General features: G+C 69.7%; 53 protein-coding genes, 1 tRNA gene, 1 other RNA gene and 3 pseudogenes. 40 read left to right on the top strand and 18 right to left on the bottom strand.

The genetic code is table 11. The annotated features are described in order from the left end of the window. On the top strand, positions 1-513 hold a 513-nt coding region (locus ACGFSA_RS18685), incomplete at its 5' end, for an LPXTG cell wall anchor domain-containing protein (protein WP_393305499.1). Between the two features lie 107 nt (positions 514-620). Here ACGFSA_RS18685 and ACGFSA_RS18690 read toward each other — a convergent pair. Continuing rightward, positions 621-824 carry a hypothetical protein gene (locus ACGFSA_RS18690; RefSeq protein ID WP_393305501.1) on the bottom strand — a complete coding sequence of 68 codons (204 nt, stop codon included), beginning with the start codon at positions 822-824 and terminating at the stop codon, positions 621-623. Positions 825-1,093: 269 nt separating this feature from the next. On the opposite strand from ACGFSA_RS18690, the gene ftsE reads away from it, so the two are divergent. From ftsE to ssrA, 5 genes are all read left to right on the top strand, one after another. Beyond that, the gene (ftsE, locus tag ACGFSA_RS18695) at positions 1,094-1,783 is read left to right on the top strand and encodes a cell division ATP-binding protein FtsE (protein ID WP_393305503.1); all 690 of its coding nucleotides are present in this window, start codon (positions 1,094-1,096) and stop codon (positions 1,781-1,783) included. 51 nt (positions 1,784-1,834) lie between these two features. Beyond that, positions 1,835-2,752: a permease-like cell division protein FtsX gene (gene ftsX / locus ACGFSA_RS18700; protein WP_393305505.1), complete on the top strand. Its 918-nt coding sequence runs from the start codon at positions 1,835-1,837 to the stop codon at positions 2,750-2,752. Positions 2,753-2,820: 68 nt separating this feature from the next. Beyond that, positions 2,821-4,029, top strand: a complete 1,209-nt coding sequence (locus ACGFSA_RS18705; protein ID WP_393305508.1) for a S41 family peptidase — start codon at positions 2,821-2,823, stop codon at positions 4,027-4,029. 18 nt (positions 4,030-4,047) lie between these two features. Continuing rightward, on the top strand, positions 4,048-4,536 hold the full coding sequence (gene smpB / locus ACGFSA_RS18710) for an SsrA-binding protein SmpB (RefSeq protein WP_366138061.1): 489 nt from the start codon (positions 4,048-4,050) through the stop codon (positions 4,534-4,536). Between the two features lie 97 nt (positions 4,537-4,633). Further along, positions 4,634-5,003, top strand: a transfer-messenger RNA (tmRNA) gene (ssrA, locus tag ACGFSA_RS18715). A gap of 87 nt (positions 5,004-5,090) precedes the next feature. Here ssrA and ACGFSA_RS18720 read toward each other — a convergent pair. Continuing rightward, positions 5,091-6,350: an MFS transporter gene (locus tag ACGFSA_RS18720; RefSeq protein ID WP_393305511.1), complete on the bottom strand. Its 1,260-nt coding sequence runs from the start codon at positions 6,348-6,350 to the stop codon at positions 5,091-5,093. A gap of 84 nt (positions 6,351-6,434) precedes the next feature. Here ACGFSA_RS18720 and ACGFSA_RS18725 point away from each other — a divergent pair, with 84 nt between their 5' ends. After that, positions 6,435-7,400, top strand: a complete 966-nt coding sequence (locus ACGFSA_RS18725; RefSeq protein ID WP_393305513.1) for a LysR family transcriptional regulator — start codon at positions 6,435-6,437, stop codon at positions 7,398-7,400. A gap of 20 nt (positions 7,401-7,420) precedes the next feature. On the opposite strand, the gene ACGFSA_RS18730 is transcribed toward ACGFSA_RS18725, so the two are convergent. After that, positions 7,421-7,711, bottom strand: coding sequence for a hypothetical protein (locus ACGFSA_RS18730; RefSeq protein WP_393305515.1), 291 nt, complete (start codon positions 7,709-7,711; stop codon positions 7,421-7,423). Between the two features lie 350 nt (positions 7,712-8,061). Here ACGFSA_RS18730 and ACGFSA_RS18735 point away from each other — a divergent pair, with 350 nt between their 5' ends. The 4 genes and pseudogenes from ACGFSA_RS18735 to ACGFSA_RS18750 form a co-directional block, all read left to right on the top strand. Then, the gene (locus ACGFSA_RS18735; RefSeq protein WP_393305517.1) at positions 8,062-8,742 is read left to right on the top strand and encodes a hypothetical protein; all 681 of its coding nucleotides are present in this window, start codon (positions 8,062-8,064) and stop codon (positions 8,740-8,742) included. Positions 8,743-8,808: 66 nt separating this feature from the next. Further along, the gene (locus ACGFSA_RS18740) at positions 8,809-10,935 is read left to right on the top strand and encodes a bifunctional polysaccharide deacetylase/glycosyltransferase family 2 protein (RefSeq protein ID WP_393305661.1); all 2,127 of its coding nucleotides are present in this window, start codon (positions 8,809-8,811) and stop codon (positions 10,933-10,935) included. Continuing rightward, on the top strand, positions 10,932-12,215 hold the full coding sequence (locus ACGFSA_RS18745; RefSeq protein WP_393305519.1) for an acyltransferase: 1,284 nt from the start codon (positions 10,932-10,934) through the stop codon (positions 12,213-12,215). The genes ACGFSA_RS18740 and ACGFSA_RS18745 overlap by 4 nt, the downstream gene beginning before the upstream one ends. Positions 12,216-12,246: 31 nt before the next feature. After that, positions 12,247-12,477, top strand: a pseudogene (locus ACGFSA_RS18750) (winged helix-turn-helix domain-containing protein); the annotation flags it as partial. On the opposite strand, the gene ACGFSA_RS18755 reads toward ACGFSA_RS18750, so the two are convergent. Next, entirely contained in the window at positions 12,426-12,986 is a 561-nt protein-coding gene (locus ACGFSA_RS18755) for a DUF1772 domain-containing protein (RefSeq protein WP_393305521.1), read from the bottom strand. The pseudogene ACGFSA_RS18750 and the gene ACGFSA_RS18755 overlap by 52 nt on opposite strands. Before the next feature lie 210 nt (positions 12,987-13,196). Between ACGFSA_RS18755 and ACGFSA_RS18760 the strand changes: the two genes are divergently transcribed. The 7 genes and pseudogenes from ACGFSA_RS18760 (at position 13,197) to ACGFSA_RS18790 (ending at position 21,102) form a co-directional block, all read left to right on the top strand. Next, on the top strand, positions 13,197-13,760 hold the full coding sequence (locus ACGFSA_RS18760; protein WP_393305523.1) for a GNAT family N-acetyltransferase: 564 nt from the start codon (positions 13,197-13,199) through the stop codon (positions 13,758-13,760). 220 nt (positions 13,761-13,980) lie between these two features. Further along, complete coding sequence (locus tag ACGFSA_RS18765; protein WP_393305525.1) at positions 13,981-14,592, top strand: CGNR zinc finger domain-containing protein; 612 nt, start codon at positions 13,981-13,983, stop codon at positions 14,590-14,592. A 135-nt stretch (positions 14,593-14,727) separates the two neighbouring features. Next, positions 14,728-14,952, top strand: a pseudogene (locus ACGFSA_RS18770) (sigma factor); the annotation flags it as partial. Positions 14,953-15,000: 48 nt separating this feature from the next. Next, complete coding sequence (locus tag ACGFSA_RS18775) at positions 15,001-15,834, top strand: zf-HC2 domain-containing protein (protein WP_393305663.1); 834 nt, start codon at positions 15,001-15,003, stop codon at positions 15,832-15,834. Between the two features lie 322 nt (positions 15,835-16,156). After that, a complete protein-coding gene (locus tag ACGFSA_RS18780) occupies positions 16,157-18,556 on the top strand; it encodes a HelD family protein (RefSeq protein ID WP_393305527.1) in 2,400 nt (799 codons plus the stop codon). Positions 18,557-18,969: 413 nt separating this feature from the next. After that, positions 18,970-20,406: an NAD-dependent malic enzyme gene (locus tag ACGFSA_RS18785; RefSeq protein WP_393305529.1), complete on the top strand. Its 1,437-nt coding sequence runs from the start codon at positions 18,970-18,972 to the stop codon at positions 20,404-20,406. A gap of 414 nt (positions 20,407-20,820) precedes the next feature. Next, complete coding sequence (locus ACGFSA_RS18790) at positions 20,821-21,102, top strand: HU family DNA-binding protein (RefSeq protein ID WP_037692421.1); 282 nt, start codon at positions 20,821-20,823, stop codon at positions 21,100-21,102. Between the two features lie 252 nt (positions 21,103-21,354). Here ACGFSA_RS18790 and murA read toward each other — a convergent pair whose 3' ends face one another. After that, on the bottom strand, positions 21,355-22,695 hold the full coding sequence (gene murA, locus ACGFSA_RS18795; RefSeq protein ID WP_037692423.1) for a UDP-N-acetylglucosamine 1-carboxyvinyltransferase: 1,341 nt from the start codon (positions 22,693-22,695) through the stop codon (positions 21,355-21,357). 278 nt (positions 22,696-22,973) lie between these two features. Here murA and ACGFSA_RS18800 point away from each other — a divergent pair, with 278 nt between their 5' ends. The 9 genes from ACGFSA_RS18800 to ACGFSA_RS18840 all read left to right on the top strand — a co-directional run bounded on the left by ACGFSA_RS18800 (position 22,974) and on the right by ACGFSA_RS18840 (position 35,111). After that, positions 22,974-23,534 carry a YqgE/AlgH family protein gene (locus ACGFSA_RS18800; protein ID WP_358857662.1) on the top strand — a complete coding sequence of 187 codons (561 nt, stop codon included), beginning with the start codon at positions 22,974-22,976 and terminating at the stop codon, positions 23,532-23,534. A gap of 29 nt (positions 23,535-23,563) precedes the next feature. Continuing rightward, positions 23,564-23,851 carry a DUF3039 domain-containing protein gene (locus tag ACGFSA_RS18805; protein WP_266985093.1) on the top strand — a complete coding sequence of 96 codons (288 nt, stop codon included), beginning with the start codon at positions 23,564-23,566 and terminating at the stop codon, positions 23,849-23,851. 398 nt (positions 23,852-24,249) lie between these two features. Continuing rightward, positions 24,250-25,893, top strand: a complete 1,644-nt coding sequence (locus ACGFSA_RS18810; protein ID WP_393305533.1) for a beta-N-acetylhexosaminidase — start codon at positions 24,250-24,252, stop codon at positions 25,891-25,893. A 320-nt stretch (positions 25,894-26,213) separates the two neighbouring features. Beyond that, positions 26,214-27,110, top strand: a complete 897-nt coding sequence (locus tag ACGFSA_RS18815) for an FAD binding domain-containing protein (protein ID WP_393305535.1) — start codon at positions 26,214-26,216, stop codon at positions 27,108-27,110. Continuing rightward, complete coding sequence (locus tag ACGFSA_RS18820) at positions 27,107-28,579, top strand: 2Fe-2S iron-sulfur cluster-binding protein (protein WP_393305537.1); 1,473 nt, start codon at positions 27,107-27,109, stop codon at positions 28,577-28,579. Before ACGFSA_RS18815 ends, ACGFSA_RS18820 begins: the two co-directional genes overlap by 4 nt. Continuing rightward, entirely contained in the window at positions 28,576-30,903 is a 2,328-nt protein-coding gene (locus tag ACGFSA_RS18825; RefSeq protein ID WP_393305539.1) for a xanthine dehydrogenase family protein molybdopterin-binding subunit, read from the top strand. The genes ACGFSA_RS18820 and ACGFSA_RS18825 overlap by 4 nt, the downstream gene beginning before the upstream one ends. Positions 30,904-31,210: 307 nt before the next feature. Further along, entirely contained in the window at positions 31,211-31,636 is a 426-nt protein-coding gene (locus ACGFSA_RS18830) for a hypothetical protein (RefSeq protein WP_393305541.1), read from the top strand. 48 nt (positions 31,637-31,684) lie between these two features. After that, complete coding sequence (locus ACGFSA_RS18835) at positions 31,685-33,955, top strand: hypothetical protein (RefSeq protein WP_393305543.1); 2,271 nt, start codon at positions 31,685-31,687, stop codon at positions 33,953-33,955. Between the two features lie 61 nt (positions 33,956-34,016). Beyond that, entirely contained in the window at positions 34,017-35,111 is a 1,095-nt protein-coding gene (locus tag ACGFSA_RS18840; RefSeq protein ID WP_393305545.1) for a hypothetical protein, read from the top strand. Positions 35,112-35,362: 251 nt separating this feature from the next. On the opposite strand, the gene ACGFSA_RS18845 is transcribed toward ACGFSA_RS18840, so the two are convergent. Further along, complete coding sequence (locus ACGFSA_RS18845) at positions 35,363-35,770, bottom strand: hypothetical protein (RefSeq protein ID WP_393305547.1); 408 nt, start codon at positions 35,768-35,770, stop codon at positions 35,363-35,365. 123 nt (positions 35,771-35,893) lie between these two features. Between ACGFSA_RS18845 and ACGFSA_RS18850 the strand changes: the two genes are divergently transcribed. From ACGFSA_RS18850 to ACGFSA_RS18865, 4 genes are all read left to right on the top strand, one after another. Beyond that, positions 35,894-36,670, top strand: a complete 777-nt coding sequence (locus ACGFSA_RS18850; RefSeq protein ID WP_393305549.1) for a Scr1 family TA system antitoxin-like transcriptional regulator — start codon at positions 35,894-35,896, stop codon at positions 36,668-36,670. After that, on the top strand, positions 36,667-36,915 hold the full coding sequence (locus ACGFSA_RS18855) for a DUF397 domain-containing protein (RefSeq protein ID WP_393305551.1): 249 nt from the start codon (positions 36,667-36,669) through the stop codon (positions 36,913-36,915). The genes ACGFSA_RS18850 and ACGFSA_RS18855 overlap by 4 nt, the downstream gene beginning before the upstream one ends. 59 nt (positions 36,916-36,974) lie before the next feature. After that, positions 36,975-37,385, top strand: a complete 411-nt coding sequence (locus ACGFSA_RS18860; protein WP_393305665.1) for a phosphotransferase — start codon at positions 36,975-36,977, stop codon at positions 37,383-37,385. A gap of 98 nt (positions 37,386-37,483) precedes the next feature. After that, complete coding sequence (locus ACGFSA_RS18865; RefSeq protein WP_393305553.1) at positions 37,484-37,999, top strand: DUF1269 domain-containing protein; 516 nt, start codon at positions 37,484-37,486, stop codon at positions 37,997-37,999. Positions 38,000-38,282: 283 nt separating this feature from the next. On the opposite strand, the gene ACGFSA_RS18870 is transcribed toward ACGFSA_RS18865, so the two are convergent. Beyond that, positions 38,283-38,357: transfer RNA gene (locus ACGFSA_RS18870), tRNA-Cys, on the bottom strand. Between the two features lie 186 nt (positions 38,358-38,543). Here ACGFSA_RS18870 and ACGFSA_RS18875 point away from each other — a divergent pair. The 4 genes from ACGFSA_RS18875 to ACGFSA_RS18890 all read left to right on the top strand — a co-directional run bounded on the left by ACGFSA_RS18875 (position 38,544) and on the right by ACGFSA_RS18890 (position 42,575). Beyond that, positions 38,544-40,031 (top strand): MFS transporter, encoded by a 1,488-nt coding sequence (locus ACGFSA_RS18875; protein ID WP_393305555.1) that lies wholly within the window; start codon positions 38,544-38,546, stop codon positions 40,029-40,031. A gap of 32 nt (positions 40,032-40,063) precedes the next feature. Continuing rightward, positions 40,064-40,261, top strand: a complete 198-nt coding sequence (locus tag ACGFSA_RS18880) for an Arc family DNA-binding protein (RefSeq protein ID WP_114249050.1) — start codon at positions 40,064-40,066, stop codon at positions 40,259-40,261. Beyond that, positions 40,261-40,629: a type II toxin-antitoxin system death-on-curing family toxin gene (locus ACGFSA_RS18885; RefSeq protein ID WP_393305557.1), complete on the top strand. Its 369-nt coding sequence runs from the start codon at positions 40,261-40,263 to the stop codon at positions 40,627-40,629. The genes ACGFSA_RS18880 and ACGFSA_RS18885 overlap by 1 nt, the downstream gene beginning before the upstream one ends. A gap of 164 nt (positions 40,630-40,793) precedes the next feature. After that, complete coding sequence (locus tag ACGFSA_RS18890) at positions 40,794-42,575, top strand: DEAD/DEAH box helicase (protein ID WP_393305559.1); 1,782 nt, start codon at positions 40,794-40,796, stop codon at positions 42,573-42,575. 89 nt (positions 42,576-42,664) lie between these two features. On the opposite strand, the gene ACGFSA_RS18895 is transcribed toward ACGFSA_RS18890, so the two are convergent. The 3 genes from ACGFSA_RS18895 to ACGFSA_RS18905 form a co-directional block, all read right to left on the bottom strand. Beyond that, a complete protein-coding gene (locus ACGFSA_RS18895; protein ID WP_393305561.1) occupies positions 42,665-43,501 on the bottom strand; it encodes an SDR family NAD(P)-dependent oxidoreductase in 837 nt (278 codons plus the stop codon). A gap of 142 nt (positions 43,502-43,643) precedes the next feature. Beyond that, positions 43,644-44,180, bottom strand: coding sequence for a YceI family protein (locus ACGFSA_RS18900; RefSeq protein ID WP_393305563.1), 537 nt, complete (start codon positions 44,178-44,180; stop codon positions 43,644-43,646). A 63-nt stretch (positions 44,181-44,243) separates the two neighbouring features. Next, positions 44,244-44,708, bottom strand: a complete 465-nt coding sequence (locus tag ACGFSA_RS18905) for a nuclear transport factor 2 family protein (RefSeq protein WP_393305565.1) — start codon at positions 44,706-44,708, stop codon at positions 44,244-44,246. Positions 44,709-44,865: 157 nt separating this feature from the next. Here ACGFSA_RS18905 and sigJ point away from each other — a divergent pair, with 157 nt between their 5' ends. The 4 genes from sigJ (at position 44,866) to ACGFSA_RS18925 (ending at position 48,226) form a co-directional block, all read left to right on the top strand. Next, positions 44,866-45,807, top strand: coding sequence for an RNA polymerase sigma factor SigJ (gene sigJ, locus ACGFSA_RS18910; protein WP_393305567.1), 942 nt, complete (start codon positions 44,866-44,868; stop codon positions 45,805-45,807). Between the two features lie 181 nt (positions 45,808-45,988). Beyond that, a complete protein-coding gene (locus tag ACGFSA_RS18915; protein ID WP_393305569.1) occupies positions 45,989-46,198 on the top strand; it encodes a hypothetical protein in 210 nt (69 codons plus the stop codon). Positions 46,199-46,559: 361 nt separating this feature from the next. Next, the gene (locus tag ACGFSA_RS18920) at positions 46,560-47,201 is read left to right on the top strand and encodes an IclR family transcriptional regulator (protein WP_393305571.1); all 642 of its coding nucleotides are present in this window, start codon (positions 46,560-46,562) and stop codon (positions 47,199-47,201) included. A gap of 236 nt (positions 47,202-47,437) precedes the next feature. Beyond that, a complete protein-coding gene (locus ACGFSA_RS18925) occupies positions 47,438-48,226 on the top strand; it encodes a S16 family serine protease (RefSeq protein WP_393305574.1) in 789 nt (262 codons plus the stop codon). On the opposite strand, the pseudogene ACGFSA_RS18930 reads toward ACGFSA_RS18925, so the two are convergent. From ACGFSA_RS18930 to ACGFSA_RS18965, 8 genes and pseudogenes are all read right to left on the bottom strand, one after another. Beyond that, positions 48,186-49,536, bottom strand: a pseudogene (locus ACGFSA_RS18930) (MFS transporter). The gene ACGFSA_RS18925 and the pseudogene ACGFSA_RS18930 overlap by 41 nt on opposite strands. 2 nt (positions 49,537-49,538) lie before the next feature. Continuing rightward, a complete protein-coding gene (locus ACGFSA_RS18935) occupies positions 49,539-49,742 on the bottom strand; it encodes a hypothetical protein (protein ID WP_393305576.1) in 204 nt (67 codons plus the stop codon). 12 nt (positions 49,743-49,754) lie between these two features. After that, positions 49,755-50,363 (bottom strand): helix-turn-helix domain-containing protein, encoded by a 609-nt coding sequence (locus ACGFSA_RS18940; protein WP_393305578.1) that lies wholly within the window; start codon positions 50,361-50,363, stop codon positions 49,755-49,757. A gap of 90 nt (positions 50,364-50,453) precedes the next feature. Further along, complete coding sequence (locus ACGFSA_RS18945) at positions 50,454-51,398, bottom strand: glycine betaine ABC transporter substrate-binding protein (protein ID WP_393305667.1); 945 nt, start codon at positions 51,396-51,398, stop codon at positions 50,454-50,456. 53 nt (positions 51,399-51,451) lie between these two features. After that, a complete protein-coding gene (locus ACGFSA_RS18950; RefSeq protein WP_393305669.1) occupies positions 51,452-52,324 on the bottom strand; it encodes an ABC transporter permease in 873 nt (290 codons plus the stop codon). Positions 52,325-52,335: 11 nt separating this feature from the next. Continuing rightward, a complete protein-coding gene (locus tag ACGFSA_RS18955; RefSeq protein WP_393305580.1) occupies positions 52,336-53,592 on the bottom strand; it encodes an ABC transporter ATP-binding protein in 1,257 nt (418 codons plus the stop codon). Beyond that, positions 53,585-54,232: an ABC transporter permease gene (locus tag ACGFSA_RS18960; protein ID WP_393305582.1), complete on the bottom strand. Its 648-nt coding sequence runs from the start codon at positions 54,230-54,232 to the stop codon at positions 53,585-53,587. Before ACGFSA_RS18960 ends, ACGFSA_RS18955 begins: the two co-directional genes overlap by 8 nt. Before the next feature lie 15 nt (positions 54,233-54,247). Continuing rightward, positions 54,248-54,721 carry an Lrp/AsnC family transcriptional regulator gene (locus tag ACGFSA_RS18965; protein WP_266985129.1) on the bottom strand — a complete coding sequence of 158 codons (474 nt, stop codon included), beginning with the start codon at positions 54,719-54,721 and terminating at the stop codon, positions 54,248-54,250. Positions 54,722-54,842: 121 nt separating this feature from the next. Between ACGFSA_RS18965 and hppD the strand changes: the two genes are divergently transcribed. Next, entirely contained in the window at positions 54,843-55,988 is a 1,146-nt protein-coding gene (hppD, locus tag ACGFSA_RS18970; RefSeq protein WP_393305584.1) for a 4-hydroxyphenylpyruvate dioxygenase, read from the top strand. The last annotated feature ends 9 nt before the right edge of the window (positions 55,989-55,997 follow it).

Below are 55,997 nucleotides of genomic sequence, written 5' to 3' on the forward strand. Positions count from 1 at the left end.
GCTGGTGCGGGTAACCAGGGTGGTGCGGGTGACCAGGCTGGTGCGGGTAACCAGGGTGGTGCGGGTGACCAGGCTGGTGCGGGTAACCAGGGTGGCGCGGGTGACCAGGCTGGTGCGGGTAACCAGGGTGGTGCGGGTGACCAGGCTGGTGCGGGTAACCAGGGTGGCGCCGGTGACCAGGGTGGCGCGGGCAACCAGGGTGGCGCGGCCGACAATGGCGGTGGCAACGGCAACGGTGGCGGCACCGCCGGCAACGGCGGCAGCACCGGCCCGGCCACCGGTGGCGACACCGGCACCTGCACCGTCGACCTCGACGGCACCGTGTGCGCGGACAACACCGACACCGACTCGGTCGGCAACCAGCCGGTCGAGCAGGGCAAGGGCAAGGACGAGCTCGCCGAGACCGGTGCGGCCGAGACCACGTTCCTGCTGGTCGGCGCCGCGACGATGATCGCCGGTGGCATCGGCTTCCGGATCCTGCCGCGTCTGGTGAACGGTCGTACGGTCGCCTAAGGCCTCTTGGCCGCCAGGTACACCTACGTACACAGAAGGGGCCCGGGACATACGTCCCGGGCCCTTCCACGTACTCTCACTCCCGCCGTACGGGCGGCTGCGGGCAGCTACATGGTCTGGTGCGCCAGCAGCGCCAGCGCGCCCACCAGCACCACCAGCAGGGCGACCAGCATCGCCGGGTTCAGCCCCGCGAACGGTCCCTGGCCCTGATCCTGCTGCTGCAGCCGTGCCCGGCTGGCCCGGCATACGGGGCATCGGCCCTCGTTGACGGGCGCCGCGCAGTTTGCGCACACCAGTCGGTCATAGGTCATGCGCTTTCCTCCTCCCGCGCGGCGGAGCCGCATACGCTTTCTCTCCGCACAACGCTCCTGGAAACGCATCCGTTCCCCCTCCACTGTGCCAGGTCGCGCGGAATTCGGCGCGACCCGCCGGAGAACACCCGGTCCGTTCCGGTTCCGGTTGCGCCACCACCCGGTTCCGTTCCGCCATAAATCGCCCATCGCGGGACGCGCGCCTGCACGGCTGAGCCCGGTTCGCGTATGGTCACGCACACCTACTCCCGGCCGACCGTGGTGCATCCGTGATCCGATTCGACAACGTCTCCAAGACCTACCCGAAGCAGAGCCGTCCCGCTCTACGGGATGTGTCTCTCGATATCGAGAAGGGTGAGTTCGTCTTCCTGGTGGGCTCCTCCGGCTCCGGCAAGTCCACCTTCATGCGACTCATCCTCCGTGAGGAGCGCGCCAGTCAGGGCATGGTCCACGTCCTCGGCAAGGACCTCGCGCGCATGTCCAACTGGAAGGTGCCGCAGATGCGCCGCCAGCTGGGCACCGTCTTCCAGGACTTCCGTCTGCTCCCCAACAAGACCGTTGCGGAGAACGTGGCGTTCGCCCAGGAGGTCATCGGCAAGCCGCGCGGCGAGATCCGCAAGGCGGTTCCGCAGGTCCTCGACCTCGTCGGGCTCGGCGGCAAGGAGGACCGGATGCCCGGTCAGCTCTCCGGTGGTGAGCAGCAGCGCGTGGCGATCGCGCGGGCGTTCGTGAACCGCCCCATGATGCTGATCGCGGACGAGCCGACCGGCAACCTCGACCCGCAGACCTCCGTGGGCATCATGAAGCTCCTGGACCGGATCAACCGGACCGGGACCACCGTCATCATGGCGACCCACGACCAGAACATCGTCGACCAGATGCGCAAGCGCGTCATCGAGCTGGAGCAGGGCCGTCTTGTGCGCGACCAGGCCCGCGGCGTCTACGGCTATCAGCACTGAGCGGTCCCGGCCGCGCCGGAACCGCTGAGCATCGAGTACTGAAAGGACGCCATGCGCGCCCAGTTCGTCCTGTCGGAGATCGGCGTCGGTCTCCGTCGCAACCTCACGATGACCTTCGCCGTCGTCGTCTCCGTCGCCCTCTCGCTCGCCCTGTTCGGCGGCGCGCTGCTGATGCGCGAGCAGGTCAGCACGATGAAGGACTACTGGTACGACAAGGTCAATGTCTCGATCTTCCTCTGCAGCAAGAGCGACGCGGAGTCGGTGCCGAAGTGCGCCAAGGGCGCCGTCACCGCTGAGCAGAAGAAGGCGATCGAGACCGACCTCGGGAAGATGACGGCCGTCGAGAAGGTCACCTACGAGTCGGCCGACCAGGCGTACAAGCACTACCAGGAGCAGTTCGGCGATTCGCCGATGGCCGGCAACATCACGCCGGACCAGATGCAGGAGTCGTTCCGGGTCAAACTCCACGACCCGAAGAAGTACAAGGTCGTCGCCACCGCCTTCGCCGGACGTGACGGGGTGCAGTCGGTCCAGGACCAGAGAGGGATCCTGGACAACCTCTTCGGTCTGATGAACGGCATGAATGTGGCCGCGCTCTTCGTGATGGCGCTGATGCTGGTCATTGCGCTGATGCTGATCGTGAACACCGTCCGCGTCTCGGCGTTCAGCCGGCGCCGCGAGACGGGCATCATGCGGCTCGTCGGTGCCTCAGGCTTCTACATCCAGATGCCGTTCATCATGGAGGCCGCGTTCGCCGGTCTCATCGGTGGCGTGCTCGCCTGCGTCATGCTGCTGGCCGGGCGATACTTCCTGATCGACGGCGGACTGGCGCTCCAGTCGAAGCTCAACCTGATCCACTTCATCGGCTGGGACGCGGTCTTCGCCAAGCTGCCGCTGGTCCTCGCGATCGGCCTGCTGATGCCCGCCGTTGCCGCGCTCTTCGCGCTCCGCAAGTACCTCAAGGTGTGACATGCGCCCCGTGGGGTGTGCGGTCAACCGGCCGTGCGCCCTCGGGGCGTTGTCCTAGACTCGTCGCCATGTCGGGCCCTACGCATCGTCTCAGGCCCCGCGGCTTCGGCCGCGGGGCGGCCCTGACATTGGTCTTCGCGAGCGTCCTCGCCACGGCGGCGGCCACCGGGTCGCTGCCGCAGGGTGAGGAGAGGGCTGCGGCGACAAAGGCCCGTTCCGTCGCCTCCACCGCCGACCGCGACGAGATCGCCGCCGCGGCGGCCGAGGCGGTGGCCGACGGCAAGTCGAGTACGGAGGCGGCCGAGGAGGTCGTCAGTCGCAGCGGGGACCGCTGGGGCGCGGTGTACGACGAGCGGGAGTACGAGGAGTTCGAGCAGGCCCTCGACGGCTCCTACACGGGCGTCGGCCTGGCCGCGAAGCGATCCGCCGACGGACTGGTCGCGGTGGCCCGGGTCCATCCCGGCGGCCCCGCCGACCTGGCCGGCATCGAGCCCGGCGATCTGCTCCGTACCGTCGACGGGCGCCGGATCGACCGGCGTCCCGTCTCCGAGGTGGTCGCCCTGCTGCGCGGGGACCGTACGGGCGCTGCCGCCGGCACCACCGTCGTGCTGGGAGTCCAGCGCGGCGTCACCGGCCAGGCCAGGACGCTGACGCTGACCCGGGCCCGGCTCACCACCGAGGCCGTCACGGTCCGCAGGGTCGGGGCGAAGCAGCTCGGACCGGACCGTTCCGATTCCTCCGCGGCTGTACTGATCAAGGTCGACTCGTTCACCAGGGGCTCGGGCGCCAGGATCCGTGACGCGGTCCGGGACGCACCGGCGGGCGCCGGGGTGCTGCTCGACCTTCGGGGCAACTCCGGAGGGCTGGTCACCGAGGCGGTGGTCGCCGCCTCCGGATTCCTCGACGGCGGACTGGTCGCCACGTACGACGTGCACGGCGTGCAGCGCGCCCTCTACGCCACGCCGGGCGGTGACACGGACCGCCCGGTCGTCGTCCTCGTCGACGGCGGCACCATGAGTGCGGCCGAGCTGCTGACCGGAGCCCTCCAGGACCGGGGCCGTGCCGTCACCGTCGGCTCGCGCACCTTCGGCAAGGGGTCCGTGCAGATGCCCAGCAGACTCCCGGGCGGCTCGGTGGCCGAGCTGACCGTCGGCCACTACCGCACGCCGGCGGGCCGCAGCGTCGACGGCCGCGGCATCACCCCGGATCTCGTGGTCACCTCCCGGGCCCTCCAGCGGGCCGAGACAGTATTGAGTGGCCTCGGGGGCGGGTCGTAGTGCGAAAATGGCCACACTATGGCTAAGGAAAAGGACACAGGGCGCAAGCTCATCGCGCAGAACAAGAAGGCGCGGCACGACTACCACATCCTCGACACCTACGAGTGCGGTCTCGTACTGATGGGCACCGAGGTCAAGTCGCTCCGGCTGGGCCGGGCCTCGCTGGTGGACGGCTTCGTCCAGATCGACGGGAACGAGGCGTGGCTGCACAACGTGCACGTCCCCGAGTACGTGCAGGGGACCTGGACCAACCACTCCGCCAAGCGCAAGCGCAAGCTGCTGATGCACCGGGCCGAGATCGACAAGCTGGAGTCGAAGTCGCAGGAGACGGGGCACACGATCGTGCCACTCGCGCTGTACTTCAAGGAGGGCCGGGTCAAGGTCGAGATCGCGCTCGCCAAGGGCAAGAAGGAGTTCGACAAGCGGCAGACGCTCCGCGAGAAGCAGGACCTGCGCGAGACGAACCGCGCGATCTCGGCGGCCCGGCGGCGGCAGCGGAGCGCCTGAGCGAGGCCCGCCGGGAATAGGCTGGCACCGTCGCACGTTGGTCACGTACGATGGCACTGCACTCCACGGCGGGTGCGCGCATTTGAAAAAACAACATGGGGATGATCGGTTTCGACAGCGGATGTCGAAGCAGGGGAAGCGTGTCGAGGAAGCGGCAATGATCTCGTAAACCATATGTCGCAACCAATAATCGCCAACACCAAGCGCGATTCCTTCGCCCTCGCTGCCTAAGTAGCGACTTGCGAAGTGTCAGCCCGGGGGTGATCCCGACCCGGATCCTGGCATCATCAAGGGATCTAAACTTCTAGGCCCGGTCACGGGGCCTGGAAGGAAATCAAACAGTGACTGAGCCCGTCGGAGACTTGTTCGCGTGATTTCCGGGGCTGAGAAAAGCGCAGCGAACTGCACACGGAGAAGCCCTGATTCTGCACCGTTGGACGCGGGTTCGATTCCCGCCATCTCCACAATTCCCATGTGAACGAGGACCCCGTTGCCCACCGGCAGCGGGGTCCTCGTTCTGTGTGCGGGTACGGCGTCCTCGCGCCGGTGCGGGGTCACGCGCCGTTGCCGCGCACGCGGATCCCGGCCGCCGCCACCGCGAGCGCCAGCCCCGCCGCGCACCCCGGCACCACGTACGCCGTGACCGTCCCGGCGTGCTCCACCATCCAGCCGCCGGTCGCCGAACCGGCCGCTATTCCGCCCAGCAGCGCGGTGACGGAGAGCGTCATGCCCTCGTTCAGCCGACCCTCGGGGGTCAGCCGCTGCACCAGCGTCATCCCGGTGACCATCGTCGGCGCCGTCGCCGCGCCGGCCAGCAGGAGACTGCCGGCCAGCGCGAGGAGCGAATCGGTCGAGGAAGCGGCGAGCAGCGGCAGGGACATCAGCGCCGTCATCCCGGCCAGGCACCACAGGAGCCGCCGCCGGATGTTCACGGCCGGGCGGAGCGACCCGTACAGCAGTCCCGCCACGCACGAGCCGCCCGCCTGGAGCGCCAGGATCGCGCCTCCGGCGTGCGCGATCGTGACGACCTCCATGGCGCCGAAGACCGCGCCGGTGGCCAGGAAGGCGGCGAGCAGTGCGGGCATACCCCGGGTGCGCAGCGGGGAGCCCGCCCGGGTGCGGGGCGCCACCGGGGGTTCGGTGGCGCGCTGAGCGGCGAAGATCAGCACGCCCGTCATCAGCAGCACCGCACCGATGAGTGTCCCGGCCTCCGGGAAGAGCGCCGCGCACAGGAACGCGGCGAGGGCGGGGCCGAGCATGAAGCACAGCTCGTCCGCGGCCTGTTCGAAGGAGTTCGCGGTGTGCAGGGCGGCCGGGTCGCCGCGGTGCAGATGGGCCCACCGGGCACGGGACATGCCACCGGTGTTGGGGGTGGTGGCGGTCGCGGCGTAGGCGGCGAAGAGCGTCCAGTCCGGGGCGTCGTAGTGCACACAGAGCAGCAGCGCGAGCGAGCCGAGTACGGCGATGGCGGTGGCGGGCACGGCGATCCGGGCCTGGCCGTACCGGTCGACGAGCCGGGCCGTCCAGGGCGCGACCACGGCGGTCGCGGCGAGCCCGGTCGCGGTGACCGCCCCGGCCAGGGCGTACGAACCGCGCGACCCGGCGATCATGACGACCGCGCTGACGCTGAACATGCCCATCGGCAGCCGGGCGATCAGATTGCCCGCCGTGAAGGCGCGGGCGCCGGGCGTGGCGAGCAGCCGGCGGTACGGGTTGGTGGAGGCGCGGCGGACGGGAGCGCCGGTCCGCGGGGCGATCACCAGCATGTCTCCGGAGACGGCATGCAGGGGCGTGGTGGGAGTGTCGTACGGCATGGCTCAACCCTCGCGGTGGCCGGCCCGTGCGGTCCAACACCTGCTCCGCACCCATTCACGCACCTGTGTTGTAAATTCGGGCCCGTGACCTCCTCCGATATCGATCCGCGGCTGCTGCGCGCCTTCGTCGCCGTCGCCGAGGAGCTGCACTTCACCCGTGCCGCCGCCCGGCTCTACCTGGCCCAGCAGGCACTCAGCCGCGACATCCGCCGACTGGAGCGCGAGCTCGGTGCGGAGCTGTTCGTACGGAGCACCCGCCAGGTCTCCCTCACACCCGACGGCGAACGGCTGCTGCCGCACGCCCGTCGGGTGATCGCCGCCCACGAGGACCTCCGCGCCGCCTGGGCGGTGCAGACGCGCCCGCTGCTGGTCGATGTCAGCGTCCCGATCGGGACGGGTCACCGACTGCTCGGGCTGGCCCGCGACGAGGCGCCGGGAGTGGAGTTCGTGGCGCGCTATCTGAGCGGGCTGACGGGGGCGGCGGCGGAGATCCTGGCCGGGCGGCTCGATGTCTCCTTCGGCCGGGTCGCGGGGCTGGATCCGGCGGTACGGGCGGGGCTGGCACATCAGCCGGTCTGCTTCGAACGGCTGACCGTCCTGCTGCGCGACGACCATCCGCTGGCCTCGCTCGACCGGGTCCCGATGGGGGCGCTGACGGGGGAGCAGCTGTACGCGGCGGCGGGCAACCCGGCCACGGCGGAGTGGACCGACCTCGCGGAGCGGCTCTTCGCGGGGCGGGGGATCGAACTGGTGGCCCCGTTCCCGGAGATCGTGGGCGAGGAGGAGTTCGTCCGGGTGGTGCGCAAGCAGGGCTGGTCGGTGCTGGCGAGCACCGAGTTCATCGAGGTGCCGGGGATGGTCGTACGGCCGCTGGTCGACCCCGTACCGCTGTCACCGGTGTCGCTGGTGTGGCGCAAGGGGCTGAAACACCCGGGGGTGGACGCGCTGCGGCGGGTCGCGGCGGGGGTGACAGCAGCGGAACGGGGGCTGGAGGTACCCGCCGGGAGCTGGCTTCCCGAGGGCGATCTGGCACTGATGTCGCAGAGGTGAAGGGGCGGCCCGGAGACGGCTCAGCGGGTCGGGCGGCGCTGGCGGCGGCCGCCGGAGAACGCCAGGCCGGCGAGTCCGGCGACGAGCACCACGAACGGGACGGCGACCGCCACCGATCCCGCGTCCTCGATGCGCTCATGCAGCGAGGGGACCTGGGCCAGGGCGAAGAGGCCGATGCCGGCCATACCGATCCCCCAGGCCCGGGGGCGTGCCACGTATCCGGACAGCCACGGAGGCAGCCATCGCAGGACTGCCGCGGCGCAGCCGGACAAGGTGGCGGCGAGGCCGACCGTGACGAGGATGACCGACATGCCGTTCTCGATTCTCGTGAAGTGCGCGCACGATAGGAACATTTGTCCGGGAGGTGGGGCCGATTGGCTGATTGGTTGCCCAACGATCCATCAACTCCCGAACGGATAAACATGGATCGGGCGTGCAGTTATGGACCTGCCGACCGGCCGCAGGCCGTGTGAAAACGGCGCATCTCGCACGGTGAGCATCACCCGTTCAGGGCTATTTTCGTCAGCTTCGTGCGCTACATTCATCCTCCGGGTGCAAGGTGCTGAGGGGCGCGCGGACTGGGCGGGGGCCCGGTTCGCCGGTACGTGACCGGCTCAAACGTGCGCGCCCGTTTATCCGAGTGGGGAATGTGCCTACACCTGTGGAATATTGGCGTGATGGTGCCTGGTCAGGGCACACGCACGAATGGAACGACGTCACCGTCCAGCGCGACGGTCTCGGGCGTCAGCTCTCCGAGCTCTCGGCCGAACCGGGAGCCCCCGAAGGCTCCGACGGTCCGGTCTTCGTCGACGAGAGCGGCCGGCGCAGCAAGACGTTCAGGCGTCTGGGCTGGGTCCTTGCCGCAGTCTGCGCCTGTTACGCGGTGACGCTGGTCGTCGCCCTGCTCAGTGGTAATTCCACTGCGCCGTGGCTGCCGCTCTCCGGCCAGAAACAGCACAAGAAGGCGGAAGAGGTCCGGGTGCCGCCCACTCCGTCGGGCAGCGCGGACACGGTCGTTCCGGTGGGCGCGGCACCGGGCGCCACGGTGGCGGATCCGGTGACCGACGTCCGCGCGAAGCCTTCGGGCAGCGCCGGGTCCAGCGCCCCGTCCGCGTCCGCGTCCGCGTCCGCATCCAGCAAGGCCTCGTCGAAGCCCACCGTCGGCGTCACCCACACGGGTGCCACCGCCGGCGGTGGCACGAAGCCCGGCCCGGCGACGTCGGCCCCGGAGTCGCCCGCAGCCACCACGACGCCGCCCGTCGATCCCGGTCCCACGCCGTCGCCCAGCCAGCCCGCCGAGTCCCCGGATCCTCCCGTGCAAGAGCAAGAAGGCACCCACTAGATGACCACCCCCGCCTCGCGGGGCAGGCACAACAGACAGAAGCGGAACAGGCGGCGCAGGCTTCCCATGCGCTATCTGCTGCCGTCCGTATTCCTCGTTGCCCTGCTCGCCATGCTGATGCTGCGCGGTTACGTGCACAGCGAAATCCTCGCCGATCACCGCATTCAGGCCCCGGCGGCCACGGACCGTGTGCCCGACACAATCCTCGACGGCGGTCCGGTCATCGATGCCCGGAGCACCACCGGGCCCGCCAAGTCGCTGACCGTCCCCGATCACCGGATCGTGCTGACCTTCGACGACGGCCCCGACCCGGTGTGGACCCCGCGGGTCCTCGACGAGCTGAAGAAGTACGACGCGCACGGCGTCTTCTTCGTCACCGGAACCATGGCATCGCGCCACCCCGGACTCGTCCACCGCATGGTCGAGGAGGGGCACGAGGTCGGGCTGCACACCTTCAACCACCCCGATCTCTCCTACCAGTCCCACTCCCGTATCGACTGGGAGCTGTCCCAGAACCAGCTGGTGCTGGCGGGCGCGGCGGGTATCCGTACGTCCCTGTTCCGGCCCCCGTACTCGTCGTTCGCCGACGCGATGGACAACAGGTCCTGGCCGGTCGCCCAGTACGTCGGCACCCGCGGCTACCTCACCGTCGTCAACAACACCGACAGCGAGGACTGGAAGCGCCCCGGCGTCCCCGCGATCATCGAACGGGCCACGCCCGAGGACGGCAAGGGCGCCGTCATCCTGATGCACGACTCCGGCGGCGACCGGTCCCAGACCGTGGCCGCGCTCGGCGAGTTCCTCCCGCGAATGCAGCAGCAGGGCTACACGTTCACCAACCTCACCACCGCTCTCGGTGCCCCCAGCGCGCACACCCCCGTGACCGGGCTCGCGCTGTGGAAGGGCAAGGCGTTCGTGTACGCCGTCGGCCTCGCGGAGAACCTCACCGACGTGCTGGTGGCCGGGCTCGCCGTCGTCGGGGTGCTCGTCCTCGCCCGCTTCGGCCTGATGCTGCTGCTGTCCTTCCTGCACGCCCGTAAGGTCCGAGGGCGGGACTTCGGCCGGGGACCCGCGTACCCCCGCCCCGTCTCGGTGCTGGTACCCGCGTACAACGAACGCGAATGCATCGCCAACACCGTGCGCTCCCTGGTGGCGAGCGACCACCCCATCGAGATCATCGTCATCGACGACGGCTCCAGGGACGGCACGGCGGACATCGTCGAGGCGCTGCGGCTGCCGAACGTCCGCGTCATCCGCCAGCGCAACTTCGGAAAGTCCGCCGCCCTCAACAACGGCATCGCACACGCCCGTCACGACATCGTCGTGATGATGGACGGCGACACGGTCTTCGAACCCGCCACCGTCCGTGAACTCGTCCAGCCGTTCGCCGACCCGGAGGTGGGCGCCGTCGCCGGGAACGCCAAGGTCGGCAACCGCGACTCGTTGATCGGTGCCTGGCAGCACATCGAGTACGTGATGGGCTTCAACCTCGACCGCCGGATGTACGACATGCTGCGCTGCATGCCGACCATCCCCGGCGCGGTCGGCGCCTTCCGCCGTGATGCGCTGGACCGGATCGGCGGCATGAGCGAGGACACCCTCGCCGAGGACACCGACGTCACGATGGCGCTGCACCGCGACGGCTGGCAGGTCGTCTACGCGGAAGACGCCCGCGCCTGGACCGAGGCGCCGGAGACCGTGCAGCAGCTGTGGTCGCAGCGGTACCGGTGGTCGTACGGCACCATGCAGGCGATCTGGAAGCACCGCCACGCCGTCATCGAACGCGGACCGTCCGGCCGCTTCGGGCGCGTCGGCCTGCCGTTCGTCGCCCTGTTCATGGTCGTCGCCCCGCTGCTCGCGCCCCTCATCGATGTCTTCCTGCTGTACGGGCTGGTCTTCGGCCCCACCCAGAAGACCGTCGTCGCCTGGCTCGGAGTCCTCGCGGTGCAGGCCGTCTGCGCCGCGTACGCCTTCCGGCTCGACCGGGAGCGCATGACGCATCTGATCTCGCTGCCCCTCCAGCAGATCCTCTACCGGCAGCTCATGTACGTGGTGCTGCTCCAGGCCTGGATCACCGCACTCACCGGCGGCCGGCTGCGCTGGCAGAAGCTGCGCCGTACCGGAGTGGTGGAAGCACCCGGCGCGATGGTGAGCCAGCGCAGGCGCGTCAATGATCGGAGGCCCGTCGCATGACGAGCAGCTACACCCCCGCGTTCCCCTCGCCCCACCCGGTCCCGGCACCGGTGCCGGGACAGTCCGCCGCACCGTCGGCCGAGACCACCGCCCCGACCGCCCCGAAGAGGCCGGGCCGCGACCGCTATCTCGACCTGCTGCGCGCCGTCGCCCTCGTCCGTGTCGTCGTCTTCCACACCTTCAACTGGGCCTGGCTGACGGTCGTGTTCCCCTCCATGGGGGTCATGTTCGCCCTCGCGGGGTCGCTGATGGCACGCTCGCTGGACCGCCCCGCCCCGGCTGTCGTCCGCGCCCGGCTCCGCCGTCTGCTGCCCCCGATGTGGGTGTTCGCCGCGGTCGTCGTCCCGGTCATGTTCGCCCTCGGCTGGAAGCCCCTGAAGGAGGAGGGCATCTGGTGGTTCATCAAGCTGGGCTGCTACCTCCTTCCGGTCGGCGCCCCGCCGTACCCCTGGGAGAACGGATCGGCGGGCGGCTTCCTGGAGGTGTCCTGGGCGGACCAGGCCGTCGGCCCGCTCTGGTACATCCGGGCCTACCTCTGGTTCGTGCTCGCCTCGCCGCTGCTGCTGAAGGCCTTCCGCAGGATGCCCTGGCCGACGCTGCTCGCCCCGCTCGGCCTCACCGCCGTGTTCGGCACCGGACTGGTCACCGTCCCCGGGGAGACCGGCGAGGGGCTCGTCGACTTCGCGGTGTTCGGCTCCTGCTGGATTCTTGGTTTCGCCCACCACGACGGGCTGCTGAAGAAGATCCCGCGCTATCTGGCGGTCTCGCTCGCCGCGCTCACGATGGCGTTCGGACTGTGGTGGGCCTCGGCGCATCTGACGGAGGAGGGCTGGAATCTCGACGAGATCCCGCTGGCCCAGGCGACCTGGTCGCTCGGCTTCTGCGCGATCCTGCTCCAGTACGCACCGTCCTGGCAGCAGCTCCCCGGCAGGCTGGCCCGCCTGGACGGCCTGATCACCCTCGCCAACAACCGCGCGGTGACGATCTACCTCTGGCACAACGTGCTGATCATGGCGACCTCGCCGCTCATAGACCAGTTGTGGAACGTCCCCTGGGTCGGTGACCACCTCGGTACGTACATCAACTCCTCGTACGCGGAACTGATGCTGGTCCTGGTCTGGCCGCTGCTCGCGCTGATGATCCTCGCGGTCGGCTGGGTCGAGGACGTCGCGGCGAAGCGCAGCCCCCGGCTGTGGCCGACCGGTGCGTCCAGGAGACGGAGGCACGCACCGGCCCCGCAGCGACCGTCCCCCCTCACCGGGCCGCCGCCGGTCCGGTGAGAGCAAGGTTGCCCACCGGTCACCTCGCGGCGCCGGAATGGCCCTGCTGCACACCATGGCCCGCAGGCCGGGCCGGGTGGTGGCCCGCACGGACCTGCTGTGCGCCCTGCCCGGCAGCGGTACGGACGAGCACGCCGTGGAGACGGCGATGGCCCGGCCGCGTACGGCACTCGGTGTGCCGCGGCTGATCCAGACGGTCGTCGAACGCGCCTACCGGCCGGCGCTGAACCCGGCGGCGGACGCCACGTACACGGACTCCTGAGGGCGCAGACGGGCCGTCAGGAAGATGGCGCGCAGGAGCAGGGCGAGCGCACCGGTGCACAGGACGGCCCGCACGGCGTTCCAGGCGACCCACGCGTCCTCGAACCGTTCCCGCACGGCGGCGGGATCGGCGATCCGTGCCGGATTCCCCGCGTCCGCAAGGGCGTTGTTGAGCGGGACGGAGACCCCCGAGGTGAGCAGGAAGGCAACGGCGTACACCGCGAGCGCGGCGAGGATCCACCGGCGCGGGCCGGGGCAGTGGCGCTGTTGCCAGGCGGCGACGCCGGTGAGGATCAGCGCCCCGAAGAAGCCGGTGAAGAAGACCGGGTTCTGGATGACGTCATTGATGTTCTGCATGACCTCGATGAACGTCCGGTCGTCGCTGCGGCCGAGTGCGGGCATGACCGCACACGAGAAGACCTGGAACGCGCCGGCGACCAGGCCGGTGGCGACGGCCGCGCCGCCGAGGACGAGGTGGTGGAGGCTGCGGGAGGGACGGGTGGTTGTCATGTCTTCCAGTGAAGTCGCGTGGGTGGCGCCGCTCCATCGTTCAAACGCGCAGCTCCATACGCGGGCGTCCAGGGCGGACCCGGGGCGGTCGGCGCGGCGTGCCGCAACGGATGCGGGAGCGGAACGACCGGCGGAAGCCGGCGTCGTGAGGGGAGCGGGGGGGCGAGGGCGGTCGAGCGGGCCGGAGGCGCACCGGGCTACCGTGCAGGGATGATCAATGACACTTACCGGCTCGACGCGGAGGTACGACTCCGTCCCGCCACCCCGGGCGACGCCGCCTCGTTCGCCGATGCGCTGACCCGCAGCCGTACGTACATGCAGCCCTGGGAACCCGTACGGCCCGACACCTTCTACACCGAGCAGGGCCAGCGGGAGCGCCTGGCCGGGATACTGGCGGACCGTGAGGCGGGGCGGGTGATGCCCTGGGTGATCGCCGATGCCGAGGACCGTGCGGTCGGCGGTTTCACGCTCTCCAACATCGTGCTCGGGCCGTTCTGCAGCGCCGTGCTCGGCTACTGGGTCGATGTCACGTACGCCGGACGCGGTCTGGCCACCGCCGCCGTGCAGCGGATCTGCACCGTGGCCAGGAACGAGCTTCGGCTGCACCGGGTGGAGGCCGGGACCGTGCTCGACAATGTGGCGTCCCAGCGGGTGCTCACCAAGTGCGGCTTCGAGGAGTTCGGTACGGCTCCGCGCTATCTGCACATCAACGGCGAGTGGCGGGACCATCGGTTGTTCCAGCGGATCCTGCACGACGGCCCGCCGGCAGGCTGAGTCCGTCGGCCCTGCGCGCCCCGGTCTACGCCGCGTGCCGGACGTGCAGATGCCCGTCGAGCGGTCACGGCGCGCGGGCCGGCCGAGATCGTCGCCCATGCCCCCACCGTACGCGGGGAGTTCGGCGACGGCCCGAGTGGTGGGAGGGGTTACGGGCCCGGCCGCCGAGGGGCACTCTGGTGGTGGCTCCCACCGGCGACCCCAAGGCGGTGACATGCACATGGCGGCGGGCAGAGGCTCGTGCGACTGGCGGTTCGACTCAGGGCGGCTCTGCCTGGACCTGGTGGCGACGGGGATCGGAACCTCCGGTGCCTGCGAACTGCTCGACGGGACCGACCGGCTCGCCGACTGGCTGGTGGCCGCCGGACTCGTACCGAAGGGCACATGTCTCGACGCCGTCGACGAGACCTGGCTGCTGAACTTCCGCCTGTTGCGGACGGGCGTCGACCGGCTGCTGACCGCCGAGCTCGGCGGCCGCGGCGCCGAGGGCGTGCTGGAGCGGGTCAATGACCTCGCCGCCGCGCCGCCGCCGGGACTGCGGGCCGTGCGCGCCGGGAACGGTGTTCTGGTACGGGCGTTCAGCGCCGAGCCCGAGTGCGGGGCGCTGCTGGCCGTCGTCGCCCGCGACGTCGTGGAACTCCTGACGGACCCGGAGGCCCGGGCCGGGCTCCGCCGCTGTGAGGGCGACACCTGCCGACGGCTCTACCTCGACACGTCACGGGGGAGGCGCCGCCGCTGGTGCTCCAGCGAGGTGTGCGGGAACCGGGAGCGGGTGGCCCGGCACCGGAGGCGGGCGGCGGCGCTCGCGGCCCCGGCGGATGTGTCCGCGTGAACCGTCGTGCACAGGTACATCGTGTCCAGGTAAGACCGACCGGCTTTGAATGGATCGCGGCCCGCCTCCGTATTCGATGGCCAAGGAGCTCTACAGGGTCTCGACCGGGAGGTTCGGGTGCGCAAGGATGCGGCCGTGGCCGATGACCGTCCGCACAGGGCACGACATCGCAGTGAACCGCCCGCGTCACCCTCCGCCGTTCCGGACGAGGAACTGATACGGGCGCTCTACCGCGAACACGCCGGATCGTTGCTCGCGTACGTGCTCCGCCTCGTCGCCGGCGACCGTCAGCGGGCCGAGGACGTGGTGCAGGAAACGCTCATCCGTGCCTGGAAGAACGCCGGTCAGCTCAACCGGGCGACCGGCTCTGTCCGCCCCACCGGCCCCACAGGTCCGCGTGGCCGCCCCGTGTTCCCCGGCGGTCCGGGCAGCTTCGGCGGTCCCGATGACTTCGGCGGTTCCGGTTCCGGCGCGGCGGTGGAAGGGCCGGAGCACGACGCCGCCGGTGCGTACGTCCTGGGCATTCTGGACGACGCCGAAGCGTCCGCCTTCGAAGCGCATCTGGCGGGCTGCGCGCTCTGCGCCGCCCATCTCGACGAGTTCGCCGGGATGGAACCCATGCTCGCGATGCTCGCCGAGGCCCCCGCCACCGTGCCGGGCGCCCGCCGCGTCCCGTACGTCCCGGAGCCGCCCGCACCCCGGGTGCTCGACCGGCTGGTCGACGAGGTCGCGGCCGAACGGGCCCGGCGCAAGCGACGCGGCAGGTATCTGGTGGTGGCGGCGGCAGCGGCGCTGATCATCGGCGGTGCGGTCGTCGCGGTCATGGCCACCGGCGGCGACAGCGGCACGACCCAGGCGGCCGACCCGCACCCCACCAGCCCCGCCGAGGACGCGTTCTTCCAGCACATGCAGGAGAAGGTGCGGGCGACCGACCCCACCACCAAGGTCGCCGCCACCGTGGGCATGGAGAAGAAGGCGTGGGGCACGCACGCGGGGCTGGAGCTCAGGAACGTCAGAGGTCCGGAGAAGTGCAGCCTGATCGCCGTGTCCAAGAGCGGCGACCAGGAGGTCGTCACCTCCTGGTCCGTCCCGAGGTGGGGCTACGGCATCAAGGACTCCACGCACCCGTCCGCGAAGTACCCGCTCTACGTCCACGGCGGGGCGGCGATGGACCGCGCCGACATCGACCATTTCGAGGTGCGGACCTTCGACGGCAAGCGGCTGGTGGACATCGACGCGTAAGGGATGTCCCGTCATCCCCGGTGGGTCGGCGCACGGCGTCGGATGCGGTGCGTCGCAGGGCGGAGGAGCGTCATCGTACTGGGCGTATTCGGGCGTTCCGACAACGCGGCGAGGTGCCGTGGCTGTCGTCGTGCGCCCGCCAGGGATGACGGGACAGCCCTGAGGACGGCAGCGGGAAATCGGGCCGCGGAGGCACCCGCCAGGGGGGCCGACGCGCAATCGATACCTGCGACGCGCATGATCCGGGCCCGCTGCAGGTGCGCGACGGGCCCCCTTCGCATAAGGTTGACGGCTGCCCAATGCACGTCAGAAGGGGGCCTCGGTGGCCGCGCAGGATGCCGCTGTCGATTCGTTGCGGGACCGGGAAATCGGTGTCGAGCAGGAACATCTCGACCGTGTTTATCACCGCCTTGAGGAGAAGATCCACGAGGCGGAATTCCTCATGAACGATGCCGTCAAGCGCGGCCAGGTCGGGACCCCGGGTGCGCTCGCCGAGCGCGACGCCCAGGTGTTCCGGGCCGGGATCCACCTCAACCGGCTGAACAGCGAGTTCGAGGACTTCCTCTTCGGGAGGATCGATCTGCTGCTCGGCAAGGACGGTGAGCGCGGCCCGGACGGCGCGTACACCTCCGTCGAACCGGCCGACGACGCCGTACGCGACGACAACACCGCCGACATCGCGGAGACGCTCCACATCGGCCGGATCGGGGTCCTCGACGCCGACTACGCACCGCTGGTCATCGACTGGCGGGCACCGGCCGCCGCGCCGTTCTACCGGTCGACGCCGAAGGATCCGGGCCGGGTGGTGCGACGCCGGGTCATCCGCTCCAAGGGCCGCAAGGTCCTCGGGGTCGAGGACGACCTGATGCGCCCGGAGCTGACCGCGTACAAGGACGGCCACAAGCTGCCCGTGATCGGTGACGGCGCGCTGATGGCGGCGCTCGGCCAGGCCCGCAGCCACACCATGCGGGACATCGTCTCCTCCATCCAGGCCGAGCAGGACATGGTGATCCGGGCGCCCGCCGCCTCCGTCACCGAGGTCTCCGGCGGTCCCGGCACCGGCAAGACCGCCGTGGCCCTGCACCGCGCCGCGTACCTGCTCTACCAGGACCGGCGGCGGTATGCGGGCGGCATCCTCGTCGTCTCGCCGACCCCGCTCCTCGTCGCGTACACCGAAGGGGTGCTGCCCTCGCTCGGCGAGGAGGGGCAGGTCGCGATCCGTGCGGTCGGCTCGCTCTCCGACGAGGCGGCGGGTGTCGAGGGCGCCACCACGTACGACGAACCGGCCGTCGCGCGGATCAAGGGCTCCTCCCGGATGCTCCAGGTGCTGCGCAAGGCGGCCCGCGGGGCGCTGGAACAGCCGCGGACCCCGGGCGCGCCGCAGAACGAGCAGGACGGCCAGCTGTCGTTCGGCGAGCCCGACGGGTCCGGGGACGGGGCTGCTGCGCCCCTCACCACCCCCACCCGGCTGCGCGTCGTCGCCTTCGGCGCCCGCGTGGAGCTGAACGCCGACGAGCTCCACCGCATCCGGCAGTCCGTCCTCGGCGGCACCGCCCCGGTCAACCTGCTGCGCCCGCGTGCCCGCAGGCTGCTCCTGGACGCCCTGTGGAACAAGTCCTCCGGCCGGGGCCGCTACACCGACCCGGAACTCGCCGCGGAACTGCGTACCTCCTTCGACGAGGACGTCTCCACCGAGACGCCGTTCCTGGAGTTCCTGAACGCCTGGTGGCCCGAGCTCACCCCGCGCGGGGTGCTCGCCGCGATGGCCGACGAGAAGCGGCTCGGCCGGTGGGCGCGCCGGGTCCTCAACCAGGGCGAGGTGCGCCGCCTCGCCCGCTCGCTGAAGCGGCTGGACAGCGCCGGCCAGGGCCCCCTGTCCGTGCACGACGTGGCGATCCTCGACGAGTTGCACACCCTGCTCGGCACCCCGCACCGGCCGAAGAAGAAGCGCGAGTTCGATCCGCTGGACCAGCTCTCCGGTCTGGAGGAGCTGATGCCGCAGCGCGAGGAGACCCAGCGCGAGCGGGCCGAGCGGCTCGCGGCGGAGCGCACGGAGTACACGCACGTCATCGTCGACGAGGCGCAGGACCTGACACCCATGCAGTGGCGCATGGTCGGCCGTCGCGGCCGGACGGCCACCTGGACGATCGTCGGCGACCCGGCACAGTCCTCCTGGTCGGATCCCGACGAGGCGGCCCAGGCGCGCGACGAGGCGCTCGGAAAGCGCCCGCGCCGCCACTTCACGCTCACCGTCAACTACCGCAACCCGGCGGAGATCGCGGAGCTCGCGTCGAAGGTGCTGGCGCTCGCGATGCCCGGCATGGAGTCCCCGGCCGCGGTCCGCTCGACGGGCGTGCGGCCCCGCTTCGTGGCCCTGCGCGACGGCGATCAGGCCGGGACCGTACGGGAGGAGGCGCGGCGGCTCCTCGGCGAGGTGGACGGCACGGTCGGTGTCGTCGTCGCGATGCACCGGCGCGCGCAGGCCCGGAAGTGGCTGGCGGAGCTCGGCGACCGGGTGGTGGCGCTGGGCAGTCTGGAGGCGAAGGGCCTGGAGTACGACGCCACGGTGGTCGTCTCGCCCGCCGAGATCGCGGACGAGTCACCGGCCGGTCTGCGGGTGCTGTACGTGGCGCTGACCCGGGCGACGCAGCAGCTGACCGTGGTGTCGGGGGAGCGGGACCTGCCCGACGAGGACGGTGTGCCGGACCTGCTGAGGGACTGAGCCGGAGACCGGCGGGGAGAAGTCGACCCGAGATGGGGGAATCACTTCTCCGGGGTCTTTGTTAGCCTGGTGTCGGCACCGGCTCGATCCAAGCCCCCGGGCCCAACCTTCGTCGCCACGAGCGACCACTTGCCGCGAGGCGAGCATGGCGGGTCGGTGCCGCTCAAGTGAAAAGACAGACCCGTGTCACCTTCCGGTGGCGCGGGTCTGTTCTTGTTTGTGGCCCTGGCGTGTCCGTTGCCCCGGTGGGGGGTTCCACTCAACACCCTCTATCTCGTATGGTGGAAACTACTTTCCGAAACGCGGCAGTCATTACCGGCTACCCGTCAGTAGGTGCGAATATCGGGAAGCGCGTCCGAGGTGAACGCCCCGGCCGCGTGGCAATGAAGCTAGGGAAAGCGAAGGACTCGGCCATGGCAACGGCGCCCAGCGTCTCGTACTCGATGACGGTCAGGCTGGAGGTGCCCGCGAGCGGCACAGCGGTCTCCCAGCTGACCACGGCCGTGGAGTCCTCCGGCGGTTCGGTCACCGGCCTCGACGTGACCGCTTCCGGTCACGAAAAGCTCCGGATCGACGTCACCATCGCGGCCTCCTCCACCTCGCACGCGGACGAGATCGTCGAAGGTCTGCGCGACATCGAGGGTGTCGTGCTGGGCAAGGTCTCCGACCGTACGTTCCTGATGCACCTCGGCGGCAAGATCGAGATGGCGTCCAAGCACCCCATCCGCAACCGTGACGACCTCTCGATGATCTACACCCCGGGTGTGGCGCGGGTCTGCATGGCGATCGCCGAGAACCCCGAGGACGCCCGCCGCCTCACCATCAAGCGCAACTCCGTCGCAGTTGTGACGGACGGCTCGGCGGTGCTCGGTCTCGGCAACATCGGCCCGATGGCGGCCCTGCCGGTCATGGAGGGCAAGGCGGCCCTCTTCAAGCGGTTCGCCGGCATCGACGCCTGGCCGATCTGCCTGGACACCCAGGACACCGACGCGATCGTCGAGATCGTCAAGGCGATCGCCCCCGGCTTCGCGGGCATCAACCTGGAGGACATCTCCGCACCCCGCTGCTTCGAGATCGAGGCACGGCTGCGCGAGGCCCTCGACATCCCCGTCTTCCACGACGACCAGCACGGCACCGCGATCGTCGTCCTGGCCTCGCTGACCAATGCACTGCGCGTGGTGGGCAAGGGAATTGGGGACGTACGGGTCGTCATGTCCGGCGCCGGAGCGGCCGGTACGGCCATCCTGAAGCTGCTCATCGCCGCGGGCGTCAAGCACGCTGTCGTCGCCGACATCCACGGTGTGGTACACGCGGGCCGCGAGGACCTGGTCTCCGCCGAAGTCGATTCGCCGCTGCGCTGGATCGCCGAGAACACCAACCCCGAGTCGATGACCGGCACCCTCAAGCAGGCGGTCGTGGGCGCCGACGTCTTCATCGGCGTCTCCGCGCCGAACGTGCTGGGCGGCGACGACGTCGCGGCGATGGCGGACGACGCGATCGTGTTCGCGCTCGCGAACCCGGACCCCGAGGTGGACCCGGCAATCGCCCGCCAGACCGCAGCAGTTGTCGCCACCGGCCGCTCCGATTTCCCGAACCAGATCAACAACGTGCTGGTCTTCCCGGGCGTCTTCCGCGGTCTGCTGGACGCTCAGTCCCGCACGGTCAACACGGAGATGATGCTGGCCGCGGCCCGCGCCCTCGCCGACGTCGTCGCCGAGGACGAGCTGAACGCCAACTACATCATCCCGTCGGTCTTCAACGAGAGGGTCGCGGGAGCGGTTGCCGGAGCCGTCCGGAACGCCGCGAAGGGTGCCGGGGGCGCTGTGACGGGCCCGGGGGACCTCGGCTGAACCACCCACTCACAGAACCCACCACGGCCCCCGCCGTCGCCGCCCACGGCCGCGGTGCCCCCCACGTCGACCTGACCGACGGCGCGTCGCGTGTCGCGGCACCCCAAACGCCCCTTTAGGGTGGGCGGGCAGCGAGCCCCGCAGAGGTCCGCACCCGCTGCGGACCGCTTCAGGGAGTCGACGGAACGTCACCACGACGAGGCAGTGGCGCTTTTCGTGTGACTCCGGAGGGTGCCGGATTGGCTTTCCCGCCGCAGGTGGGGGCAGGATGCTTCCCCAAGGACTACGTCCAGGGGAGACCCCACAAGGCGCGAGGTCTCACGACAGACCCGGCTTCGGGGACTGTCCGAGGGCCCTGGCAGCATCGGCTTCGATCTCACGCCTCACAGGCAAGAAGAACACGGGAGTAACAACATGAACCGCAGTGAGCTGGTGGCCGCCCTGGCCGACCGCGCCGAGGTGACCCGCAAGGACGCCGACGCCGTGCTGGCCGCGCTCGCCGAGACCGTCGGTGAGATCGTCGCCAAGGGCGACGAGAAGGTCACCATCCCCGGCTTCCTGACCTTCGAGCGCACCCACCGTGCCGCTCGCACCGCTCGTAACCCGCAGACCGGCGACCCGATCGACATCCCGGCCGGCTACAGCGTGAAGGTCTCCGCGGGCTCGAAGCTCAAGGAAGCCGCCAAGGGCAAGTAGGCCCCGTAGGCGCGACGGAGGGCGGTCACCCCGACAGGGTGACCGCCCTCCGTCGTACCGCCCGCAGAAGCGGCCCTGACGGCCTTCCCCGCGATAGTGAGTGGATCGGCGAGCGGCGTCGTAGGCCGTCGGGAGCCCACTCCCTGTCGTGGGAGAGGCCGTGAGCCCTTCGGCGGCCGCCGGACCCTTCCGGCAACCGAAAACGGGGGCCCGGGGGCAGCGCCCCCGAACCCCCGATCCGGCTCTCGGCCGTCAGACCAGCGAGCCGCCCGGCAGCTCGACCTTCGCTCCGAGCTTCTCCAGCTTCTCCATGAAGTTCTCGTAGCCACGGTTGATCAGATCGATCCCGTGCACCCGCGACGTCCCCTGTGCCGCCAGCGCGGCAATCAGGTACGAGAAACCGCCACGCAGGTCAGGAATGACCAGATCCGCGCCCTGCAGCTTCGTCGGGCCGGAGACGACCGCCGAGTGCAGGAAGTTCCGCTGGCCGAAGCGGCAGTCGGAGCCGCCCAGACACTCGCGGTAGAGCTGGATGTGCGCGCCCATCTGGTTGAGCGCGGAGGTGAACCCGAGCCGGGACTCGTACACCGTCTCGTGGACGATGGACAGCCCTGTGGCCTGCGTCAGCGCCACGACGAGCGGCTGCTGCCAGTCCGTCTGGAAGCCGGGGTGCACGTCCGTCTCCAGGGCAATGGCGTTCAGCGCGCCGCCCGGGTGCCAGAAGCGGATGCCCTCGTCGTCGATCTCGAAGGCGCCGCCGACCCGGCGGAAGGTGTTGAGGAACGTCATCATCGAGCGCTGCTGTGCGCCCCGTACGTAGATGTTGCCCTCGGTCGCCAGCGCCGCGGACGCCCAGGAGGCCGCCTCCAGGCGGTCCGGGATCGCCCGGTGCGTGTACCCGTCGAGCCGGTCGACGCCCGTGATGCGGATGGTCCGGTCGGTGTCCATGGAGATGATCGCGCCCATCTTCTGCAGTACGCAGATGAGGTCCTCGATCTCCGGCTCCACGGCCGCGTTGGACAGCTCGGTGACACCTTCGGCGAGCACCGCCGTCAGCAGCACCTGCTCGGTGGAGCCCACCGAGGGGTACGGCAGCCGGATCTTCGTGCCGCGCAGCCGCTGCGGGGCCTCCAGGTACTGGCCGTCGGCCCGCTTCTCGATCGTCGCGCCGAACTGCCGCAGCACGTCGAAGTGGAAGTCGATCGGCCGTCCGCCGATGTCGCAGCCGCCGAGTCCCGGAATGAAGGCGTGGCCCAGCCGGTGCAGCAGTGGGCCGCAGAACAGGATCGGGATGCGCGACGAGCCCGCGTGGGCATCGATGTCAGCGACGTTGGCGCTCTCGACATGGGTGGGGTCCAGGATCAGCTCGCCCGGCTCGTCACCGGGCCGGACCGTCACACCGTGCAACTGCAGCAGCCCCCGCACGACCCGCACATCGCGGATGTCGGGCACATTGCGCAGCCGGCTGGGCCCGCTGCCGAGCAGCGCGGCGACCATTGCCTTCGGCACCAGGTTCTTGGCGCCTCGGACGCGGATCTCGCCCTCCAGCGGGGTTCCGCCGTGGACAAGCAGGACATCGTCTGTGCCGGTCATGAATCTCGCGTTCCGGAGTGGTCGGGCAGGGGGCCAACCGAAAGAGTAATGGCCCTCCACCCCCGGTCCATAAGGCGGCAGGGGGTGTACGAACGTCATGAATCAGCCACAAACACGCTCTGCTCGCCACGCCTCGCGGAGGGTCACCGCCCACACACGCCTCCCGGGCTGTGCGCTTCCCACGCACCCGTGCACCCTGAGCTGCGCTCGGGCTCCCCCGCCGGACCGGCGCGTCACTCGGCCCCCACGGAGGGCCAAGATGCGGGATCATTTCTGCCATGACCGAGGTGTCCTCGCTCACAGGGCGACTGCTCGTGGCCACACCCGCGCTCGCGGACCCGAATTTCGACCGCGCGGTGGTGCTGCTCCTCGACCACGACGAGGAGGGCTCACTCGGCGTCGTCCTGAACCGCCCGACCCCGGTCGGCGTCGGTGACATCCTCGAGTCCTGGGCCGGCCTGACCGGCGAACCGGACGTCGTCTTCCAGGGCGGTCCGGTCTCCCTCGACTCGGCGCTCGGCGTCGCGGTGATCCCCGGTGACGAGGGGCCGCTCGGCTGGCGCAGGGTGTACGGGGCGATCGGCCTGGTGGACCTGGAGGCGCCGCCGGAACTGCTGGCCGCGGCGCTCGGCTCGCTGCGGATCTTCGCGGGGTACGCGGGCTGGGGCCCCGGGCAGCTGGAGGCGGAGCTGACCGAGGGCGCCTGGTACGTGGTGGAGTCGGAGCCCGGAGACGTCTCCTCGCCGCGTCCGGAACATCTGTGGCGGGCGGTCCTGCGCCGTCAGCGCAGTGAACTCGCCATGATTGCCACCTACCCGGACGACCCTTCGCTCAACTGAACCGCGGGGCTTTCAGTACCCTGGCTGTTATGAGCACTCTTGAGCCCGAGCGCGGGGCAGGTACGGGGACCCTCGTAGAGCCGACGCCGCAGGTGTCGAGCGGCGACGGCGACCACGAGCGCTACGCCCATTACGTCCAGAAGGACAAGATCATGGCGAGTGCCCTGGAGGGCACCCCCGTGGTCGCACTCTGCGGAAAGGTCTGGGTGCCGGGGCGCGACCCCAAGAAGTATCCGGTCTGTCCCATGTGCAAGGAGATCTACGAGTCCATGGGCGCCGGTGGCGACAAGGGCAAGGGCGGCAAGGACAAGAAGTAGTCCGTCCACACACCGTTCGGGCAAAACCCCCGGAGCGCGCTGATGCGCGCTCCGGGGGTTTTGCGTGCAGCCGTCATCCCCGTGTGCGTGGCGCGGGCTGTACCGGCGCCCACGCGCGGCACGGGTGAGCCGACGGGTCCGGTCGAGGTGTCGTCCGCGTACCGTGCGAGAGCCGCGGGTCGGGGGTGCGTTCCTTGCCTCGGGCCTGCGTCGGGGGCACCCACGCGCAGCACGACATCCCGCCACCACCCGACGAACTCCGCAACACCCGGGATCGCCGGGCCAGTCGATCCACCGCGACATACCCTCGACGGCGATGGCCATCCCCTTGGTCTTCTTCGTACTCGTACAGCGACGCCCGGTCCCGGAGCCGGGCGGAGCGGCTAAGGACTGACGTCATGGGCATCGAGGGTCTGATTCCGGCGCCGCTGCGCGCCACGAACTCCACGGCCGGCTTTGTTCTTGATCAGGACACCGTTGTCGTTGCGCAACCCGGCACGGAGCGCATCGCACGCCACCTGTGCGGCGCCCTCGCCGCGGCGACCGGGCTGCGGTTGGCGCCGGGCAAGCCCGGGAACGGGAACGCGATCCGCCTGCGGACCGACCCCGAGGTGGCCGCGGAGCTGGGCCCCGAGGGGTACCGGCTGTTTGTGGACGGCGACGGCGTCACCGTGCTGGGCGGCGGCGCGGCCGGAGTCCAGTGGGGTACACAGACCCTGCGCCAACTCCTGGGCCCCGACGCCTACCGGCGGGCCCCCGTGGACCCGGAGCGGCAGTGGCGCGTCCCGGGCTGCACCGTCGAGGACCGCCCCCGGTTCTCCTGGCGCGGCCTGATGCTCGACGTCTCACGGCACTTCCTGCCCAAGGACGACATCCTGCGCTACCTCGACCTCCTCGCCGCCCACAAGCTGAACGTCTTCCACTTCCACCTCACCGACGACCAGGGCTGGCGCGTGGAGATCAAGCGCTTCCCGAAGCTCACCGAGATCGGTTCCTGGCGCGCCCGTACCAAGCACGGACACCGGGCGTCGGAGCTGTGGGACGAGACCCCGTACGGCGGCCACTACACGCAGGACGATATCCGCGAGATCGTCGCGTACGCCGCCGAGCGGCATATCCGTGTCGTCCCCGAGATCGACATCCCGGGCCACTCGCAGGCTGCCATCAGCGCCTACCCGGAACTGGGCAACACCGACGTCATCGACACCACCACCCTCTCCGTCCGGGACACCTGGGGCGTCACTCCGAACGTGCTCGCTCCCACCGACCACACCCTCCGCTTCTACGAGGGCGTCTTCGAGGAGATCCTCGCTCTCTTCCCGGCCGCCACCTCGCCCTTCATCCACATCGGCGGCGACGAATGTCCCAAGGACCAGTGGAAGGCGTCCCCGGCCGCCCAGGCCCGGATCAAGGAACTCGGCCTGGCCGACGAGGACGAGCTGCAGTCCTGGTTCATCAGGCACTTCGACAGCTGGCTCACCGCGCGCGGCCGCCGCCTCATCGGCTGGGACGAGATCCTCGAGGGCGGCCTCGCGGACGGCGCGGCGGTGTCGTCGTGGCGCGGGTACACGGGTGGCATCGCCGCCGCCGAGGCCGGGCACGACGTCGTGATGTGCCCGGAGCAGCAGGTCTATCTGGACCACCGTCAGCACGGCGGCCCCGACGAGCCGATGCCCATCGGGTACGTACGCACCCTGGAGGACGTCTACCGCTTCGAACCTGTACCGCCGGGCCTGACCGACGAGGCGGCCCGTCACATCCTGGGCACCCAGGCCAATGTGTGGACCGAGGTCATGCAGAACCGGTCCCGCGTCGACTACCAGGTCTTTCCGCGGCTCGCGGCGTTCGCGGAGGTCGCCTGGTCGGCACTGCCCGCCTCCGCCGACCGGGACTTCGCCGACTTCGAGCGCCGGATGACCGCACACTATGCCCGACTTGACGCGCTCGGCGTCGATTACCGGCCGCCGGGCGGCCCGTTGCCGTGGCAGAAGCGCCCCGGCGTCCTCGGACGTCCGATCGAGGGCGTGCCCCCGAACGTGTGATCCCGCTCGTGGACGGGGGCACGGCCACCGCGGTTCCTGGGACCGTGGTGGCCGGAAGCACTCTCGCCGGCGCGGCCGGAGTCCGCGCTTCCCTGGAAGGGAATAAGGCGTACAAGGCTTACCGAAGAGTGGCAATTCGCACTCTATGCATAAGGGGTGCGAAACGGGAGCATGCACCAGGTCAGGGGCGGATGCGCCCTTCGCGGACCCTCGCGTCGGTCCGATCGGAAGATGTGCCAGAGTTGCCACGTCCGGGCTTTGAGCACGTACCGTACGGCGAAACAAGCGGGACGCCGGGACACCGGGAAGGGGCAGCTGGGTTGACCATGCACGCACCGCAGGCGACGCAGACGGTGATGCTGCCCGCCTCGCTCGACGAGGCCGTGGCGGCACTGGGCGCCATGCCGGCCGCCGTTCCCGTGGCCGGCGGCACGGACCTGATGTCGGCCGTCAACAAGGGGCTGCTGCGCCCCTCCGGACTCGTCGGCCTCGGCCGCATCAGCGAGCTCCGCGGCTGGCACTACCAGGACGGTCACGCACTGCTCGGCGCCGGACTCACCCACGCACGCATGGGCCGGCCCGACTTCGCCGCACTGATCCCCGCCCTGGCCGCCTCCGCGCGCGCCGCGGGCCCGCCCCAGATCCGTAACGCCGGGACGCTCGGCGGCAACATCGTCACCGCGGCCCCGACCGGCGACGCCCTCCCCGTGCTTGCCGCCCTGGAGGCGGAGCTCGTCATCGCGGGCCCAGGCGGCGCCCGTCGCGAGATTCCCGTCTCGCACCTGCTGGCCGGCCGGGAGATGCTCGAACCCGCGGAGCTGATCGCCTTCATCCGCGTACCGCTGCTGCACGCCCCCCAGGTCTTCTTCAAGGCGACCGGCCGCACCGGCCCCGGCCGCGCCACCGCATCCGTCGCGATCGTCCTCGACCCGGCCCGGCGCGGGGTGCGCTGCGCGGTCGGCGCGATCGCACCGATGCCGCTGCGTCCGCTGGAGGCCGAGCGCTGGATCGCCTCGCTGATCGACTGGGACGGCGAACGGGGCCTGACGCCCGACGCGCTGGCCGCCTTCGGCGAGTACGTCGCCGCCGCCTGCATCCCGGACCAGCCGCCGCCCGCCGACGGGGGAGAGGCGCCACCGCTGCCCCCCGCCGTACTGCATCTGCGGCGCACGGTCGCCGCGCTCGCCCGACGCGCGCTGGGGAGGGCACTGTCGTGAGCAACAACAACGCCGACAACAGGAACAACGAGGACCCCGCCGACCAGCACGGCGGCTGGCAGCCGACCGCGCAGGGCGGCGAGTACGACGCCGAGGCGACCGCCTTCGTCCGGCTGCCCCCGGAGGACCTGGCGAACATCCCGCTGGCCGCTCCCGGTCAGGGCTACGTACCGCCGATGATCGTGCCGCTGACCCCCGCGGCCGGGCTCGACCCGGCGGCGACGGGCAGCTGGGTCGTGCGGACGCAGAGCACGCAGGGCCAGGAGACGGAGGAGCAGGCGACGGGCGCGGTGCACTGGCCGGACCCGAACGAACAGCAGCATCAACAGCACCAGCAGCTTCCGGAGTACTCGCAGCACGAGCAGTACCCGCAGCAGGGCGAGACACCGGCCTCGACCGGCCAGTGGAACTTCGCCGAGGCGACGGCCGCCGAGACCTCCGGCCACACCGGCCAGTGGACGATCCCGGTCGCCGATGGCGACCTGCCGGAGGAGTCCGGCGAGTTCGCGGCCTCGGCGGCGGCGTCCCAGTGGTACGCGGACCGGACGCCACCGGCCACGCTGCCGGGTGGCGCGCCCGCGCCGTGGGCGACGCAGCCGGAGGCTCCCGAGGCTCCCGAGGTTTCCGAGACGGTCGAGGCGGCCGCGGAGGGCACGGCGGACACCCCGGCGCCGGGCACGGACCTCACGCGGGTTCCGGCCCCGGACGCCACCGCGTCGGAATCGGCCGAGCCGCTGACGGAGCCCGTGGCCGACACCACGGCCACCCCCGAGCAGGCCCTCCCCACCGAGCCCCCTCACGGCACCGCCTTCGATGCCCCCCTCGACACGCCCCCCGACACGCCCCCCGACACCCCCAGTGAGCACCCGTCCGCCTCCTACGTCCTACATGTGAACGGCGCCGACCGCCCCGTCACGGACGCCTGGATCGGCGAGTCCCTGCTCTACGTGCTCCGCGAGCGTCTCGGCCTCGCCGGAGCCAAGGACGGCTGCTCGCAGGGCGAGTGCGGTGCCTGCAACGTCCAGGTCGACGGCCGCCTCGTCGCCTCCTGCCTGGTCCCCGCTGCCACCGCGGCGGGCAGCGAGGTCCGTACGGTCGAGGGTCTGGCCGTCGACGGCGAGCCGTCCGACGTGCAGCGCGCCCTGGCCGAGTGCGGCGCAGTCCAGTGCGGCTTCTGCATCCCCGGCATGGCCATGACGATCCACGACCTGCTGGAGGGCAACCACGCCCCCAGCGAACTGGAGACCCGCCAGGCGCTCTGCGGCAACCTCTGCCGCTGCTCCGGCTACCGCGGCGTCCTGGACGCCGTCAGCGAGGTCATCGCGGGCCGCAAAGCGATCACCGAGGCCGCCACGGAGCCCGGCGCCGCCACCGCGGATGCGCATTCCACCGAGGCCCGCATCCCGCACCAGGCGGCGCCCGGTGCCGGTAGTGTCCAGCCCTATCTGCAGGACGGAGGCATGGCGTGAGCAACGACGCAGCCACCGCAACCCACACGGCGCTCACCCTTCCGCCGGTGGACGGCCCCGGCGCCGAGCCGCCCGTACTCGGCATCGGCGCCTCGTTGCCGCCCGCCGACACCGGTGCCAAGACCGAGGGCACGTTCCCGTACGCGGCCGACCTCTGGGCCGAGGGACTGCTCTGGGCGGCCGTGCTCCGTTCCCCGCACCCGCACGCCCGCATCCTGTCCATCGACACCACGGGCGTCGCGGAGATGCCCGGCGTACGTGCGGTCGTCACCCACGAGGACGTCCCCGGCGACGGGGCGTACGGACGCCGGGTCGTCGACCGCCCCGTCTTCGCCTCCGAACTGGTCCGCCACCACGGCGAATCGATCGCCGCGGTCGCTGCCGACCACCCCGACACGGCCCGCCTCGCCGCGGCGGCGATCGTCGTCGAGTACGAGGTCCTCGAACCGGTCACCGACCCGGAGAAGGCGTTCGCCGCGGAGCCCCTGCACCCCGACGGCAACCTCATCCGCCACATCCCGCTGTGCTACGGCGACCCGGACGTGACGGGCGACGTCATTGTCGAGGGCCTGTACCGCATCGGCCGCCAGGACCCCGCCCCGATCGGCGCCGAGGCCGGCCTCGCCGTGCCGCGCCCCGACGGCGGTGTGGAGATCTACACCGCCTCCACCGACCCGCATACCGACCGCGACCTCGCCGCCGCCTGCTTCGGCCTCGAACCGGACCGGGTGAAGATCGTCGTCACCGGCGTTCCCGGGGCGACCGGCGACCGCGAGGACCCGGGCTTCCAGCTCCCGCTCGGCCTGCTCGCCCTGCGCACCGGCTGCCCGGTCAAACTGGCCGCCACCCGCGAGGAGTCCTTCCTCGGCCACGCCCACCGCCACCCGACGCTGCTCCGCTACCGCCACCACGCGGACGCGGAAGGCAGGTTGGTCAAGGTCGAGGCGCAGATCCTCCTCGACGCGGGCGCGTACGCCGACGCCTCGTCCGAGTCCCTGGCCGCCGCGGTCGCGTTCGCCTGCGGTCCGTACGTCGTCCCGCACGCCTTCATCGAGGGCTGGGCCGTCCGTACGAACAACCCTCCGTCCGGCCATGTGCGCGGCGAGGGCGCCATGCAGGTCTGCGCGGCGTACGAGGGCCAGATGGACAAGCTGGCCACCAAACTCGGCATCGACCCGGCCGAACTCCGCCTCCGCAACTCGCTCTCCACCGGCGACATCCTCCCGACCGGCCAGACAGTGACGTGCCCCGCCCCCGTGGCCGAACTCCTGCGTGCGGTCCGGGACTTCCCGCTCCCCGCGCTCCCCAAGGACTCCCCGGAGGACGGCTGGCTGCTTCCCGGCGGCCCCGAGGGCGCGGGCGAACCCGGTGCCGTACGCCGGGGCGTCGGCTACGCACTCGGCATGGTCCACATGCTCGGAGCCGAAGGCGCGGACGAGGTCTCCACTGCCACGGTCAGGGTCCACAACGGCGTCGCCACGGTCATCTGCGCCGCGGTCGAAACCGGCCAGGGCTTCAGCACCCTGGCCCGCCAGGTCGTCCAGGAGACCCTGGGCATCGAAGAGGTCCACGTGGCCGCGGTCGACACCGACCAGCCCCCGGCGGGCCCGTCCACACACGGCCGCCACACCTGGGTCTCCGCCGGAGCGGTGGAACGCGCCGCCAAGATGGTCCGCACCCAGCTCCTCCAGCCCCTGGCCCACAAGTTCGGCATGTCCACCGAGCTGCTCCAGATCACGGACGGCAAGATCACCTCGTACGACGGGGTGCTGTCCACGACGGTCACGGAGGCGATGGACGGCAAGGAACTCTGGGCCACCGCCCAGTGCCGCCCCCACCCGACCGAGCCGCTCGACGAGTCCGGTCAGGGCGACGCGTTCGTCGGCCTCGCCTTCTGCGCGATCCGCGCGGTCGTGGACGTCGACATCGAACTCGGGTCGATCCGCGTGGTCGAGATGGCCGTGGCCCAGGACGTGGGCCGGATCCTCAACCCGTCCCAACTGGCGACCCGTATCGAAGCAGGCGTCACCCAGGGCATCGGCGCAGCCCTGACGGAGAACCTCCGCACGACCCACGGTGTGATCCGCCACCCCGACCTCACGGGTTACGCCCTCCCTACTTCCCTTGACGCCCCCGACATTCGCATCGTCGAACTCGTCGAAGAACGCGACGTAGTAGCCCCCTTCGGTGCCAAGCCGGCCTCGGCGGTCCCGGTTGTCACGTCCCCGGCGGCGGTGGCCGCGGCAGTCCGTGCGGCAACGGGCCGCCCGATAAACCGCCTCCCGATCAGGCCCCAGGCGGCGGTGGCGGCCCCCAAGTCCTGAGAACCTGTCGGGTGGCTGATCATGCGTGATGCGTGACGGTCGTGATCTGCCTTCCGGGCATGGCGACGGCCCCGGAATGATCACGTGGTGTGTGTCAGTGCGACAACTCCGAGGCCGTCAGCGGCCCATGCCGCCCTGGACGCCTTGAGGTAGCCCACAGCCACGCCGTGTTGCCCGCCCACCAGGCACATCGGCTCCGCTGCGGCCCCACCCCCTGTCACCATTTCGACCACGGTTTCGGGTTGATAGGTTGAGCAAACGCTGTTGACGTTCCCGTGTCGTGCAGCGCACGGGGAGGAGATCGATCATGTCAGCCGGTGGGCCCGAACACGCGATAGGCATGCGCCTCAACCAGTACCCCCCCGACCAGGGCGGCGGTTCCGGGGGCGGGCAGCAGAACCTGGTCTCGACACCCGCGGAGAAGAAGGCCGCGGCGAAGGCCATCGAGGATCACATCGAGCCGGACACGAAGAAGGCCGGTCACTACACGGATGAGGACACGTCCGGGGTGGTGAAGGCGTTCGACGCCAAGGACGGGCACGGCTGGCTCATGTCGTCCTCGCTGAAGAAGGCTCACAAGACGTGGGGCGAGCAGGTACAAGCGCTGATGAACCGGCTCGGTTCGGAGAAGGACGCGCTGCGCAACACCAACATTTTGCTGACGAACACGGACTTCGACGTGCGGTCGGGTGTGCAGGGCGTGCGTACGCCGTCTGTCTTCGACGAGTTCTGACCGGCTGCCTCCTGCCTCACGTACACACGCACTTCACGGGGACCAGAAATGCCTACGTACCACGAGATCATGACGACGGATCTCGGCACGCTCACCACGGCCGCCACCAGCTGGGACGGCATGGCCAAGGAGTTCCACGGCCAGGAGGTCGCGTACAAGCGGGATGTGCACGGCATCTCGACGGGCTCCGGCTGGCAGGGGTTGAGTGTCGTGGCGGCCAACGAGCGGTTCGACGTCACGCTGCGCGAGTTCCGGTACGCACAGGCCGAGGCAAAGGCCATCGCCTCGCTGCTGCGCGACGCGCACGCCCAATACGTGGACCTCAAGGGCAAGTTGGAGGCGGCCCGTGACGATGCGGTCAAGGCCGGGATGAAGGTCTCGGACCAGGGTGTGGTCACGTACGACTACGAGAAGCTGACCGAGGGCGATCGCAACGCGCTCCACCACGACCCCGACTACCAGCAGAGCGTACAGAAGGCGGTCGGCTCCTGGCAGGACCGCATCGACAACGCGGTCAAGGTCGTCAACGACGCGGACAAGGGCGTCGAGATCGCCTTCAAGGGGGTCGTGCTCGACTCGGACGTCACCGACGGCACCATGAACGGATTCAACGGCAACCCCAGCGGCGACATCGAGAAGTACGAGGCCGACGAGCTCGCCGACATCGCCACACGCATCAACTCCGGCGACGCCACCCCGCAGGAGATCAAGGAGGCGCAGCGCGCCTTCCGCGACAACGCCAAGAACGAAAAGTTCCACCAGATGTTCCTGGACAGTCTGGGGGCGTCGGGGACCATCAAGTTCACCAACAAACTCAGCAACCTCAGTCACGGCGGCAAGGACAAGGGGACGTACGCGGCGTTGCAGGACGACCTGGCCAACTCCCTTGCCCTGGCGACGAAGGACACCGACTCGGCGTTCTACAAGAAGTTCCGTTCCGACCTGCAGAAGGCCGGTGTCCAGAAGTTCGACCTGGACGTCGCCGGTGACAAGATCGCGGTCGGTACCGGGCACGGGCAGCAGGTGCGCGGCTATCAGAGCCTCGTGACGCTGATGGAGCAAGGCAACGGCTACTCCGGACAGTTCCTCAAGGACATGGCCACCGACATCCGGGCCGCCGAGGACAAGAAGCAGGGCGGCAACCCCGACATCTGGGATCTGCGTGGCGACTTCAGCGGCAAGGACGACGGCTGGTTCGCCAACGACCCGCTCGACGGCGTCCTCGGCATCATGTCCAAGGACCCGGCCACGACCACGAGCTACCTGGACCCGGGGCCGGACGGGAAGAACGACAACCTCGAGTACCTGCTCAAGGAGCGGGACTGGAACCACGTCGACACCTCGCACTGGTCCGGCAACATCGAAACCACCGGCAAGGACACGTTCGACAAGGACGTACGCACCGGCCTCGGCCTCGCCCTGTCGGCGGGCGCCACCGGCAACGTACCGGGCGGGGACGGCGACGAGCTCGGCCGGCACACCGCCGCGCAGACCCGCGTCATGCACGACACGATCAACCTCATCGACTACGGCGACGCCGACGGCAAGTACGGCGAGGACCCCAAGCACCTGCGGGTCGGCAAGGCCGACGAGGTGCTGGCCCAGGACGACTACGCGGCCCTGCGTGATCCCCTGTCCCAGGCCCTGGCCGACTACTCGCCGGACGCTGTCGACATCATCGACGGTGACGCGCCCGGCGGCCGGGCCGGCAAGGCGGACATCTACGGACATGGCGACGACTCGCAGATCCAGAACAGCCGCAGCAGCCTGATCCGCATGATGCGCGGCGTCTCCGAAGCCGACGACACCACCAACTTCGAGCGCATCTACCAGGCCCAACAGGGCTATATGTCCGAGGAATTGATGGGCAAGGACTTCCCGAACGTAACCGCTGTCACCAATGAGGCCCGCAAGGTCGGCGAGGTCACCGGCGCTCTCAACGCGGTCGGCGGCGACGTGAAGATGGACGTCCACGACGACAGGACCGGCGATGCCGCGAACACCCGGTTCTACGGGTACCACCTCGGCGGCGGCCTGATCACAGGCATCCCTGTCATCGGCGACGCCGCCCAGCGCCTCGTGGACGTCGGCCTCAACGAATGGCTTGCCGGGGTCCAGGCAGAGGAGGGCTCGCTGTCCAAGGAAGAGCTGAGCCGGGGCAACGACGTCGCCCAGGACAATCTCGACCGCTACTTCGACAAGTGGGGCAGCGAGCGCCACATGGACCCCACCACCACCGACGCTGCGGCCGGAGAAGCCCGGCAGAGCTACGTGGACGGGCGCCAGATAGCGTACGAGGCCCTGCGGTCCCGTACCTGATCACCGCATGTGGAACACCGATCCCCGTACGGCCCGACACAAGGAACCGGTAAACAGCACCATGACAGCCCAGACGCGGAAGAAGAAGCCGGTACTTGTGGCGGCGGTCGCCTTGGCGGTGGTGGCCGCGCTCGCCTCCTCGTACTGCTGGTGGAATACGAACCTTCTCGGCGCGGACTCGTTCTGTGGCGGCCGGCTGGGGAGCGGGGAGGTGCAGGCCGCTCTGGACTCCACCGGCCGCGTGTCGCAGGTGTACGCGCAAGTCGATCCGAAGCGGGCCGGGTTCGAGTGCACGGTCGAGCGCACCAGCCGTTTCATCGGAGGCGACGACCAGCAGGTGACGGTCGGGACGGACAGTGAGAAAGGGGCGTTCCCCTTCACGACCAATGTCTGGAAGAACCCTGCCGCCCGGTCCTACTTCAAGGGCGGGGTGACCGGTGCCGTGTCGCAGGACTTCGGCGGGTACGTCGTCCTGCCGAAGTCCTGCTGGGACAAGGACGGCCCCCTGCGGGGCAGGGGGGTTGTACGTTACGAGGACGGCGCGGTGGCGACCGTGGAGGCCAAGGTGGAGAAGGGGACGGTGGACCCGGCCGGTCTGGCCCGGTTGCTGACCCGCTCGGCCCGGCAGGTCGCCGAGAAGGCCGGCTGCAGCACGTCGGCGCTCTCGGCCGCCCCTGATCTCGCCGCCCCGTCCGCCTCGCGGACGACAGATGTCCAGAACGTGTGTGGAGTGCGGGGCTTCGCGCTGCCGAAGGAGGCCGTACTCGTCTCCCGGGCCGAACCGGACCGGGAGCAGGTGAACAACGGACGTGCCGACACGTGGGCATGTGACCTGCAACTGGCGGGCTCGGCCAAGGCGGCCGTGTCCTTCGCCGCGACGTCGGACAAAAATTTCGTCGAGGTGGCCACGAAGGATGCGTACGGCTTCGAAACGCTCCCTGGTGACAAGGGGATTGCCGCGATCGACGAGGCCGTTCTGCACTGTGGCGGTGGTGACGTGTACTTCGCCGCGCACTGGAACGGCGGGTACGACGGGGCCCTGCGCGACAGCGGCCACCGTGGGGCCGCGTACACGGAGGTCAAGAAAGCCACGTTCCAGAACTTCCTCTACGCGACGGCCGCTGTCCACTCGTGCCCGCGCGTCACCCTCCCCTAGCAGAAAAACCGTTCTGTTCTTGCCTCGGTCACCACGGCTGTGAGCACTACTGGATTCAGGCGGCCCCGGGCCTGTTCCGGGTTCGGATCGTCCTGGATGCGTGTGATGCCGGGGTCGATGTGGCGCGATCCCCGGCGTTGCGCTGTGGGCCCAGCGGTTCCGGCCGAACGGGACGGCGGCCAGGGGCCGGGTACGTCGAAGTCATCCGAGGCGAGGGCGTGACCGGCCGTGCGGCCCTACCCGCGCCCGCCTCACCGCTCTTCCGGGGCCAACTGCGCCATCACCAGCCCGTACAGCAGTTCCACGTCCACGAACTCCCCTTCCTTTGGCGCCCCGCACCGCCAACTCGGCGGGTACGTGTTGCCGTCGGGTGCGGGGATTCCCACGTACTGGTCACGGGCGGCCGGCCCGAGGCACCTGGCGCCCGGCGGCCAGTCGTACTCCTTGCTCGAACCGGGCGGGATCAGGAAGTACATCCATCGGCCGCCCGCGATCTCCCGTACGACCGGGCCCGGTTCGCCCTCGGTGAGGGTGCCGAGGTGGTGCAGCACCGCCTCGCCCCGTACGCCGCGCAGCCGGATGGCGTCGAAGTGGATGCCGGTCAGGTGGAGGTGGAGTCCGGCGGGCGGTACCCAATCGGGGTGCTTCTCGCTCGTCATGGCACTGAGGATTCCATTGACTGCGTAGCGTGATCAGGAGGGCGCGATCCACATCGACGGGATGTAGGGAGGGTGGCGGTGGCTGTGGGGACCAGTGGTGAGCCGTCGCAGGTGCGGAGGCTTGTGGGGGACCTGATTCGTATCCATCGGGTGCGGGCCGGACTCACGCAGAAGGACGCTGCGGACCAGCTGCTGATCTCGGAGTCGCTGATGGGGGCGGTCGAGCGGGCCGAGCGCATCCCGACATTGGAGCTGCTGACCGACGCGGACCGGGTCTTCGTTGCGGGCGGTGCGTTGAAGGCGTGCATCGAGCTGATCGACGAGGAGAAGTACCCGGCGAAGTTCCTGGACTGGGCGCGGCTGGAGCGGCAGGCGCGGGTCATCAGTGCGTACGAGACGATGCTGATTCCGGGGCTGCTCCAGACGGAGGCGTACGCGTACGCCCTGTACCGGGCGCGCAAACCCGCGTACACCGAGGACGAGATCGTCAGGCACGTCGAGGCGCGGCTGGAACGGCAGGGGGTGCTGATGCGCACGCCTCCGCCGTACGTTGGGTTCGTCATCGAGGAGTCGATCCTGGACCGGACGCTTGGCGGCGCGGAGGTGCTGAAGGAGCAGCTGCTGCATCTGCTGGAATGCATGCGGCGGATGAACCACCTCACGGTGCAAGTGATGCCCTCGGATCAGCACACGCACGCGGGGTTGATGGGGCCCATGCAGTTGATGTGTACGGCGGAAGGCCGCAATCTGGTGTACGTGGAGGCGCAGGGCGGCGGTAGGTTGATTGCCAGGCCAGAGCAGGTGGGAGACACGTTCGACCTCTTCGGCATCCTGCGGGCCCAGGCGCTCACCCCCTGGAAGTCGGCGGAGATCATCGAAACGAAGGCGAGGCAACTGTGACCACCGGGCCCGAGCTCTCCTGGTTCAAGTCCAGCTACAGCAACAACGAGGGCGAAGCCTGCGTCGAAGTCGCCTACGACTGGCGCAAGTCCAGCTACAGCGGCAACGAGGGCGAGGCGTGCGTGGAGGTTGCCACCTGCCCCCACACCGTGCATGTCCGCGACTCCAAGGTCACCGACGGCCCCACCTTCGCCGTCGCCTCCGCCGCCTGGACCGCCTTTCTGGCCGGCGCCGTCGCGGGCTGACCGCGAGCGTGTTGCGAACTGCTGATCCCGGCCCCGCCGTCGTCCTCATCACCGGAGTGATGGCCTCCGGGAAGTCCACCGTCGCCCAGGCCGTCGCCCAACTCCGGCTCCGGTGCCGGTTGTCGGCGATGACGGCCGATGCGTACGCGGGTGAGGGGTGGACCGCCGTGGTGCAGGACGTGGTGCTGGGGGAGGAGTTGGCCGGGTGCGTCGAACTCGTACGGACGCAGCCGCTGTACGTCGTTGTGCTCGCCCCCGAGCCGCGGGCCGTGGCCGAGCGGGAGGCCGGGCGCAGCAAGAGCGGTTACGGGGCCGGCTGGACGGTCGAGTCGTTGGACCGGGCGCTGCGGGAGGAGACGCCGCGGATCGGGTTCTGGCTGGACACGACCGGGCAGACCGTGGAGCAGACGGTCGACATGGTCCTCGCGGAGCTCGGCCGGGCGCGGGTGGTGGGAGCGGCGGAGGGCTGAAGCGGCTGGAGGGCCGATACATTCGGACCTAATGTCTTATTTAATAGCAGTTCCTCTATGGTTGGTGTGGTAACGCACCACGAGGAGGAGTCAGCCGCATGAGCAATCTGTTCGTCATCGCCTACGACGATCTCGCCACCGCCGACCAGGTCCGGGACAAGCTGCTGTCCATGAACCGCGAGCACCTCGTCGAGCTGGAGGACGTCGTCGTCGTCGAACGGCGTGAGAAGGACGGCAAGATCAAGCTGCATCAGGCCGTCAACCACGTGGGTAACGGTGCCGCGGGCGGCGCGCTGTGGGGGAGCGTCATCGGGCTGCTCTTCCTCGTGCCGTTCCTCGGTGCCGCGGTGGGCGCCGCGGCCGGTGCCGCTGGAGGGTCCGTTGTCGACACCGGTGTCAACGACGACTTCATGAAGGAGCTGAGCGCGAATCTCCGGCCCGGCGCCGCCGCCGTCTTCGTGCTCGTCAGGAAGTCCGCCCGCGACAAGGTCATCCCCGAGATCGTCAAGTTCGGTGGTCAGCTCGTGCAGACCTCGCTCAGCAAGGAGGACGAGGCACACCTGCGGGAGATGGTGAAGGAAGCGCTCAAGGAAGAGACGACGATCGCCTCCTGATCTCCGGACCGTACGAGAGAAGGCGACTGCCCGCGCCGCGCGCAGGGTGGTCGCCTTTCGTATGTGGGGGCCCGGTGCAGATTCAGGTCGGTGGAAATCGCTTTATATGCATTGGGTTGGGAAGGTTCCCTGATTGGCGCAGCGACTGCGGCGGCTGCCGCAGGTGAGCGTGGCGCCCTGAGGCTGGTTTCGTACTGTCCGCGCTCAAGTCCCAGGGCTGTTCCTGAAAATGCCGAAGCCCGCCCGGCGCGACGTATGACGCGTGCTGGGCGGGCTCACCGAGTGGAGGCCGTGACCGGATTCGAACCGGTGTAACTCGAGTTGCAGTCGAGCCCCTGAACCACTCGGGCACACGGCCGTGTGTTCCTCGTTGTGGTTCGACCGTAGAGCCGGGTGTCCGCGCTGCTCAAGAGAACGGGGCGGGCCGCAATGAGACTGCCATACCGCGTTCACGATCGGCTCCGCGGTCCTACGACCGACGTACGAGCGGCGGACCGACTCGCGACAGGGGCCACATGAGATCTTGCCCCTTACTCTTGGGCTCATGAGTGCCCTGGAGCCACGAGACGCCGGTACCGGTACCGGTACCGATACCGGCACCGCCGTCGAAGCGGCGGCACCGGTCCCGCCCGCCGAAACCGAAGGCGTGCTCGGGCGGACCTATCGGGCGCTCAGCATCGGCATCGTCTCCGTCGTGTTCCTGATCGCCTTCGAGGCGACGGCCGTCGGCACCGCGATGCCGGTCGCCGCCCGTGAGCTGCATGGCATTCCGTTGTACGCGTTCGCTTTCTCCGCGTACTTCACGACCAGCCTCTTCGCCATGGTTCTCTCGGGGCAGTGGGCGGACCGGCGCGGGCCGCTGGCGCCGCTCGCCACCGGGATCGGTGCCTTCGGGGCTGGTCTGCTGCTGTCGGGGACGGCGGGCAGCATGTGGATGTTCATCGCCGGGCGGGCCGTGCAGGGGCTCGGAGGCGGGCTGGTGATCGTGGCGTTGTACGTGGTGATCAGCCGGGCCTACCCGGAGCATCTGCGGCCGTCGATCATGGCTGCGTTCGCTGCGAGCTGGGTGATCCCGTCCGTCGTCGGGCCGCTCGCCGCCGGGAGTGTGACCGAGCACCTGGGGTGGCGGTGGGTCTTCATCGGCATTCCCGTACTGGTGGTGTTCCCGCTGGCGCTCGCGCTGCCCGCGATCCGGCGCCGGGCGTCGGGGCCGGCCGATCCGGCGGCACCCGTCGAGCCGTACGACCGGCGCCGCATCGTGCTCGCGCTCGGGATCTCGGTGGGGGCGGGGCTGCTCCAGTACGCGGGGCAGGAGCGGAACTGGTTCGCGCTGCTTCCGGCCGTTGCGGGTGTTGCTCTGCTCGTTCCCGCCGTGCGCGGGCTGCTGCCGCCGGGCACGGGCCGGGCGGCGCGCGGGCTGCCCTCGGTGGTGCTGCTGCGCGGGGTGGCGGCCGGCTCGTTCATCGCCGCCGAGTCGTTCGTACCGCTGATGCTGGTGACCCAGCGCGGGCTGAGCCCGACACTGGCCGGGCTCTCGCTCGCGGCCGGGGGCGGGACCTGGGCGCTCGGTTCGTACGCACAGTCCCGGCCGCGCCTGGAACCGTACCGGGAGCGGCTGATGGTGGGCGGCATGGTGCTGGTCGTCGCGGCGATCGCGGGCGCGCCGTCGGTGCTGATAGCGGGGGTGCCGGTGTGGATGGTGGCAGTCGCCTGGGCCGTCGGGTGCTTCGGCATGGGCATGGTGCTCGCTTCGACGAGCGTGCTGCTGCTGAAGCTGTCCCCGCCGGAGGAGGCGGGCGCCAACTCCGCGGCGCTCCAGATCGCCGACGGGCTGTCGAATGTGCTGCTGCTGGCGGCCGGGGGTGCGGCGTTCGCCGCGCTCGGCGGCGGCGCGGTGGGGGCGGTGCACGACTCCGTGGAGGCGGGCGCGTCGGGGGCGCATCCGGGGGCGTTCGCGGTGGTGTTCCTGCCGATGGCGGGGGTGGCGCTGGTGGGGGCGTGGGTGGCGGGGCGGGTGCGGGTAAAGCCTTAGTACCGACTGGTACCACGCGGTACCATACATTCATGGCTGGTCTGAATCTGCGGTTCACCGAGGAAGAGCTGGACGCGCTGCGCGCGCGTGCCGAGTCTGAAGGGCGGAGCATGCAGTCCTTCGCGCACGACGCGGTGATCACCGCCATAAACGAACACTCGCGCCTCTTCAACGAGGCGGCGGACCACGTGCTGAAGGTGAGTGAGGAGCTCAATCGGAGGCTCGCCTGATGAAGTACCTGACCCTGCCCGAGCTGCTGAACCTCGCGGAGCGGCTTGGTGCCGCCGAGGTGCGCGACTACGGGCTGCTCGAATCTGCCCTGGCTCGTCCTAGGGCGAGCGTGTTCGGCCAGGACGCGTATCCGGATGTGTGGCAGAAGGCCGCGGCGCTGATGGAGTCCCTGGCCCGCAACCATGCCCTTGTGGACGGCAACAAGCGTATCGCCTGGTACGCGACCTGGGTTTTCCTGCACATGAACGGACATCCGCTGGACGCGGACTTCGATGTGGACGAAGCCGAGCGGTTCGTGCTGGACGTGTGTCAGGGGGCACTGGACATGCCCAAGATCGCGGAGCAGCTGCCTGCGTTCGCCAGGTAGACGTTCCCTGTGAAGAGGGTCTCAGCGGTCCCGAACCACGGTTCGTTCATACGGGGTTCCGGCCGGCCCCCCGGTAAGGTGGCCCGGTTGTCGTATCGCGTACGGGCCCCTCCCGGCCCGTACGGGCAGCGCCCCACGTACCCGAGAGCCCCGAACCGGAGACCGTGACTACTACCGCCTCCCACCACCTCTCACCCGCCTATCCCGGCCGCGCCCCCTGGGGCACGGCCGGCAAGCTGCGAGCCTGGCAGCAGGGCGCCATGGAGAAGTACATCCAGGAGCAGCCGCGTGATTTCCTCGCGGTCGCCACACCCGGCGCGGGGAAGACCACCTTCGCGCTGACCCTCGCGTCATGGCTGCTGCACCACCACGTCGTGCAGCAGATCACCGTCGTCGCGCCGACCGAGCACCTGAAGAAGCAGTGGGCGGAGGCGGCCGCCCGGATAGGGATCAAGCTCGACCCCGAGTACAGCGCCGGACCTGTGAGCAAGGAGTACCACGGGGTCGCGGTCACGTACGCAGGTGTCGGTGTCCGCCCGATGCTGCACCGCAACCGGTGCGAGCAGCGCAAGACCCTCGTGATCCTGGACGAGATCCACCACGCCGGTGACTCGAAGTCCTGGGGCGAGGCGTGTCAGGAGGCGTTCGACCCGGCGACCCGGCGGCTCGCGCTGACCGGTACGCCGTTCCGGTCCGACACCAACCCGATCCCGTTCGTCGTGTACGAGGAGGGGAACGACGGGATCCGGCGCTCCTCGGCCGACTACACCTACGGCTACGGGAACGCGCTCGCCGACGGCGTCGTCCGCCCCGTGATCTTCCTCAGCTACAGCGGCAACATGCGCTGGCGCACCAAGGCCGGTGACGAGATCGCCGCGCGGCTCGGCGAGCCGATGACCAAGGACGCCATCGGCCAGGCGTGGCGGACCGCGCTGTCGCCCACCGGGGACTGGATCCCCAATGTGCTGGCCGCCGCAGACAAGCGGCTGACCGAAGTGCGTAAGGGCATTCCGGATGCGGGCGGGCTCGTGATCGCCACCGACCAGGAGTCCGCGCGCGAGTACGCCAAGATCCTCAAGAAGGTCACCGGCGAGAAGGCGACCGTGGTCCTCTCCGACGAGAAGGCCGCGTCGAAGAAGATCGACAAGTTCAGCGAGGACGACTCGCGGTGGATGGTCGCGGTCCGGATGGTGTCGGAGGGCGTCGACGTGCCGCGTCTCGCGGTCGGTGTGTACGCCACCACCATCTCGACCCCGCTCTTCTTCGCCCAGGCCGTCGGGCGCTTCGTGCGGTCGCGTCGGCGCGGCGAGACCGCTTCCGTCTTCGTGCCGACCATCCCGATGCTTCTCGACTTCGCCAACGAGATGGAGGTCGAACGGGACCACGTCCTCGACAAGCCCAAGAAGGGCAGCGACGAGGAGAACCCGTTCTCCGAGGAGGACAAGCTCCTCGCCGACGCGGAACGCCTGGAGGACGAGGAGACCGAGGACCAGCTGCCGTTCGAGGCGCTGGAGTCCGACGCGGTCTTCGACCGGGTGCTGTACGACGGCGCCGAGTTCGGCATGCAGGCGCACCCGGGCAGCGCGGAGGAGCAGGACTACCTGGGGATTCCCGGGCTGCTCGAACCCGACCAGGTGCAGTTGCTGCTGCAGAAGCGGCAGACCCGGCAGATCGCGCACAGCAGGCAGAAGCCCGCCGGGGAGGCCGATCTGCTGGAGAAGCCGGCGGAGGCCCGGCCGGTGGTCACGCACAAGCAGCTGCTTGGGCTGCGCAAGCAGCTCAACACCATGGTGTCGGCGTACACGCACCAGAGCGGCAAGCCGCACGGGGTGATCCACACCGAGCTGCGGCGGGTCTGCGGAGGGCCGCCGAGCGCGGAGGCGACGGCGGGGCAGATCCAGCAGCGGATCAAGAAGGTGCAGGAGTGGGCCACCCGGATGAGGTGAGTCCGCTCGTGTGCAGGTGCAGGTGCAGGTGCCGGCCCGGTACGGGGACAGAGATCCTCGTGCCGGGCCGGCGTCGTCCGGTCGCCGGGTCAGACCGCCGGGGCCGGCGGGGTGTGTCCGTGCGCCTCCAGCGCGAGGTCCTGCCAGTCGGCCCAGGTCTTGAGCCGGTCGGTGTAGACCTGCTGGAGGATCTGGTTGCCCTGGATGCCGAAGAACACGCGCAGGGGCGGGTTTTCGGAGTCGACGATCTTGAGGAGTGCCCGGCCTGCGGCAGCCGGGTCGCCGAAGTCGAGCGTCTTCGCGAACGCGGCGAAGCTCTCACGGAGACCGCCGTAGAGCGGGTCGGCCGGGGCGTGGACGGCGGAGGCGATCGCGTCGGTGGCATACGAGCCGGGCTCGACCAGGGTCACCTTGATGCCGAAGCCGGCGACCTCTTGGGCGAGGGATTCGCTCAGGCCTTCGAGGGCCCACTTGGAGGCGCAGTATCCGCCGCTGAGCGGAAATGCGGAGACGCCGGCGACCGAGGAGATCTGGATGATGTGCCCTCCGCCCTGCTCGCGCAGGTGGGGCAGCGCGGCCTGGACGACCCACACCGCGCCGAACAGGTTGGTCTCCAACTGGTCGCGCAGTTCCCGCTCGGTCAGCTCCTCGACAGCGCCGGACAGGCCGTAGCCTGCGTTGTTCACGATGATGTCGAGGCGGCCGAAGTGCTCCTTGGCCCGCTTCACGCTCTCGTGGACAGCGGCCTTGTCGGTCACGTCCAGCTCAAGCGGGAGCATCGCCTCGCCATAAGCGGCGACCAGCTCGTCGAGGCGTTCGGGGTTCCGGGCGGTCGCTGCCACCTTGTCGCCGCGGGACAGGGCGGCCTCGACGAAGTTGCGGCCCAGGCCGCGGGACGAACCGGTGACGAACCAGACCTTGCTCATGATGTCCTTCCGTTCTTTCTGTGGTGACGGTTACAGCCGTAAGGGACAGGGCGGGGGTCGATCACACCTGCGTTCGCGTTCACCCGAAAACGGACGGACGAGCAGGCGCGTGGGCGTACCCTCCGGCCCCACGGACGGGTTGTCAGGTCCGCCGGATCGCGACGACGTCGAGCTCAAGCGTCACCTTCGCGCTGACCAGAAGTCTGGTCGTGGCATTCCAGTTCACGCCCCAGTGGTTGCGGTCGATCGTGACGCCGCCCTTGAAATTGACCCGAGTGCCGCCCCGTGGGTCGTTCTCTGCGCCGGTCAGCTCGAAGTCCACGGTGACCGGCTTGGGCACACCGCGAATGGTCAGGTCACCGGTGACCCTGAAGCCGGTGTCGGCGAGCTGTTGCACCGTGGTCGAGGTGAAGACGAGGGTGGGGTGGTGGTCCGTGTCGAGGAACATGCCGCACAGGTGGTCGTCACGCCGCTGGTCGCGGGTCTTGATGCTCTTCGCCTGGATCGTGAGCCGGACACTGGACTTCGACGGGTCGTCGCCGTCGAAGTGCGCACCGCCCTCGAACTCTTCGAAATGGCCACGCACCCTGGTGGCCATCGCGTGCCGGGCGACGAAGCCGACCCGCGTACGGGTGGTGTCGAGCACGTAGACGCCGGTCAGATCGCTGAGTGTGGTCATGGTTGACATGCTGGGTCGCTCCTGGTGGGAAAACAGGTAGTTGATCTCTCGGTTCCGGAACGGTCACGACTCGCGGACGGACCCGCGCGCCGGGTGGGATGCCGAGCCCGCCAGCGGGGAGGTGTCGAGGTACCTGACCTCGTAGAGGCGTTCGGTGAACTTCCAGCCGTCCCGGGTGCGCCGGTAGCGGTCGTGGTACAGGGAGTAGTTCAGGTGTGAACTGCCGTCGCGCATGCGCCCGAACTCCGCGACGTAGGCACGGCCGACCGCGGTGTCGCCCTCGATCCGGATCGTGCCCGGGTGCACGGTCTGCACGAAGCACTCCCAGTGATCCTGGAGCCGCTCGATCGCGGCGCGGATCTTTGCCCGGCCGACGAACTCGACGGGGATGTGGGGCATCCGCCACGCGCCGTCGTGGGTGAACAGCGACGCGAAGCGGTCGTAGTCGTGCATCATCCCCGCGTCGGTGAACTCGCCGCGCAACGCCTCGATCCCGACGCGATCCGTAAGGGCCTGAAGGTCGGTCATGGCGTCAAGGGCCTTCCTGTTCGATGACTGGTGTTCGTCTCAGCAGTACGACGAGACGACCGCCCGGAATGTGAGGTCGACGTACCACCTCACATTCCGAGGGGGTGGCTCGTCGTACTGGTGTGAGCAGATGCGACCAAGGAGAGCCGGTAACACCATGAACACCTTGTCCGAGCCGGAAGTCGGGGGGCTCGATCCTGGCCTGAGCGCGATCATGAGCGAGCGGCATCAACTGATCGGCGTGGCGTACCGGCTCCTCGGTTCGCTGGCCGATGCCGAGGACGTCGTACAGGAGACCTACGCGCGCTGGTACGCGATGTCCCGGCAGCAGCAGGAAGCCATCAACCGTCCCGGTGCCTGGCTGACGAAGGTCGCCAGTCGCATCTGCCTCGACCTGCTCGGCTCGGCACGGGCCAGGCGCGAGCGCTACGTGGGCGAATGGATCCCCGAGCCGCTGCCCGGACGTTCGGAGTGGATCAACGAGAGGCCGGGCGACACCACGGTCGACCCGGCCGAGAGGGTCACCCTCGACGAGTCGGTCCACATGGCCTTCCTCGTCGTCCTCGACTCGATGACCCCGGCCGAGCGCGTCGCGTTCATCCTGCACGATGTCTTCCGCTACTCCTTCGCCGAAGTGGCCGAGGTCGTCGGCCGCAGTCCGGCCGCATGCCGCCAGCTGGCCTCCTCGGCCCGCCGACGCATCCGTGCGTCGCAGGCTCCCGAGGCTACGGCCGCTCGGCGTGCCGGCATCGTCCGGGACTTCAAGCGGGCTTGGGAAGCCAAGGACATCGACGCGCTCATCGGCCTGCTCGACCCCGACGCCAGCGCGATCGGCGATGGCGGCGGCCTCGTCAGCGCCGAGTTGCGCCCCGTCGAAGGCGGCGGGCAGATCGCGCGCTACCTGGTCGATCTCGTCGGCAGGGCCCCCGACCTGACGATCCTGGAGCGCACGGTCAACGCTCAGGCCGGTCTGGCGGTGCAGCAGGACGGCGTCACCGTGGCGGTGTTCGCGTTCGGCGTCACAGGCGACCGGATCGCGCACATCTGGGCAGTCCGGAACCCCGAGAAGCTCCGCCCCTGGACGGCGCAGACGGCATAGTCGCCGATCCGGCCGGCGCGGATCGTCACCAGCTCCGCAACGCGGGCGGGGAGGCGCGAACCAGCCACCACCCCGCCGGCGGCGCACCGTGTCGATCGCGGGATTACCTCTCGTGTCACAGACGGGCGGGCTGGCTCGTCCCGGGTTTCAGAGACAGGTTCTGATCAGGAAGGTGATGAACATGCGGGTGTTCTTGGCAGGGGGGACCGGTGTTCTCGGGCGGCGGCTGGTGCCGCAGCTCGTGGCCCGTGGCCATCAGGTGACGGCGACGACGACGAGCAGGGCATTCCTGTCGGCTGTGGTGAACCGGGTCTCGGTGCAGGCCGACGCCCTGGCCGAGGAGGTCGTGGACCTTGTGCCGCGCCCCGGCGGCGTCCGCCCAGAACGCTGAACGCAGCAGAAATATTCAACATTCGTTCACCGTGAGTTTGCGGTGGATCGCGTGGAGCGTCGCAAAGGTGTCGGTCGACCTGGACGCGCGTAGATGTTCCGGATCCGGCCGACGCCGCGCTGACCGGCGCTTACGTTTCTGCGGCCCAGCCGCTCTTCCGCATGCGCCCGGATTCTGGACGAGGTCTTCCGCTGAGCGGACTGGCTCGCTACTGTCCCCGAAAAGTGAACGCCCCGTGGCAGCGCCGCCGCGGAGCACAGCCGGTGCCTTGGCCGCCGGCGGCCTCTCCGTGCGTCGCCGCTGGGACCGGCGACGCAACCTCCGCGAGGGTGCCGCCACTCACCGAAGAGGAGAGGGCGTCGTGACCGCGGAGACCTCCCAGACACTCGACCGGGGACTGCGCGTCCTCAAGCTGCTCGCCGACACCGACCACGGGCTGACCGTCACCGAGTTGTCCAACAAACTCGGCGTCAACCGCACCGTCGTCTACCGGCTGCTGGCCACACTGGAGCAACACGCCCTGGTGCGCCGCGACTTGGGCGGCAGGGCCAGGGTGGGGCTCGGCGTGCTGCGCCTGGGCCGCCAGGTGCATCCGCTGGTACGGGAGGCTGCGCTGCCCGCGCTGCGGTCCCTGGCCGAGGACATCGGAGCCACCGCCCACCTGACGCTGGTCGACGGCAGCGATGCGCTGGCGGTTGCCGTCGTCGAACCGACCTGGACCGACTATCACGTGGCCTACCGGGCCGGCTTCCGTCATCCGCTCGACAAGGGCGCCGCGGGCCGGGCGATCCTGGCCGCACGGGCGAAGCCGATGTCCGAGCCCGCGTTCACGCTCACGCACGGCGAGCTGGAAGCGGGCGCGAGCGGCGCGGCGGCGGCCCTGATCGGGGTCACGGGAGTGGAGGGCAGCGTGGGCGTGGTGATGCTGGCGGACGCGGTACCGGAACGGGTCGGCCCGCGAGTCGTCGACGCGGCGCGCGAGGTCGCGGACGCGTTGCGGTAGTACCGGGGTCGTCCGGTGGCCGCTTTGTCCTCCGCCGCCGGACGGGCCGGATCGTGTTCGGGCGGGCTGGGTCCGTGCTCCGGGCGGACCTGCCGAACCCGTCCGGAGCCCGAGGACGAACCCGTCCGGAGCCCGAGGACGAACCGGCCCGGCGAGCGGACTATCGGCCGGGCGGACGGGTTCGCCCCTCTCCGGACCGGCCGGGCGGATGAACCCGGCCAGGTTAGATTGGGTGAGTGCTCACTCGTCTCTCGCGCCCCCGCGCCCTCGCCCTGTGCGCCCTGCCCGTCGCCGCCCTCTTCGGCGTCGCCGCCTTCGCGCCGCTGCCGTTCACCGTGGCGCAGCCGGGCACGACCGCGAACGTACTCGGGGACGTCAGAGGCACGCCCGTGATCAGCATCAAGGGCACGCCGACCCGCCCCACCAGTGGTCAACTGCGGATGACGACCATCATCGCGACCGGGCCGACCGCCGACGTCGGCATCGGTGACGTGATCGACGGCTGGTTCCGGACCGACCGGGCGATCCTGCCCCGCGGCTCGGTCTACCCGACCGGCGGCTCCGAGAAGGAGATCGAGAAGCACAACCTCGAGGACATGAAGAAGTCGCAGAACTCCGCCGTGGACGCGGCCCTGCGGTACCTCGGCAAGGCGCCCGGATCGGTGGACGTGACCCTGCACCTCGCCGATGTGGGCGGGCCCAGTGCCGGTCTCTTCTTCGCGCTCGGCATCGTCGACAAGCTCGACGGCAACGGTTCCGGCGGGGACCTCACCGGTGGCCGCGCCGTTGCCGGCACGGGCACGATCGAGGCGGACGGTACGGTCGGCGCGGTCGGTGGCGTGTCGCTCAAGACCCAGGCCGCCCGGCGCGACGGCGCCACTGTCTTCCTCGTACCGAAAGCCGAGTGCAAGGAGGCGGGCGCCGAACTCCCCAAGGGGCTCAAGCTGATCCCGGTCACCACACTGAAGAGCGCGGTGTCCTCGCTCACGGCCCTGGACAAGGGGGCCAAGGTTCCGAGCTGCTGACGCAGGGCGAGCCGGACACGCCCTGGGGACTGCTAGAAGCGGGCGGCGTCGGTCTTTGCCTCCGCACGCTCCTCCGCGGACGGCCGGTCGTCCATCGTGCGCCATACCGGGAAGATCATCGGGCTCACTGTCGCCAGCGTGTAGACCGCGCCCAGCGCCAGGAGCGCACCGTCCGCCCCGATGCTCTCCACGAGCAGCCCCGCGAGCAGCCCGCCCACCGGCATCGCCAGCTCGCAGCCCGCGGTGAGCGCTCCGGATACCCGGCTGCGCAGCTGCTGCGGTACGCGTTCGTACGTCATCGTCGTCAGGATCGGGTTCAGGACCCCGCCCGCGAGGCCGCCCAGCAGCATCGTCACCGCGAGCGGCAGCGTCGTGTCCGTCAGCGCGGCAACCACGAACCTCGGTCCGCCGCACAGCACCACGCACACCGTGAACACCGCACGCCGCGAGAACCGGTGTCCCACCGCCCCGTACACCAGCGCGCCCGTGAGCCCGCCGGCCCCGAACAGTGCGGTGAGCAGACCGAGTTGGGGTGCGCCGCCCAGTTCGCGCTCGGCGTGCACCGGGAGCAGTACGGCGTTCCAGCCCTGATCGGTGCCGTTCATGAAGAGCACCATCACCACGACGGCCAGCAGTAGCCGGTTGGAGAACAAGTAGGCGTATCCCTCGCGCAGTTCGTGGCTGTACGTGCGCAGTGAGACCGGTGCCGCCGCCTTTCGCGGCTCGGCCGCCCGTACCCCTCGTACGCCTGCCGCGATGAGCAGCGCGGACGCGCCGAAGGTCGCCGCGTCCAGCAGCAGCACGGTCTCCGCGCCGACGAGCGCGATCAGTACCCCGGCCAGTGCCGCGCCGGTCATCCTGGCGCCGCGCGAGGTGGCGTCGAAGAGGCTGGCGGCGCGGGTGACCGTGGTCCCGGCGTGTTCGGCGAGGTCCGGCAGTAGGACGTAGCGTGCGGTGTTGCCGGGGGTGTGGACGAGTCCGTTCAGTGCCATCAGGGCGCAGAGCATCCAGAATTCGAGCGCCCCGGCGTAGTGGAGCAGCGGAATGGTGGCGATGGCGAGTGCGCAGACGGTGTCGGAGGCGACGGAGATCCGGCGCCGTCCGATCCGGTCGATGACGGGCCCGCCGATGACCGCGGAGATGATGATCGGCAGTGTGGCGCAGAAGGCGACGACACCGGCCCGGCCGGCGCTGCCCGTGGTCTGCAGGACGAACCACGGGACCCCGATCAGGGTGAGCGAAGTGCCTGCGGTGGATATGCAGTTGGCCGCGAGAAGCGCGGCGAGCGGCTTGCGGTTCCCCCCGTCCATGGCTAAACCGCGCGAGGTGAGGACGTGGAGAGGGCGTGCCGGTCCGGCAGGACCCGCAGGCCCAGCTCGATCAGTCCCCAGCCCAGCTGCGTACGCAGGGTCCGGTGCGGTGCCCGGGCCGTACGCGTCAGGCGGAACCCGTCGGCCTGCCGACGCAGTTCGGTGCTGTGAAGGCGCTGCAGCGTCAGGTGCGTGTCGGGGTGCATGGTGAAGTCCTCTCAGTCGGTGGGGCGCGGGAACATGTGCAGATGGGTGCGGACGACGGCCGAACCCTCGGTGCCTTCGGGGACCCGGTCCCGGTAGCTTTCGATCAGGTCGTGGATCTTCTCGCCCAGCTCCAGTGAGAGCTCCGGGGTGAGCCGCATCTTGAAGTCGCTGGTGTCCGAGCTGCGCAGCCACTCCTCGGGCCATTCGTGCATGGTGCCGAGCCAGGTGTTGAGCTCCTGGGTGTGCGTGGTGGCGATCTCGTGCAGGACGACTCCGATGGCGCCGCGCACCTCCGGGTCGGGGTCGCGGAGGAAGTCCGCACTGCGGTCGAATGCGGTGCCCATGTGCACGGCCCGCCACCACCGTTCGCGTCCCTTGCCGAGCGTCGGGTCGTCCTCGACGAAGCCGTGCGCGGCCAGTTGCCGCAGGTGGTAGCTGGTGGCGCCGCTGGACTCGCCGAGCCGGTCGCCGAGCTTCGACGCGGTCGCGGGGCCGAACTCCCGGAGGGCGCCGAGCAGGCGGATCCGGAGGGGGTGGGCCAGCACGCGCAGGGTGCGGACGTCGACGCGGTGGATGTTCGGGTCGAGCGGCTTCTCGCCGTCGGCTTCGTTCGGTGCCATGTCTCGACTGTAGACTTGCAAAGGAGCCTTTGCAACGCTTCTTTGCAACATTTTCTTTGTAACTCCGGGGGCGTCGGCCCCGGTTGCCCGCTACCCGTTCTTGATGAACCCCTCCGCGATCAGCCAGTCCTTCGCCACCTTGTGCGGGTCCTCCCCGTCCACATCCACCTTCGCGTTCAACTGCTGCGCGACCTCGGTCGTCAGTCGCCTGCTGACCGGGTCCAACAGCCCGGCGATCTCCGGGTACTTGTCGAAGGTCGCGGTGTGGATGACGGGCGCGGCGTTGTAGTTGGGGAAGAAATGCTTGTCGTCCACGAGGACGTCGAGGTCCATCGCCTTGATCCGGCCGTCCGTGGTGTACACCTCACCCAGCAGGCAGGAGTTGGACTTCGAGATCTGGGTGTAGATGATCCCGGCGTCCATCTTCCTGATGTTGGCGGCCGGGATCGACATCCCGTAGGCCTTCTCCATCCCAGGCAGCCCGTCGTCGCGCGAGGCGAACTCGTTCTCCACGCAGAGCGTCACCGCCGCCGGGTCCATCTTCGACAGCGCGGCGACATCGGAGAGCGTCTTCAGGTGGTGCTCCGCGTTGTTCTTCTTGCTGATGGCCAGCGCGTAGGTGTTGTCGAGGGTGGACTTCGGCAGCCAGGTCACCCCGTTCTTCCGGTCCTCGTCCCGGACCGCCTCCCACTGCTTCAGCGGGCTGGCGATCGGTTTCGCATGGCCGAGGTACGTGATCCAGGCGGTGCCCGTGTACTCGTACATTGCGTCGGCGCTGCCCTTGATGATGGCCTCGCGCGCGCTGATCGAACCCGGCAGGTTGGTCCGGTCGAGGACCTCGGCACCGGCGGCCTTGAACACCAGGCCGATCATCTGGCCGAGGACGATGTTCTCGCTGAAGTTCTTCGAGGTGACGGTCAGCGAGGCACCGTCCAGTGGTTTCCCCCGGCCGACCGAGCCCGGCACCACGTCGTCCACCATCGGCGAACCGCTCTTCAGCCCGCACCCGGCGGGCGCCACCCCGAGCAGCACCAGGGTCCCGAGGAGACCGGCCGCCCTGAGCCCCCGTGCCGCCCCCTTCCCCGCGCTCACGCCCCCACCTCCAGACCGCGCGGCGTCAACGCCACCTCGACCAGGGAGGCCAGCCAGTCCACCAGCAGCGCCAGCACCACCGTCAGCACGGAACCGAGCACCAGCACCGGCATCCGCTGCGTCTGGATACCCGACGTGATCAGGTCCCCCAACCCGCCGCCGCCGACGAACGTCGCCAGCGTCGCCGTGCCGACATTGAGGACCAGCGCCGTCCGTGCCCCCGCCAGGATCAGCGGGACGGCGAGCGGCAGTTCGACTTTTGTGAGCGTCCCCATCGCCGACATGCCGATGCCGCGCGAGGCCTCGACCAGATTCGGCTCGATCGCCCTGAGACCGGCCACGGTGTTGGAGAACACCGGCAGCACCGCGTAGATCACCATGCCGATGATCGCGGTCGACGGGCCGATGCCCAGCCAGATCACCAGCAGGGCCAGCAGGCCGATCGCCGGGGTTGCCTGGCCGACGTTGGCGAGGGCCGTGACCAGCGGGGCGCCCCGGCGCAGCCTGCGCCGGGTCAGCGCGATCCCGAGCGGAATGGCGATGATCAGCACCCAGAAGGTGGAGATCGCGGTCAGCTTGACGTGCTGCCACCAGCGCAGCCGCACATTGCCGCCGGCCAGCGCGTTCTTCGCGATCGAGTCGAGGTGGACGTTGGTGATCCACAGATAGGTGAGGGCGAGGACGACCGCCAGGGCGGCCGGCATCAGCACCAGCTTGCGCCAGGTGATCCGGCGCCGCGGCGCGGCGGGCGGCGGCGCGGGTTCCTCCTCCTCGTCGCGGAAGACGTCCTGGACGTCGTGCTCGCCCGGCAGCCGGGACGACGACGGGCGTTCCCCGGGCCCCGGAGGCACCGACCGGTGGGGATCCATGTCAGGGGGATTCATGCGCCCGCACCTCCCTCCAGCTCCTGCTCGGTCTGATGGGTACGCAGCTCCTCCAGATCGTGCTGGTGCTCGATGGCGGTGAGCCGGTCGGCCTCCAGGAGCTCATGTACGGAGTTCATCAGGGTCTCCATGTCGACGACCCCGATGAACTCGCCGCGCCGACCCGTCGCCGCGACCCGTCCGCCGCTGTCGAGCAGTACGGCCTCCAGCGCGTCGTGCAGTGTGGCGTCCAGGGTCACCGTGTCGTGGACCAGCTGCCCGGCGCGCGCCAGCGAGCCCCGGGCCCGCATCAGGTCGCCGCGTCGCAGCCACTTGTACGGGCGGTTCCTGCGGTCCAGCATCAGGAGCTCGTTGTGCGGGCCGCTGCGCAGCTTGTTGAAGATCGACTGGAGCGGGTCGTCGACCGTCACCGTGGGGAACTCGGCGATCCCCACATCCCGTACGCGGGTCAGATTGAGCCGCTTCAGCGCCGCGCCCGCGCCGACGAATCCGGAGACGAAATCGTCCGCCGGGTTGGTGAGGATCGCCTCCGGGGTGTCGAACTGCGCGATGTGCGATCGCTCCCGCAGCACGGCGATCCGGTCGCCCAGCTTGATCGCCTCGTCGAAGTCGTGGGTGACGAACACGATCGTCTTGTGCAGCTCGTGCTGCAGCCGGATCAGTTCGTCCTGGAGGTGGTCGCGGGTGATCGGGTCGACGGCGCCGAACGGCTCGTCCATCAGCAGCACCGGCGGATCGGCAGCCAGCGCCCGCGCCACGCCCACCCGCTGCTGCTGACCGCCGGACAGCTGCCGCGGATAGCGCCCGTGGAACTCCCTCGGGTCGAGGCCGACCAGATCGAGCATCTCCTCGACCCGGTCCTTCACCCTCGACTTCGACCAGCCGACCATCTTCGGTACGAGGGCGATGTTCTCGGCGACCGTCATGTGCGGGAACAGCCCGGACGACTGGATCGCGTACCCGACCTTGCGGCGCAGCTTCACCGGGTCGATGCCGGTGACATCCTCGTCGTTGATCCTGATCCGGCCGGACGTCGGCTCGATCAGCCGGTTGATCATCTTCAGGGTGGTGGACTTCCCGCAGCCGGACGGCCCGACGAAGATCACCGTCTCACCGGCCTTGATGTCCATCGAGACGTTGTCCACGGCCGGGCTCGGATTGCCCGGGTAGAGCTTGGTCAGGTCCTCCAGCTGGATGGTGGCACCGGAGGTGGCGGTGGGCGTCTTGGCTGCCCCGGTGTCGGTCTCAGGCACGGATCCCCCTGGGAATGGTCAGCCGCCCGAGCAGGACGTACGCGGCGTCGAAGAGCAGAGCGAGGATGACGATGCCGAGCGTGCCGGCGAGGACCTGATTGAGCGCGTTGGCGCTGCCCAGTGAGGCGATGCCGCGGAAGATCTCGTTGCCGAGTCCGGGACCGGAGGCATACGCGGCAATGGCGGCGATCCCCATCAGCATCTGCGTGGAGACCCGGATGCCGGTGAGGATCGGCGGCCAGGCGAGCGGCAGCTCGACCCTGCAGAGCCGGGCGATCCGTGACATCCCGATGCCCTTCGCCGCGTCGACGAGGGACGGGTCCACGCCGCGCAGCCCGACGATGGAGTTGCGGACGATCGGCAGGAGCCCGTACATCGTCAGAGTGATCACGGTGGGCGGGACGCCGAGCCCCACCAGCGGGATCAGCAGACCGATCGCGGCGAGGGACGGGATGGTGAGGATGATGGCCGTGGTGGTGATGGCCAGCGAACCGCCCCAGCTGCTGCGGTAGGTGACGACCCCGATCAGGATGCCGAGCACGGTGGCGATGACCATGCACTGGAACACAGCGCTGACGTGCTGGTACGCGTCGGTGAGCAGCTGCTGGTGCTGATTGCCCAGATACTCCCAGAAGCTCACACGCCACTCCTCGGCTCAGTCGCTGTCCTCCGCGGCCTGCTCGACGAGCGGGATGATGCGCAGAGGCACCGGGTTCTCCATGACGATCGCGGTGGAGGCCCGGACAATGCCATCAAAACCGACAACCCGGTCGATCACCCGCTGAAGGTCGGCGTTGGACCGGGCGACGAGCCGGCACAGCATGTCGCCGTGCCCGGTGGTGGTGTGCAGCTCCAGAACTTCTGGGACACCGTCCAAATGGGCCCGTACATCGGCGCCTTGGCCCTGCTTGATCTCCAGGGTGGCGAAGGCGGTGACGGGGTAGCCGAGGGCCGCCGGATCGACATCGGGGCCGAATCCGCGGATGACTCCATTCGACTGAAGCCGGTCGAGGCGCGCCTGCGCGGTGCCGCGGGCCACCCCGAGCCGGCGCGACGCCTCCAGCACCCCGATCCGGGGCTCGCGCGCAAGCAGCACGATGAGCCGCCCGTCCAGATGATCGATCGCCATACGGGTCCCCCCATGGTCACCATGTACAGATAGTCCGCCCATCCAAGCAAACCTGTGTACAGACTGCTCAGCGAGAACGCGAACTATTGCGCACCTTGCGATGCGGGGAGAGCCTTCCCCTATGACTGAGACGCTGCACAACACCCCTGACACCGCCCGGCAGGCCGACCCCTTCCCGGTCAAGGGAATGGACGCGGTCGTCTTCGCCGTGGGCAATGCCAAGCAGGCCGCGCACTACTACTCGACCGCCTTCGGCATGAAGCTCGTCGCCTACTCCGGACCGGAGAACGGCAGCCGCGAGACCGCCAGTTACGTGCTGACCAACGGTTCGGCACGCTTTGTCCTCACCTCCGTCATCAAGGCATCCACCGACCACGGCCGCTTCCTGGCCGACCATGTCGCCGAGCACGGCGACGGCGTGGTCGACCTGGCCATCGAGGTCCCGGACGCACGGGCGGCATACGCGTACGCCGTCGAGCACGGCGCCCTGGGCCTCACCGAGCCGCACGAGGTCAAGGACGAGCACGGCACGGTGGTGCTCGCCGCGATCGCCACGTACGGCCAGACCCGCCACACCCTCGTCGAGCGCTCCGGCTACGACGGCCCGTACCTCCCCGGCTTCGTGGCCGTGGCCCCGATCGTCGAACCGCCCGCCAAGCGCACCTTCCAGGCCATCGACCACTGCGTCGGCAATGTGGAACTGGGCCGGATGAACGAGTGGGTCGGCTTCTACAACAAGGTCATGGGCTTCACCAACATGAAGGAGTTCGTGGGCGACGACATCGCCACCGAGTACTCCGCCCTCATGTCGAAGGTCGTCGCCGACGGCACCCTGAAGGTGAAGTTCCCGATCAACGAACCGGCGATCGCGAAGAAGAAGTCGCAGATCGACGAGTACCTGGAGTTCTACGGCGGCGCGGGCGTCCAGCACATCGCCCTCGCCACCAACGACATCGTCGCGTCGGTCCGCACGATGCGCGCGGCCGGCATCCAGTTCCTGGACACCCCCGACTCGTACTACGACACCCTCGGCGAATGGGCGGGCGAGACCCGCGTACCGGTCGAGACGCTGCGCGAGCTGAAGATCCTCGTCGACCGCGACGAGGACGGATACCTGCTGCAGATCTTCACCAAGCCGGTCCAGGACCGCCCGACGGTCTTCTTCGAGATGATCGAACGCCACGGCTCGATGGGCTTCGGCAAGGGCAACTTCAAGGCCCTGTTCGAGGCGATCGAGCGCGAGCAGGAGAAGCGCGGCAACCTCTGAGCAGGTGGC

This window comes from Streptomyces sp. NPDC048496 (assembly GCF_043200055.1).
Classification (GTDB): Bacteria; Actinomycetota; Actinomycetes; order Streptomycetales; family Streptomycetaceae; genus Streptomyces.

Excerpts from the sequence above, each read along its gene's own strand:
- ACGFSA_RS18950 (WP_393305669.1), bottom strand. The coding sequence starts at position 52,324 with ATGGATCCCCACCGGTCGGTGCCTCCGGGGCCCGGGGAACGCCCGTCG.
- ACGFSA_RS18785 (WP_393305529.1), top strand. The coding sequence starts at position 18,970 with ATGGCAACGGCGCCCAGCGTCTCGTACTCGATGACGGTCAGGCTGGAG.
- ACGFSA_RS18900 (WP_393305563.1), bottom strand. The coding sequence starts at position 44,180 with ATGACCACACTCAGCGATCTGACCGGCGTCTACGTGCTCGACACCACC.
- ACGFSA_RS18880 (WP_114249050.1), top strand. The coding sequence starts at position 40,064 with ATGGCTGGTCTGAATCTGCGGTTCACCGAGGAAGAGCTGGACGCGCTG.
- ACGFSA_RS18865 (WP_393305553.1), top strand. The coding sequence starts at position 37,484 with ATGAGCAATCTGTTCGTCATCGCCTACGACGATCTCGCCACCGCCGAC.
- ACGFSA_RS18755 (WP_393305521.1), bottom strand. The coding sequence starts at position 12,986 with ATGACAACCACCCGTCCCTCCCGCAGCCTCCACCACCTCGTCCTCGGC.
- hppD (WP_393305584.1), top strand. The coding sequence starts at position 54,843 with ATGACTGAGACGCTGCACAACACCCCTGACACCGCCCGGCAGGCCGAC.
- ACGFSA_RS18895 (WP_393305561.1), bottom strand. The coding sequence starts at position 43,501 with ATGAGCAAGGTCTGGTTCGTCACCGGTTCGTCCCGCGGCCTGGGCCGC.
- ACGFSA_RS18860 (WP_393305665.1), top strand. The coding sequence starts at position 36,975 with ATGGCCTCCGGGAAGTCCACCGTCGCCCAGGCCGTCGCCCAACTCCGG.
- ACGFSA_RS18875 (WP_393305555.1), top strand. The coding sequence starts at position 38,544 with ATGAGTGCCCTGGAGCCACGAGACGCCGGTACCGGTACCGGTACCGAT.
- ACGFSA_RS18885 (WP_393305557.1), top strand. The coding sequence starts at position 40,261 with ATGAAGTACCTGACCCTGCCCGAGCTGCTGAACCTCGCGGAGCGGCTT.
- murA (WP_037692423.1), bottom strand. The coding sequence starts at position 22,695 with ATGACCGGCACAGACGATGTCCTGCTTGTCCACGGCGGAACCCCGCTG.
- ACGFSA_RS18965 (WP_266985129.1), bottom strand. The coding sequence starts at position 54,721 with ATGGCGATCGATCATCTGGACGGGCGGCTCATCGTGCTGCTTGCGCGC.
- ftsX (WP_393305505.1), top strand. The coding sequence starts at position 1,835 with ATGCGCGCCCAGTTCGTCCTGTCGGAGATCGGCGTCGGTCTCCGTCGC.
- ACGFSA_RS18730 (WP_393305515.1), bottom strand. The coding sequence starts at position 7,711 with ATGTCGGTCATCCTCGTCACGGTCGGCCTCGCCGCCACCTTGTCCGGC.
- ACGFSA_RS18935 (WP_393305576.1), bottom strand. The coding sequence starts at position 49,742 with ATGCACCCCGACACGCACCTGACGCTGCAGCGCCTTCACAGCACCGAA.
- ACGFSA_RS18835 (WP_393305543.1), top strand. The coding sequence starts at position 31,685 with ATGCCTACGTACCACGAGATCATGACGACGGATCTCGGCACGCTCACC.
- ACGFSA_RS18830 (WP_393305541.1), top strand. The coding sequence starts at position 31,211 with ATGTCAGCCGGTGGGCCCGAACACGCGATAGGCATGCGCCTCAACCAG.
- ACGFSA_RS18840 (WP_393305545.1), top strand. The coding sequence starts at position 34,017 with ATGACAGCCCAGACGCGGAAGAAGAAGCCGGTACTTGTGGCGGCGGTC.
- ACGFSA_RS18790 (WP_037692421.1), top strand. The coding sequence starts at position 20,821 with ATGAACCGCAGTGAGCTGGTGGCCGCCCTGGCCGACCGCGCCGAGGTG.
- ACGFSA_RS18690 (WP_393305501.1), bottom strand. The coding sequence starts at position 824 with ATGACCTATGACCGACTGGTGTGCGCAAACTGCGCGGCGCCCGTCAAC.
- ACGFSA_RS18740 (WP_393305661.1), top strand. The coding sequence starts at position 8,809 with ATGCGCTATCTGCTGCCGTCCGTATTCCTCGTTGCCCTGCTCGCCATG.
- ACGFSA_RS18760 (WP_393305523.1), top strand. The coding sequence starts at position 13,197 with ATGATCAATGACACTTACCGGCTCGACGCGGAGGTACGACTCCGTCCC.
- ACGFSA_RS18915 (WP_393305569.1), top strand. The coding sequence starts at position 45,989 with ATGCGGGTGTTCTTGGCAGGGGGGACCGGTGTTCTCGGGCGGCGGCTG.
- smpB (WP_366138061.1), top strand. The coding sequence starts at position 4,048 with ATGGCTAAGGAAAAGGACACAGGGCGCAAGCTCATCGCGCAGAACAAG.
- ACGFSA_RS18845 (WP_393305547.1), bottom strand. The coding sequence starts at position 35,770 with ATGACGAGCGAGAAGCACCCCGATTGGGTACCGCCCGCCGGACTCCAC.
- ACGFSA_RS18720 (WP_393305511.1), bottom strand. The coding sequence starts at position 6,350 with ATGCCGTACGACACTCCCACCACGCCCCTGCATGCCGTCTCCGGAGAC.
- sigJ (WP_393305567.1), top strand. The coding sequence starts at position 44,866 with ATGAACACCTTGTCCGAGCCGGAAGTCGGGGGGCTCGATCCTGGCCTG.
- ACGFSA_RS18810 (WP_393305533.1), top strand. The coding sequence starts at position 24,250 with ATGGGCATCGAGGGTCTGATTCCGGCGCCGCTGCGCGCCACGAACTCC.
- ACGFSA_RS18800 (WP_358857662.1), top strand. The coding sequence starts at position 22,974 with ATGACCGAGGTGTCCTCGCTCACAGGGCGACTGCTCGTGGCCACACCC.
- ACGFSA_RS18745 (WP_393305519.1), top strand. The coding sequence starts at position 10,932 with ATGACGAGCAGCTACACCCCCGCGTTCCCCTCGCCCCACCCGGTCCCG.
- ACGFSA_RS18905 (WP_393305565.1), bottom strand. The coding sequence starts at position 44,708 with ATGACCGACCTTCAGGCCCTTACGGATCGCGTCGGGATCGAGGCGTTG.
- ACGFSA_RS18705 (WP_393305508.1), top strand. The coding sequence starts at position 2,821 with ATGTCGGGCCCTACGCATCGTCTCAGGCCCCGCGGCTTCGGCCGCGGG.
- ACGFSA_RS18765 (WP_393305525.1), top strand. The coding sequence starts at position 13,981 with ATGGCGGCGGGCAGAGGCTCGTGCGACTGGCGGTTCGACTCAGGGCGG.
- ACGFSA_RS18940 (WP_393305578.1), bottom strand. The coding sequence starts at position 50,363 with ATGGCACCGAACGAAGCCGACGGCGAGAAGCCGCTCGACCCGAACATC.
- ACGFSA_RS18805 (WP_266985093.1), top strand. The coding sequence starts at position 23,564 with ATGAGCACTCTTGAGCCCGAGCGCGGGGCAGGTACGGGGACCCTCGTA.